Source organism: Nocardia aurea (assembly GCF_003123685.1).
In the GTDB taxonomy this organism is placed as follows: Bacteria; Actinomycetota; Actinomycetes; order Mycobacteriales; family Mycobacteriaceae; genus Nocardia; species Nocardia aurea.
The window spans coordinates 451,266-508,936 of sequence record NZ_QCYJ01000020.1; the positions used below are offsets into that span (position 1 = coordinate 451,266).

54 protein-coding genes, 1 tRNA gene and 1 pseudogene (1 of these 56 only partly in view) are annotated in these 57,671 nt (G+C 67.1%); 34 read left to right on the forward strand and 22 right to left on the reverse strand.

Annotated elements, in window-relative coordinates; all coding sequences use genetic code 11:
- On the reverse strand, nt 1-587 hold the 5' portion of the coding sequence (locus DAT37_RS07280; protein WP_109523887.1) for a helix-turn-helix domain-containing protein. Its footprint begins 85 nt before the window's first position; the window shows 587 of its 672 coding nt (coding positions 1-587); it begins with the start codon at nt 585-587; the stop codon falls past the left edge of the window.
- Between the two features lie 105 nt (nt 588-692).
- On the opposite strand from DAT37_RS07280, the gene DAT37_RS07285 reads away from it, so the two are divergent.
- The 11 genes from DAT37_RS07285 (at nt 693) to DAT37_RS45305 (ending at nt 9,828) form a co-directional block, all read left to right on the forward strand.
- On the forward strand, nt 693-884 hold the full coding sequence (locus tag DAT37_RS07285) for a helix-turn-helix transcriptional regulator (RefSeq protein WP_109523888.1): 192 nt from the start codon (nt 693-695) through the stop codon (nt 882-884).
- An 83-nt stretch (nt 885-967) separates the two neighbouring features.
- Complete coding sequence (locus DAT37_RS07290; protein ID WP_109523889.1) at nt 968-1,447, forward strand: hypothetical protein; 480 nt, start codon at nt 968-970, stop codon at nt 1,445-1,447.
- On the forward strand, nt 1,444-1,764 hold the full coding sequence (locus tag DAT37_RS07295; protein WP_109523890.1) for a hypothetical protein: 321 nt from the start codon (nt 1,444-1,446) through the stop codon (nt 1,762-1,764). The genes DAT37_RS07290 and DAT37_RS07295 overlap by 4 nt, the downstream gene beginning before the upstream one ends.
- Nucleotides 1,761-2,066 (forward strand): hypothetical protein, encoded by a 306-nt coding sequence (locus DAT37_RS07300; protein WP_157978346.1) that lies wholly within the window; start codon nt 1,761-1,763, stop codon nt 2,064-2,066. Before DAT37_RS07295 ends, DAT37_RS07300 begins: the two co-directional genes overlap by 4 nt.
- Before the next feature lie 15 nt (nt 2,067-2,081).
- Nucleotides 2,082-2,453: a hypothetical protein gene (locus DAT37_RS07305; RefSeq protein WP_157978347.1), complete on the forward strand. Its 372-nt coding sequence runs from the start codon at nt 2,082-2,084 to the stop codon at nt 2,451-2,453.
- 224 nt (nt 2,454-2,677) lie between these two features.
- Nucleotides 2,678-3,694: an AAA family ATPase gene (locus tag DAT37_RS07310; protein ID WP_109523893.1), complete on the forward strand. Its 1,017-nt coding sequence runs from the start codon at nt 2,678-2,680 to the stop codon at nt 3,692-3,694.
- Between the two features lie 343 nt (nt 3,695-4,037).
- Complete coding sequence (locus tag DAT37_RS43930; RefSeq protein WP_157978348.1) at nt 4,038-4,202, forward strand: hypothetical protein; 165 nt, start codon at nt 4,038-4,040, stop codon at nt 4,200-4,202.
- On the forward strand, nt 4,199-4,411 hold the full coding sequence (locus tag DAT37_RS07320) for a hypothetical protein (protein ID WP_157978349.1): 213 nt from the start codon (nt 4,199-4,201) through the stop codon (nt 4,409-4,411). Before DAT37_RS43930 ends, DAT37_RS07320 begins: the two co-directional genes overlap by 4 nt.
- Complete coding sequence (locus tag DAT37_RS43935) at nt 4,408-4,581, forward strand: hypothetical protein (protein ID WP_157978350.1); 174 nt, start codon at nt 4,408-4,410, stop codon at nt 4,579-4,581. Before DAT37_RS07320 ends, DAT37_RS43935 begins: the two co-directional genes overlap by 4 nt.
- On the forward strand, nt 4,578-5,399 hold the full coding sequence (locus DAT37_RS07325) for a hypothetical protein (protein ID WP_109523896.1): 822 nt from the start codon (nt 4,578-4,580) through the stop codon (nt 5,397-5,399). The genes DAT37_RS43935 and DAT37_RS07325 overlap by 4 nt, the downstream gene beginning before the upstream one ends.
- Before the next feature lie 286 nt (nt 5,400-5,685).
- Nucleotides 5,686-9,828: a lytic transglycosylase domain-containing protein gene (locus DAT37_RS45305; RefSeq protein WP_232839564.1), complete on the forward strand. Its 4,143-nt coding sequence runs from the start codon at nt 5,686-5,688 to the stop codon at nt 9,826-9,828.
- 99 nt (nt 9,829-9,927) lie between these two features.
- Here the strand turns inward: DAT37_RS45305 and DAT37_RS07335 are convergent, their stop codons facing one another.
- A complete protein-coding gene (locus DAT37_RS07335) occupies nt 9,928-10,488 on the reverse strand; it encodes an XRE family transcriptional regulator (protein ID WP_232839565.1) in 561 nt (186 codons plus the stop codon).
- Nucleotides 10,489-11,408: 920 nt separating this feature from the next.
- Nucleotides 11,409-11,801, reverse strand: a complete 393-nt coding sequence (locus tag DAT37_RS07345) for a PPOX class F420-dependent oxidoreductase (RefSeq protein ID WP_109523898.1) — start codon at nt 11,799-11,801, stop codon at nt 11,409-11,411.
- Nucleotides 11,802-12,299: 498 nt separating this feature from the next.
- On the opposite strand from DAT37_RS07345, the gene DAT37_RS07350 reads away from it, so the two are divergent.
- Genes DAT37_RS07350 through DAT37_RS07360 form a run of 3 tightly spaced genes read left to right on the forward strand, consistent with a single transcriptional unit; the run spans nt 12,300 to nt 14,535 of the window.
- Nucleotides 12,300-12,932 carry a sigma-70 family RNA polymerase sigma factor gene (locus DAT37_RS07350; RefSeq protein ID WP_109524009.1) on the forward strand — a complete coding sequence of 211 codons (633 nt, stop codon included), beginning with the start codon at nt 12,300-12,302 and terminating at the stop codon, nt 12,930-12,932.
- Nucleotides 12,933-12,955: 23 nt separating this feature from the next.
- Entirely contained in the window at nt 12,956-13,669 is a 714-nt protein-coding gene (locus DAT37_RS07355) for a FadR/GntR family transcriptional regulator (protein ID WP_109523899.1), read from the forward strand.
- 2 nt (nt 13,670-13,671) lie between these two features.
- Complete coding sequence (locus DAT37_RS07360) at nt 13,672-14,535, forward strand: sterol desaturase family protein (RefSeq protein WP_109523900.1); 864 nt, start codon at nt 13,672-13,674, stop codon at nt 14,533-14,535.
- An 11-nt stretch (nt 14,536-14,546) separates the two neighbouring features.
- On the opposite strand, the gene DAT37_RS07365 is transcribed toward DAT37_RS07360, so the two are convergent.
- Nucleotides 14,547-14,774: a hypothetical protein gene (locus DAT37_RS07365; protein ID WP_109523901.1), complete on the reverse strand. Its 228-nt coding sequence runs from the start codon at nt 14,772-14,774 to the stop codon at nt 14,547-14,549.
- A 230-nt stretch (nt 14,775-15,004) separates the two neighbouring features.
- On the opposite strand from DAT37_RS07365, the gene DAT37_RS07370 reads away from it, so the two are divergent.
- The 4 genes from DAT37_RS07370 to DAT37_RS07385 all read left to right on the forward strand — a co-directional run bounded on the left by DAT37_RS07370 (nt 15,005) and on the right by DAT37_RS07385 (nt 19,924).
- Nucleotides 15,005-17,074, forward strand: coding sequence for an acyltransferase family protein (locus DAT37_RS07370; RefSeq protein ID WP_109524010.1), 2,070 nt, complete (start codon nt 15,005-15,007; stop codon nt 17,072-17,074).
- 68 nt (nt 17,075-17,142) lie between these two features.
- Entirely contained in the window at nt 17,143-18,729 is a 1,587-nt protein-coding gene (locus tag DAT37_RS07375) for a bifunctional phosphatase PAP2/diacylglycerol kinase family protein (RefSeq protein ID WP_232839566.1), read from the forward strand.
- A 105-nt stretch (nt 18,730-18,834) separates the two neighbouring features.
- Nucleotides 18,835-19,509: a L,D-transpeptidase family protein gene (locus DAT37_RS07380; protein WP_109523903.1), complete on the forward strand. Its 675-nt coding sequence runs from the start codon at nt 18,835-18,837 to the stop codon at nt 19,507-19,509.
- Nucleotides 19,510-19,579: 70 nt separating this feature from the next.
- Nucleotides 19,580-19,924, forward strand: coding sequence for a hypothetical protein (locus DAT37_RS07385; RefSeq protein WP_109523904.1), 345 nt, complete (start codon nt 19,580-19,582; stop codon nt 19,922-19,924).
- Here DAT37_RS07385 and DAT37_RS07390 read toward each other — a convergent pair whose 3' ends face one another.
- The 4 genes from DAT37_RS07390 to DAT37_RS07405 form a co-directional block, all read right to left on the reverse strand.
- Complete coding sequence (locus tag DAT37_RS07390; RefSeq protein WP_232839567.1) at nt 19,925-21,118, reverse strand: AI-2E family transporter; 1,194 nt, start codon at nt 21,116-21,118, stop codon at nt 19,925-19,927.
- An 80-nt stretch (nt 21,119-21,198) separates the two neighbouring features.
- The gene (locus DAT37_RS07395; protein WP_109524012.1) at nt 21,199-23,034 is read right to left on the reverse strand and encodes an exonuclease domain-containing protein; all 1,836 of its coding nucleotides are present in this window, start codon (nt 23,032-23,034) and stop codon (nt 21,199-21,201) included.
- Nucleotides 23,035-23,106: 72 nt separating this feature from the next.
- The gene (locus tag DAT37_RS07400; RefSeq protein ID WP_109523905.1) at nt 23,107-24,282 is read right to left on the reverse strand and encodes an ABC transporter permease; all 1,176 of its coding nucleotides are present in this window, start codon (nt 24,280-24,282) and stop codon (nt 23,107-23,109) included.
- Nucleotides 24,279-25,157, reverse strand: coding sequence for an ABC transporter ATP-binding protein (locus DAT37_RS07405; protein WP_109523906.1), 879 nt, complete (start codon nt 25,155-25,157; stop codon nt 24,279-24,281). The genes DAT37_RS07400 and DAT37_RS07405 overlap by 4 nt, the downstream gene beginning before the upstream one ends.
- A 144-nt stretch (nt 25,158-25,301) precedes the next feature.
- Between DAT37_RS07405 and DAT37_RS07410 the strand changes: the two genes are divergently transcribed.
- The 4 genes from DAT37_RS07410 (at nt 25,302) to DAT37_RS07425 (ending at nt 28,642) form a co-directional block, all read left to right on the forward strand.
- Nucleotides 25,302-25,784, forward strand: a complete 483-nt coding sequence (locus DAT37_RS07410) for a cation:proton antiporter regulatory subunit (protein ID WP_109523907.1) — start codon at nt 25,302-25,304, stop codon at nt 25,782-25,784.
- Nucleotides 25,785-25,797: 13 nt separating this feature from the next.
- Nucleotides 25,798-26,994, forward strand: coding sequence for a cation:proton antiporter (locus DAT37_RS07415; RefSeq protein WP_109524013.1), 1,197 nt, complete (start codon nt 25,798-25,800; stop codon nt 26,992-26,994).
- A 101-nt stretch (nt 26,995-27,095) separates the two neighbouring features.
- Nucleotides 27,096-27,953, forward strand: a complete 858-nt coding sequence (locus DAT37_RS07420) for an alpha/beta fold hydrolase (protein WP_109523908.1) — start codon at nt 27,096-27,098, stop codon at nt 27,951-27,953.
- 23 nt (nt 27,954-27,976) lie between these two features.
- The gene (locus DAT37_RS07425) at nt 27,977-28,642 is read left to right on the forward strand and encodes a dihydrofolate reductase family protein (protein ID WP_109523909.1); all 666 of its coding nucleotides are present in this window, start codon (nt 27,977-27,979) and stop codon (nt 28,640-28,642) included.
- Here DAT37_RS07425 and DAT37_RS45310 read toward each other — a convergent pair.
- From DAT37_RS45310 to DAT37_RS07450, 5 genes and pseudogenes are all read right to left on the reverse strand, one after another.
- Nucleotides 28,630-28,752, reverse strand: a pseudogene (locus DAT37_RS45310) (antibiotic acetyltransferase); the annotation flags it as partial. The gene DAT37_RS07425 and the pseudogene DAT37_RS45310 overlap by 13 nt on opposite strands.
- 69 nt (nt 28,753-28,821) lie before the next feature.
- Complete coding sequence (locus tag DAT37_RS07435; RefSeq protein ID WP_109523910.1) at nt 28,822-29,826, reverse strand: hypothetical protein; 1,005 nt, start codon at nt 29,824-29,826, stop codon at nt 28,822-28,824.
- Nucleotides 29,813-31,165 (reverse strand): hypothetical protein, encoded by a 1,353-nt coding sequence (locus tag DAT37_RS07440; protein WP_232839568.1) that lies wholly within the window; start codon nt 31,163-31,165, stop codon nt 29,813-29,815. The genes DAT37_RS07435 and DAT37_RS07440 overlap by 14 nt, the downstream gene beginning before the upstream one ends.
- Nucleotides 31,162-31,485, reverse strand: coding sequence for a hypothetical protein (locus DAT37_RS07445; protein WP_109523911.1), 324 nt, complete (start codon nt 31,483-31,485; stop codon nt 31,162-31,164). Before DAT37_RS07445 ends, DAT37_RS07440 begins: the two co-directional genes overlap by 4 nt.
- Nucleotides 31,486-31,907: 422 nt before the next feature.
- A complete protein-coding gene (locus tag DAT37_RS07450) occupies nt 31,908-32,807 on the reverse strand; it encodes an NAD-dependent protein deacetylase (protein WP_109523912.1) in 900 nt (299 codons plus the stop codon).
- A 288-nt stretch (nt 32,808-33,095) separates the two neighbouring features.
- Here DAT37_RS07450 and DAT37_RS07455 point away from each other — a divergent pair, with 288 nt between their 5' ends.
- Nucleotides 33,096-36,563: an indolepyruvate ferredoxin oxidoreductase family protein gene (locus DAT37_RS07455; RefSeq protein WP_109523913.1), complete on the forward strand. Its 3,468-nt coding sequence runs from the start codon at nt 33,096-33,098 to the stop codon at nt 36,561-36,563.
- Between the two features lie 12 nt (nt 36,564-36,575).
- Here the strand turns inward: DAT37_RS07455 and ectB are convergent, their stop codons facing one another.
- Nucleotides 36,576-37,835 (reverse strand): diaminobutyrate--2-oxoglutarate transaminase, encoded by a 1,260-nt coding sequence (ectB, locus tag DAT37_RS07460; RefSeq protein WP_109523914.1) that lies wholly within the window; start codon nt 37,833-37,835, stop codon nt 36,576-36,578.
- A 191-nt stretch (nt 37,836-38,026) separates the two neighbouring features.
- On the opposite strand from ectB, the gene DAT37_RS07465 reads away from it, so the two are divergent.
- Genes DAT37_RS07465 through DAT37_RS07475 form a run of 3 tightly spaced genes read left to right on the forward strand, consistent with a single transcriptional unit; the run spans nt 38,027 to nt 40,681 of the window.
- Complete coding sequence (locus tag DAT37_RS07465) at nt 38,027-38,860, forward strand: ABC transporter permease (protein ID WP_232839569.1); 834 nt, start codon at nt 38,027-38,029, stop codon at nt 38,858-38,860.
- A 10-nt stretch (nt 38,861-38,870) separates the two neighbouring features.
- Nucleotides 38,871-39,686 carry an ABC transporter permease gene (locus DAT37_RS07470; protein ID WP_332873270.1) on the forward strand — a complete coding sequence of 272 codons (816 nt, stop codon included), beginning with the start codon at nt 38,871-38,873 and terminating at the stop codon, nt 39,684-39,686.
- Between the two features lie 2 nt (nt 39,687-39,688).
- On the forward strand, nt 39,689-40,681 hold the full coding sequence (locus DAT37_RS07475; RefSeq protein ID WP_232839570.1) for an ABC transporter ATP-binding protein: 993 nt from the start codon (nt 39,689-39,691) through the stop codon (nt 40,679-40,681).
- A 43-nt stretch (nt 40,682-40,724) separates the two neighbouring features.
- On the opposite strand, the gene DAT37_RS07480 is transcribed toward DAT37_RS07475, so the two are convergent.
- Both DAT37_RS07480 and DAT37_RS07485 read right to left on the reverse strand, forming a co-directional pair.
- Nucleotides 40,725-41,393 carry a DUF4389 domain-containing protein gene (locus tag DAT37_RS07480; RefSeq protein WP_109523917.1) on the reverse strand — a complete coding sequence of 223 codons (669 nt, stop codon included), beginning with the start codon at nt 41,391-41,393 and terminating at the stop codon, nt 40,725-40,727.
- A gap of 198 nt (nt 41,394-41,591) precedes the next feature.
- Nucleotides 41,592-41,912 (reverse strand): hypothetical protein, encoded by a 321-nt coding sequence (locus DAT37_RS07485; RefSeq protein WP_109523918.1) that lies wholly within the window; start codon nt 41,910-41,912, stop codon nt 41,592-41,594.
- A gap of 405 nt (nt 41,913-42,317) precedes the next feature.
- Between DAT37_RS07485 and DAT37_RS07490 the strand changes: the two genes are divergently transcribed.
- Complete coding sequence (locus tag DAT37_RS07490; RefSeq protein WP_109523919.1) at nt 42,318-42,854, forward strand: DUF4254 domain-containing protein; 537 nt, start codon at nt 42,318-42,320, stop codon at nt 42,852-42,854.
- 19 nt (nt 42,855-42,873) lie between these two features.
- Here DAT37_RS07490 and DAT37_RS07495 read toward each other — a convergent pair whose 3' ends face one another.
- The 3 genes from DAT37_RS07495 to DAT37_RS07505 are packed head-to-tail and all read right to left on the reverse strand — an operon-like array spanning nt 42,874 to nt 45,547.
- On the reverse strand, nt 42,874-43,224 hold the full coding sequence (locus DAT37_RS07495) for a hypothetical protein (protein ID WP_109523920.1): 351 nt from the start codon (nt 43,222-43,224) through the stop codon (nt 42,874-42,876).
- The gene (locus DAT37_RS07500; RefSeq protein WP_109523921.1) at nt 43,225-44,409 is read right to left on the reverse strand and encodes a fatty acid desaturase family protein; all 1,185 of its coding nucleotides are present in this window, start codon (nt 44,407-44,409) and stop codon (nt 43,225-43,227) included.
- A gap of 25 nt (nt 44,410-44,434) precedes the next feature.
- A complete protein-coding gene (locus tag DAT37_RS07505; RefSeq protein ID WP_109523922.1) occupies nt 44,435-45,547 on the reverse strand; it encodes a ferredoxin reductase in 1,113 nt (370 codons plus the stop codon).
- A 171-nt stretch (nt 45,548-45,718) separates the two neighbouring features.
- Between DAT37_RS07505 and DAT37_RS07510 the strand changes: the two genes are divergently transcribed.
- Entirely contained in the window at nt 45,719-46,339 is a 621-nt protein-coding gene (locus tag DAT37_RS07510; RefSeq protein WP_109524016.1) for a TetR family transcriptional regulator, read from the forward strand.
- Between the two features lie 18 nt (nt 46,340-46,357).
- Here DAT37_RS07510 and DAT37_RS07515 read toward each other — a convergent pair whose 3' ends face one another.
- On the reverse strand, nt 46,358-47,704 hold the full coding sequence (locus DAT37_RS07515) for an MFS transporter (RefSeq protein ID WP_109523923.1): 1,347 nt from the start codon (nt 47,702-47,704) through the stop codon (nt 46,358-46,360).
- Nucleotides 47,705-47,815: 111 nt separating this feature from the next.
- On the opposite strand from DAT37_RS07515, the gene DAT37_RS07520 reads away from it, so the two are divergent.
- The 4 genes from DAT37_RS07520 (at nt 47,816) to lysA (ending at nt 52,847) form a co-directional block, all read left to right on the forward strand.
- Nucleotides 47,816-48,373 (forward strand): PadR family transcriptional regulator, encoded by a 558-nt coding sequence (locus DAT37_RS07520; RefSeq protein ID WP_109523924.1) that lies wholly within the window; start codon nt 47,816-47,818, stop codon nt 48,371-48,373.
- A 15-nt stretch (nt 48,374-48,388) separates the two neighbouring features.
- Nucleotides 48,389-50,419 (forward strand): NADPH-dependent 2,4-dienoyl-CoA reductase, encoded by a 2,031-nt coding sequence (locus DAT37_RS07525; protein WP_109523925.1) that lies wholly within the window; start codon nt 48,389-48,391, stop codon nt 50,417-50,419.
- Nucleotides 50,420-50,558: 139 nt separating this feature from the next.
- Nucleotides 50,559-51,362, forward strand: a complete 804-nt coding sequence (gene cmrA, locus DAT37_RS07530; protein ID WP_109523926.1) for a mycolate reductase — start codon at nt 50,559-50,561, stop codon at nt 51,360-51,362.
- A gap of 141 nt (nt 51,363-51,503) precedes the next feature.
- Nucleotides 51,504-52,847 carry a diaminopimelate decarboxylase gene (gene lysA, locus DAT37_RS07535; protein ID WP_109523927.1) on the forward strand — a complete coding sequence of 448 codons (1,344 nt, stop codon included), beginning with the start codon at nt 51,504-51,506 and terminating at the stop codon, nt 52,845-52,847.
- Nucleotides 52,848-53,002: 155 nt separating this feature from the next.
- On the opposite strand, the gene DAT37_RS07545 is transcribed toward lysA, so the two are convergent.
- Both DAT37_RS07545 and DAT37_RS07550 read right to left on the reverse strand, forming a co-directional pair.
- Entirely contained in the window at nt 53,003-54,655 is a 1,653-nt protein-coding gene (locus DAT37_RS07545; protein ID WP_198654132.1) for a S8 family peptidase, read from the reverse strand.
- 91 nt (nt 54,656-54,746) lie between these two features.
- Nucleotides 54,747-56,570: a helicase HerA-like domain-containing protein gene (locus DAT37_RS07550; RefSeq protein WP_109524017.1), complete on the reverse strand. Its 1,824-nt coding sequence runs from the start codon at nt 56,568-56,570 to the stop codon at nt 54,747-54,749.
- Nucleotides 56,571-56,758: 188 nt separating this feature from the next.
- Here DAT37_RS07550 and orn point away from each other — a divergent pair, with 188 nt between their 5' ends.
- Together orn and DAT37_RS07560 are read left to right on the forward strand one after the other, a co-directional pair.
- Entirely contained in the window at nt 56,759-57,406 is a 648-nt protein-coding gene (orn, locus tag DAT37_RS07555) for an oligoribonuclease (protein WP_109523930.1), read from the forward strand.
- A 55-nt stretch (nt 57,407-57,461) separates the two neighbouring features.
- Nucleotides 57,462-57,534 (forward strand) — tRNA-His (locus DAT37_RS07560).
- The last annotated feature ends 137 nt before the right edge of the window (nt 57,535-57,671 follow it).

The window sequence follows — 57,671 nt, forward strand, 5'->3', positions numbered from 1 at the left end:
GAGATGAGTGCGTGGATATCGTCACCGTCGACCGGCAGACCCGCGTCCCGCATCATCTCGACCCACTGTTCGAGTTGGTGGCGGTAATCCTCGACTCGGGTCGATGCCCTGTCGAAGTCCTCGGGTGTGCTGTTGGGCGCATCGCTCAGGGAGAGCGCGAAATTCAGAGCCCCCCGCAACTGCATCGCCAGCCGGTACAGCGTGCGCGTCCAGTTCATCGCCCGCGTAGCCGTCTTGTCGAACACCGTGAGATCCGAACCGAGGACGCTCTCGCCAGCAAACCAGCGCATCGCCTCGGCCGAGTTGGTCGTCACCCCCGGCAGTGCATCAACCTCTCCGTGCGCTAGGTCCGGGTAGATCAGCTGGAGCGGTGAAACTCCGAGAGCCCTTGCCAGGATGGTGATTTCGGCCAGCGTGATGTCCTTCCGTTTGCCGTTCTCGATCTCGGAAATCGTTGTGCGCGAGACGGTATGCCCGTGGGATGCCGTCTCGTCGGCAAGCCACTGACCCGACCGTTTGCCGCGAAGTGTCTTGACCTCCGCGCCGACGCGCTTTGCTCGGTCCTCTGCCCAGTTAGGTTTCGACATATCGAAATATTAACGGGAACTTGCGGGAATCAAGAAGGCTGGGTAAGAATTGACGGGAACCCGAAAAACTGAAGGTTCGCTATCGAGATCTCGAAAGGCAATCAGATGGACCAGTCGGAAGACGTTTGGCTGACCCGCCAGGAGCTTGCGAACCGGCTGAAGCTGCCGGTCAAGACACTCGCCATATGGGCCAGCAAGGGAACGGGGCCGCGGTTCGCCAAGATCGGCCGCTTCGTTCGCTATCGCGCGGCCGATGTCGCGGCGTGGGAGAGCGAGCAATTCACCAGCGCCGCGTGATGAGGACCCGCCCCAGAAACCTAAGCGGTCCGGGAGCTGGGCAAACAGCTCACCGGACCAAGGACGCCCCAGGAGAGAAGTCCATGAACAACCATAGCAAGACCACTGCCCCCTTGTTCAACCCCGGAGACCGGGTGCGCGTCATCAAGACCGATGAGCGCGGCACCGTCGGAGACATCAGCGGCGGGTGGATCGTCGTCCTCATCGACGGCATCGAGCCCGGTCACGGATTCCGCGCGGCCGATCTGGAGCGGCTCGATCGGTGCGCGTCGTTCTGCGATCGCAAGGAGATCCACGCCGCCGAACCGAACTACGACGACGGGAGTTGCTGGTCGGCCGATCAGTCGACGGCGCTCAACGTCGAACCGTTCGTGATGGGGATGCCGATCATTTTCGACATCGGCGCGTTCCGCGAAGCGGACAACACCGAGTCGGTGGTTTCGCTCACCACGCGGTCGACCGGGCACTACCAGGGCGTCGACTTCAAGATCACCGCTGACGAGGCGCGGCGTATCGCGGCGTCCCTGGTCCGCGCGGCCGATCTCGTCGAGGGGGACCGGTGAAAACGCATCCGCTCGAGGCGGTCCACATCGAGGCACCGCGCGGATATGCCCGCGTGGTCCAGGGACACGTGTTCGTCGGCCGCCTGGTCGAACTCGACGGCGAAGTCTGGATTCTCCCCGTTCGACACTGCGATGCCTACCAGGCCGCGCAGTTGATCTCGGCCGCCGATCGCGTCTGGCTGCTCGGCCGCGAAGCGTTCTCGGCGCGGCACTGGAGGGCCGAGGACAACGGGAGTCACACCATCTCGATCTACGTGCGACCGCCGAGGACATGGGCCGAGCGCGAGCAGGCGACGGCGGTGGCGTCATGGGCATGAATTCGCCGCAGATCGAGGCCGCGCTCGCCGAGTGGTCGAAGGGCTACACCCCGACCGAATGGGCTCAACGGCACTTCCGGTCGAACTTCCGGATCGAGCTGGAAACCGCTCTAGCCCGGTTGATCCTGCTCGCCGAGGGCGAAGGGGACGAACTCGCGATCTCGGCCAGCGTCCAGTCCTTCGCCGCGCACGTCGCTCGCATGGACGAGAGGCTGCGCCGCGACTTGGCGGGTGACCGATACGTCGACACCGGGAAGCACCAGCGACCGGCCACCAACGCACGCGGCACCAACGCCGCATGACCAGTCGGGCCAACCGTGGTGCTCATCACCACGGTTGGCCCGGAAAGGACCGACATGCCAGACAATCCCAACCCGCTATTCATCACGGGCCGCGGTGACGCACTCATCGGGATGATGGACCGCGCGCAGCTGCACGCCGACGCCGAGAAGATGATGCACCAGTTCATCGCGGCCGAGGGCGATCCGGCCAAACTGTCGCGCCTCACCACGATTTGGCTCGGCCGACTGGATTCCGAGCACCTGGCGCCGACCGCGCTCACCGCCGCGACATTGCTTGCGGCGTGCCTCGAGAAGCTGCGCCGTGCGGTGCTCGAGATCAATCCGAAGTTCGATCTCCATGCGCAGATCCTCGCGGGGTTCGACAAGGCGCGTGGCGGTGGGGAGTGACCCGAACCAAGCTGCCGCCACCGACAGCGCATTGCATCACGCACCCGCGCTACGACTCGGTGTGCTTCAGCTGTCAAGCCGCGTACCGCGAGCAGCTCGCCGAGATGGGTCCGGGCCCGGTCCGGGACCATACGAACGGGACGCGTCCCGCTATAGGGGGGCGGACGCGTCCCGATTCGGAAAGCAGCTGGTCAGAGGATATTCCGCCTGATCCGGAAGAGGAGGTGCGTCCCGAGGATTCCAACGATGACCGGACGCGTCCCGGACGCGTCCCGGACGCACCCGTTCAACCGAAGTATTTCGATGTCGGCGCCCTGTTCGATGGCACGTTGCCCGAGACGCCGATACCGGAGATGTGCCCGCGCGACGACGGGATCGGGCTGTTCTACCGCGGTCAGTACAACGCCGTGTTCGGCGATCCGGAGGGTGGTAAGACGCTGCTCACCGATCACGCCACGGAGGCCGAACTCGCTGCCGGGGGTCGGGTGCTGCGCATCGACCTCGACCACAACGGCCCACAGTCCACGGTCGGGCGATTGGTCGCGATGGGTGCCAGACCGGATGTACTGCGGGATCCCGCAAAGTTCCTGTACATCGAGCCGGACGACCGCCTCGAGCTGCTCCACATCTGCGCACACATGAAGTCCTGGCGCCCGACGCTGGTCATCCTCGACAGCATCGGCGAGCTGCTGCCGCTGTTCGGCAGTAACAGCAACTCGGCCGACGAATTCACCATGTGTCACCGTGCCGTCATCAAACCGTTGGTGAGGACCGGAGCGTGTGTGGTCGGTATCGACCATCTCTCCAAGGGCACCGAATCGCGATCGTTCGGACCGGGCGGAACCATCGCCAAGATCCGGGCTATAGGCGGTACCTCGATCCGAGTGAAGGTCGACGCACCGTTCACCCCCGGCAAGGGCGGTAGCGCGTACCTCTCGATCAACAAGGACCGTCACGGCGGACTGCGCGCGAATTCTCCTGTCGGAGACAAGGAACCGCTTGCGGGGAAATTCATCCTCTGGCCGCGCCCCGATGGCGGATTGTCCGCATCGGTCAAGGCTGCGACCGAGGGCGAGCACAGCCCGGACGAGACCGCCCCGGACGCCGATATCGCTGCCGTTGCCGCGCTCGACCCCCCGGCCGAATCCGCCAACGATGCACGCGCACGACTCAAGTGGAGGGCGATACGGGCACGGGCCGCGTACAAGGCGTGGCGGGAGCAGAACGGCACGTCGGCGTGACCCTCGGCGAGAGCGAGCTACGCGCCACCCGGTACGCGGTGGCCGAGCTGAAACGCACCATCAGTCGGAGCGGTCAGCCCGTGCCGAATTGGTTGCTGCGCCTCGATTCCCGCCTCGATTGCGAGCTACAGGCAGCCATGTCCGATACCGGACATGAGTCCCGGAACGCCGGACCAGACTCAGAACTGGTCGGCGCGGCGGAAGCTGCCAGGCTCCTCGGAGTGACACCACGTCATGTACGCCGCCTCACCGCTGACCTGGCCGGACAGCGGGTAGGGCGCGAACTGGTTTTCCGCCGCGCTGCCGTCGTCGAGTACGCCGAAGCACGCAAGGAGAAACCAGGATGTCCAACCGAACCGACGCCGATACCGCCTCGGCCTACGTCGCATCGCTCACCGATGCCGAGTTCGCGAGCTTCGTAGCTGCGACCCGCGAGCCCACCGAACCGGACGAACCGAGCTATCCGGCCGCGTGGAAGCCGAGGCCGCGACAGAGGCGGACCCGGTGAGCGAACCCGTCCCCGCGGACTACCCGATTCCCTCGCCCGTCCTCGGTGGCGACCCCCTGCCCCCGCCAACCGCCGACGAGATCGCGGATTGGCGACGAACGCAGTTGGCGCTCCAGCTCACCAACGCGGCGAACGAGGCCCGTGGTCCGCAGTGGTGGATGTCCGGCAATCCCTACCCGGACAACTGGAAGCCGCAGGCCCGCCGATGAGCCATTCGAACCGCAGCCATGCCCGCGCCTCGGTGCTGTCGGCCCGCCGCAACAAGAACAGTCGGCGCGTACAGCGGCGCGCGCAACGCCGCGACCGCGCGGTCACCGAAGTAGAGGCCGCATTCGCCGCGCTCGAAAACGATCCCACCCAGGAGGGGAACCCGACATGAACGGTCTCATTCACTATCGGCACTGCAAGGCATTCGCCGGGAAGTTCGCCGCGACCGGCGCGGCCATACCCGCATCGCTGCAACTGATCCTCGACAACATCGAGGCCGTCAGGAACTGGAAGGTGCAGGAACCGCGGACCATCGAGAAAGCGATGGCCGAGGGCAAACTCGACCCCTCGACCATCGGCGCGCTGCTGCACGATGTGGTGGCCGAGCCCGCGAAAGATCCTCGGTTGGTGCAACAGCAGGCATTGGCGGTGCTCGCCCGCCAGTTCAACAAGGCGTTGCACGGCACCAGTGGTGACGAGGCGATGGCCGCGCTACGGCCAGCATTCGAGCAGTCGATCACTGCGCTCGAGGCAGCCCGCGAACTCGGCATCGGTGCGGAGACCTCAGCCGAACAGGTGATCGAGCTGGGCAACAAGGCGGTCGACGCATACCGCACGATCCCTAGCCACCGCGCAACACTCGACACCATCAACGATGTCATCTACTCGCTGTCCTACGGCGGAGACTTCCAGATCTTCCCGCACTATCCATGGATGGCAATCGGCGCGGGCAGCGAGTGCGTGATGGCTGCCTTCTACCTCGACGGCGCAGAGCGCGACATGTTCGGCGCTGCGCGAGTGCTCATCAACGACGGGAAGATTCGCCGCGGTGGTCGATGGATGCGGTTGCTCAGCGTGAGCCCGGTCAAGCTCAACTCGGTCACTCGTGCCCGCGAGATCATCGACTACTGGAACAGCGAGCATGTCGCGGCTGAGCAGCGCGAGTTCGTGCAGACGCATCCGCCGTACGACGCCGCTGTGCACCGCTGAGCCCCACGTGACCCGCCAGGCCCTCACCGAGTCACCCTCCCACCTGGGGGGTGGCTCGGGTCGGGGGCCACGGCTGGCGGTACGCATAGCACCTCCCTACATACGTACGCCAAACCCCTGGGTTTTTCCTGGACCGGAAATATAGCCTGACCTGTGGATATGCCCTCGAATCGGCCCGAATCTGGGTGCATTCCGCATCGCTCGACGGGTGATCGTCGAGCCGTCTCGGAGCATATCCGCAGGTCAGACCCCCCTACTCGTAACACTTCGCAGATCAGAGGCAGTCATGGCGACATTCACGGCCGGGACGGCGAGCGTCGAGATCGGCCCGGACTTCTCGAACTTCGTCCGTGACCTGCGCGCCGACCTGGATCGGGTCGATGCCGAACTCGGGGTCGATATCGTCCCCGACACCACCGGGTTCATCGAGCGGCTGCGCACCGAGCTGGAGCGCAACGGCGTCAAGGTAGAGATCGAGGTGGGCGTCGACGAGAACAGCCTGCGCGAACTCGAGACGCTGATAAAGGCCAAGCTCGACGCGATGGACCTCACCGCGACAGTGAAGGTCGATGCCGATACCGCCGCCGCCGCGAACGAACTGGCCGCGCTGAAGGCCGCCTATCGCGACATGACGATGAACGTGGACGCCGATACGACCGCGGCCGCCGCGCAGATCGGCGCGCTCAATGCGATCCCCGTGCGGGTCAACGTGTCCGGCGATCGAGCCTCCCTGATGTCGTCGCTCGGCGGCCCGCTCACCATCAACGCCGGGGTGCTCGGCATCTCACAGATTCCTGCCCTCGGCGCGGCCGTGAGTTCGGTCGGGATCAGCGTCCAGCAGCTCACACAGAACGCGCTCTTGCTCCCGGGCATCTTCGCCGCGGCGGGCGCGGGAATCGCAACCCTGACAATCGGCCTCGACGGCATGAAGGACGCGTTCGGCGAAGGACCGAAAGCACTGGCCGCGTACCAGGGTCTCTCCGACGAGGGCCGCCGCCTGGTCGACACCGCGAAGTCCTACGGCGATCAGTGGGACGGCATCAAGAACCGCATCGGCGCGATCACCCTCGACGGTCTCTCGCAGCCCCTCGACCGCGTGCTCACCAACCAACTGCCCGCGCTCGAGCGCGGTATGGGATCACTTGCCGGACAGTTCAATACGGGGTTCAAGACGATTCTCGGCGAGCTGGGCAACGACTCGACGACGGGCGCGCTCGACAAGGTGTTCGGGAATACGTCACAGGCTGCTGGCATCCTGAACGGTTCCATCACGCCGATCATCTCGAGCCTGCGCACCCTCGGCGGGACCGGCTCCACCTTCCTGCCGCAACTAGCCCAGGGATTCACCAACATCACGACGCGCCTGGATGCGTTCCTCATCCGGTCGGAGCAGTCCGGCGATCTGGCGAAGTGGATGCAAGAGGGCATCGACGCCGGTCGCGATCTCTTCTCCGTCCTCGGCAACCTCGGTTCGATCCTGGCGTCGGTGCTGCGCGCGGGAAAGACCGATGGCGAGGGGTTCCTCGGCACGGTCGACAACCTGACCGACCGGTGGGCAACGTTCCTGAAGTCCAGCGACGGCCAAGCCGAGATGAAGGCATTCTTCGCCGATGGCCGCGACCAACTCGACCGCTGGGCACCGGTACTCCAGTCGGTCGGGGGCGGGCTGAAATCCGCCTACGAGGGTGCGCAAGCATGGTCGGGCGTGTTGATGCCGTTCCTTCGCGCTGCCGGTGATCTGCTGCAAGGACACGACGGCATCGTGAAAACCGTGTTCGCCTCCTATCTGGCGTACCGGACCATCGGCCCGATCTTCACGGCAATTCAGGGCGGCATCGCAAACACGTCTGCGCGCTTGACCGCGATGAACTCGGCGATGGCAGCGAGCACCGGTGCGACCGCATTCTCACGTGGCCTCGGTGCGATCAGCACGATACTGGCCCCGGCCGCGCTTCCGGCCGTGATCATCGGCGCATCCGCGTTGGTCGGCATCCTCGCCACCAAGCACCAGGAGGCCGCCGACGCCGCACGGAATCAGCGCAACGAGCTGAACGCGCTGCGCGACACCATGAGTTCGTCCGGCGACATCACGCAGGAAACGATCAACAAGACCGCGAAGGATCTCACCGAGGGTGGATTCATCACCCGCGCAGAGGGTTTCGGTATCAGCGGGCAAGGTCTGGTCAATGCTGGCCTCGGGCTGGACCCGAAAGCCAAGCAGCAGATCAACGACCGGTTGACGCAAATCATCCTCGAGCAGAAGGACAGCGCCGAGGGTTTCTCGGCGAACAGCCAGTTCCTCGGCCTCTCCGATACCACCGTCGCCCAAGCACTTCAGGGCATCCCGGAAGCCGTCGAGAAGTACAACGCCGCCGCCTCGGCCATGACCGAGAAGCTGGGTGCCGGGTCGGTTACCGATCTCGCCGAGCTGAAGGACGCGCTCAACGACGTTGGCGAGTCCGCTGCCACCCTCGGTGGCGAGATGAACAGCACGACGAGCAAGACCGGCCAAGCCGCGGCCGAGATGCGCCAGCAGACCGAGGCAGCGCACGGCACATTCGCGATCGTCGGTGACCTCGCGAAGCAGTTCGAGACCCTCGGCGTCTCGGTGTCCTCGGTGCCGGAGTCCAAGAAGATCGTCGTCAACGCGCCGAGCGTGGCCGCGCTGCCGCCCGAACTGAGTGCCCTTGCCCAGCAGGTGAACGAGCTGCCCAACGGCAAGGTCGAGATCATCCTCAAGGACGAGGTAGCCAAGGCCGGTATCGCGCAGATTGTCGCGCCCGCGGTCAAGAACGTCACGGTGAACATGACCTACGAGGAGGCCACCGCTTCGGGTGAGTGGCGCGCGCCGATGGTCATCCCGCAGCCGAAAGCCCTCGGCGGTCCGATCACGGGCGGCATCGCGGGCCGCGACTCCGTGCCGATCCTCGCGATGCCCGGCGAGCACATGCTCGACACGGGAGATGTCGACCGCCTCGGCGGCCAGGCAGGTGTGTATCGATTCCGTGCTGCGCTGGCCGCTGGACTCGTCCGTCCGATGAAGGACGGCGGTGCGGTGGGTTGGTCGGATCAGAACGAGATCGACCTACAGCAGGCGATCAACGCCGTCGACAAGGCCAAGCGCGAGCGCGAGGAGCTGGAGTCGAAGAAGGGCACCGACGACGCCGACCGCACGGGCGCCGATCTGAAGATTCAGGAACTCGAGCTGAAGGTGCGCGACCTCGAGGCCAAGAAGGCAGGCGGGTCCGGCACGTCGACGGAGATCCTGCCCCAGGCCGAGCTGCCCGGGAAGCGCGCGAACTCCGATCTCGACAAGGAGGACGCCGACGCCGCGGTCGACCAGGCGAACACCAAGCGGAACAAGGTCTACAGCGACCCGGCGAGCACCGACGAGGAGAAGCGCGCCGCCGACCGCGACTACCAGCGGGCCCAGAACTCGCGCACCGAGGCCTACAAGGCCAAGACCGAGGGCGACGACGCGAACATTTCCCTGCCCGGTATCGCGGCGAAGGGCGCCGGGATTCTCGCCGAGGGGTTCCTGTCCGCGCTGGGCCTGGAGAACTCGGTCCTGTCCGGGAACAACGTCTACACCAAGAGCCTCGGCAAGGTCATCGACTTCTACGGCGACAAAGCCAAGGAGCAGGAAGGCGACGGCTACGGCTACACGCCGAAGAACCTGCCGCAGGACAAGGAGACCTCGTCGTCGGACAGCAGTTCCTCGAGCGACACCGGCGACAGCGGGAAGTCGAGCAGCAACTACGACGCCGGGGCTGGTGTCGAACAGTGGCGCGGAACCTTCGGGTCCGTCCTCCGCGCCTTGTCCCTGCCCGCGTCGTGGCTGGATCTCGGCCTTGCGCAGATGCGTACGGAATCGGGCGGCAATCCGCGCGCCATCAACAACTGGGATTCCAACGCAGCGAAGGGCACGCCGAGCAAGGGCCTCATGCAGGTGATCGACCCGACGTTCCTCGCGAACCGTTCCGAGATGTACCCCAACGACATCTGGAATCCGGGCGCGAATATCGCGGCGTCCCTGCGCTACACCGTCGGCCGCTACGGCTCCCCGGTCGGCGTCTGGGGGCAGGGCCACGGCTACCGCGAGGGTGGTTGGGTGTTCGGTCCGGGCGGCCCGCGTGACGATGGGTTCCTCGCGCCGCTGTCCAACGGCGAGTTCGTGGTGAACGCCGCCGCGGCCGGGTTGAACGCGCCTGCGCTGGAGGCGATGAACGCGGGTGTGCCGACGCAGCTGCCGCCACTGCCTGAGCTGAAGGGGCGGCGGGGCCCCGAAGTGCAGAAGGTCCACCGTGATTTCTCGGTCAACTTCCACGCGCCACTTCAGGTGATGGACCCGCGCGAACTCATCCGCGAAGTCGAACGGCACCAGGCGCTCCAAGCGCAGGGCGCGATGGCGGGACTCTCCCACTACTGACCGAAGGGGTACGCGGATCTCGCGTACCCCTTCGCTACATACGTACGTGCGCCGATGGATTTCCGCCGATCATCTTGTCGGCGTCGACAAAATCGCTGGTCACGTCGACGGCGGTCGGTCGAATGCCTCGATCGCTGCCTTGCTGGTCGAACGGTCCTGGAGGATCAGCTCCCACGGGCCGCTGTTGATGTCGAACGACTTGCCGAATCCGATCCACTTCCCGGCCATGCGCGTACCGGTCAGCTCGACGAGCAGCTGGATAGCGCCGTGGTACTTCGCGCCCCGGTAGTAGCCATCGGGCGCCGTGCGCTCGGTCCACGTACCCGTCGCGACGTTGCCATCGATGCTGAGGTCCATCTCCATGCTCGAGGCAGCCGAGCCCGGGAGGCTGCGCACCGTGAGCGCGTCGTCATGCTGGAGCACCACGACGTGATGCACCGCGGTGAATGTGGCATCCCGGCCCGAGCTGTAGTACTCATACCGCGAGAGCCAGATACCGGAATAGCTACCGGGGTTCGGCCGGCCAGCCGACGCCGGCACCGACTCGTGCGAAAGCCGGCCGATCGGTGAATCGACGACGTGCCCGTTCTCGTCGTCGCTGGATAGGGATCGGCCCGGCTCGACGGCGCCGAATCCCAAAGTCTCGATTGGCAATCCCATCACCTTCTCTAGGGCACGTACGTGTGAGGCCCTTGGACTGAGGGTGGTTCCTGCTTCCCACCGCTGAACGAGTCGCTTCGTCGCGCTCGGACAGCCGACATCCCGCAGTGCACGAGCCAAATCGTCCTGACTCATCCGACGCGCGTTGCGGGCCGCGCGAAGTGCGTTGTTCGGTGTGGACCCCATGGAGTCACGCTAGGCCAATGACGCCGCAATGTCGCCCCGAATATGTACCGATTGACGCCGGTAGCGTCGTCGCTCGGTCACGGCCACCAGAGCGACGCTGGACACGGCCCCGCCGCCGGGTCGACCCCGAACCGTTCGGCCCAGCATTGAGCCGCCCGGCCGGACGGATGTCCTCGGCGGCGGGTGCCTACCAACTACGCAGGGGAACAGGGGCCTCGATGAGCTGGCAGCACTTCGGACTCGCCGCCGTCATCGCAATCCCGGTCGGCGTCATCGTCGCTGCGATCCTCTGGCCGTTCGACGACTGAGGCCCGCTCGCTACATACGTGCGCACTGCCGGGGGTTTCGCCCTCAGCATTCCTTAGACCCACCCTCTGCGATCGCAGGGTGTCGGTTCGACCGACGCCCTTTTCAGCCGATCGCCTGACCAGGGCGTCAATCCGATTGCCCCCCCTGCGCAGCCATCGTTTATTCAGCGGATATGCGTGAGAACCGATGGGCATCGTCGGGAACCGACAGGTATCCGATACCCCTCGAACAGGGTGCGGAACTGCGCAAATGGGCATCGTCGGGAACCGATGAAACCTAGGGTCTGCTAATCCCTAGGTCGCAGGTTCGATTCCTGCCGGGGGCGCAACACCGGGTTGACCTGGACATATTCCAGGTCAACCCGGGAGTACCCACACAGCCCAAGTCTCAAACTGCCGGAAAACCCGACATCGAATTCCGGAGCGTCAGGCTCCGAAGCCGGTGATCCGCTCCGGAACGACACGCACGATCCACCGCCGCACATCGGCGGGCTCCGGCGGCGGTAACTCCCCCAGATATTTCATGGACAACCGGGCCGGAAGTCGCTTGTCCGGATCGGGCAGCAGTTCGGCGGTTCCCGCGATATCGATGGTGCGGTAGGGATCCTCGGAGTCGAGCACGGTCACGCTGACCCTGGGATCGCGTGCGAGATTGCGACCTTTCCGACGTCGCGTGGTCGTCGTGAACACCAGGGCGTCGTCATCCCTGTCCACCCAGACCACCGACGTATGCGGTGAGCCGTCCTCGTTCACGGTGGCGATGACCGCAAAGTTATTGCCATCCAACAGATTACGTACGCGCTCGGAAAGTTCGGCCATCACACGAAATTACCCGTATGGGGTATCCGAGAAAATGGCCGAAAGACTCATCCACATATCCCGTTCACTCATCGAGACCCCTTCGCGGTCGGAGTGATGTTCGCCACCGGAAGACCGTTCACCGCGCTCAAGCAGCCGATCACGCGGAACGTGGCCGAAGCGTGATATTTCCGCAGGTCGGCTCCATTTTCGTACCGAAAGTCGGTATACGCAGACTTCGCAGGTTGCGAATCCCCCAATCTGGCGCAAATCGGGTGCGGGTGTGGGCGATACGTCATACAGTGCGCAGTATCTCGATCGCAGCAACATTCGAGCGGCGCTCATCGGCGAGCGGATCGCTCGGTCGATCGACTGACTGCGGTACGCGAAAGAGCGTGCCGCATTCGGGGCCGAAATGCAGGGGGAACAGGGATTTCATAGCGTACGGCCGTGTCCCGGCCCCTGTCGATCTCGGCACCGAACAGCGATCTCTCAGCCTTACCGGATGTGGAGCAAGCGATGACAGTCATCACACAGCAACGGGACGAAGCAGCGTCTTCTCTCGAGCTGGAATTTCCTCGCCATCACCTCGGCGACCTGCTGACCGCCACCGCCGCGGGGGACGAAGACGCCTTCGCCGAGTTCTATCGGGCGACCAACCGGCGGGTGTTCGGACTCGCGGTGCGGATCGTGCGGAGCCCGACCATGGCCGAGGAGATCATGCAGGAGGTCTACCTCCAGGCGTGGAACAGCGCGGATCGATACGACCGCTCCCGCTCGGCCCCGCTGACCTGGTTGATGATGCTCACGCACCGGCGCGCGGTGGATCTGGTGCGGGCCGAGCAGGCCAGTACCGACCGCGACAACGCTTACGGCAGTGCCGATTTCCGGCCGGGGCACGACACCGTCACCGAACAGGTCGATCTGCGTTTCGACCACCAGTCGGTGCGCGACCATCTCGGGCGACTGACCGCGCTGGAACGCGAGTCGATCGCACTCGCCTTCTACGGCGACCGCACCTATCGGGAGGTCGCGGAGTTGCTCGGTATCCCGTTGCCGACGGTCAAGAGCCGCATCCGGTGCGGCCTGAAGCAGTTGGAAGTGCGCCTGAACAGCGAATGGAATGACTGGTCCAACCAGTTGATCAATTGACCTGAGGGTTGCACACTGGTCACGTGGAATTCATCGTTGTCACGCGCACCGCCGTCTCCGACGAGGTCTTCGGCCAACTCGTCGACGCGATCCTGGCCGGACGTATCGCCCCGGAGGACGCGCTGCCGGGAGAACGGGAACTGGCCGAGAGCTTCCAGGTGAATCGGCACGCGGTGCGCGAGGCGGTGAAGCGGCTCCAGCAGAGCGGGCTGGTCCGAGTCACGCAGGGCGGTAAGACGCGAGTACTGGACTGGCGCACGAGCGCCGGGCTCGACATCCTGTCGTCGCTCGCGCGCTCGGGCGCGGTCCCCGCGCAGCGGATTCTGCGCGATATCGCGGTGATGCGGCGCTCGATCGCGGCCGACGCGGCCCGGCTGTGCGCGCAACGCGCCGATGACGTCCAGCTCGAAGCGGTACGGGCGGCCGCCGACGCCTATCCCGATCCGACCGAGGAGTTCGACACCGTCGTCGCCGCCGATATCGCCTTCTGGGTGGCGATTCTGGACGGCTCGGGCAACCTGGCCTACCGGCTCGGACTGAATACCCTGGTCGCCGGCTATTTCGGGATCGGTATGGAACGGATCGCCGAACTGGGACTCGGCAAGGAGTACGTCGATCGTGACGCCCACCGGCGGTTGGCCGAACACATCACCGCCCGCGCGGCGGACGCGGCCTACGACCTGGCGTACACGCTGCTGAGCGGTTTGGTTGACGCCCAGGAAGAACCGAGCGAGTAATCATGTTCGACCTGATCGCCCACGCCATACCGGTTTTCGTGCTCTGCCTCGCGCTGGAGGCGATCTCGTTCGCGGCGCGGCCCGACGAGGAGAAACTCGGCTACCGGTTCGAGGACGCGCGTACCAGCGTGCTGATGGGCCTCGGCAACGTGGTGATCAATCTCGGGTGGAAACTCGTCGTGGTCGCGGTCTACGCCGCCGTATATCTGGCCTCGCCCCTGCATCTGCCTACGAACAACCCGCTGACCTGGATCGCCCTGTTCTTCGCCGACGAGATCGCCTTCTACTGGTATCACCGCACACACCACACGATCCGGGTGCTGTGGGCCAGTCACGTCGTGCATCACAGCAGCCGGTTCTACAACCTCTCCACCGCGTTGCGACAGCCGTGGACGCCGTTCACCGCGCTGCCCTACTGGCTGCCGCTGGCCCTGCTCGGATTCCCGCCGTGGATGATCCTGCTCCAGCAGTCGATCAGCCTGCTCTACCAGTTCTTCATCCATACCGAACGGGTCTCGACGCTGTGGCGGCCCATCGAATTCGTGTTCAACACACCGTCGCACCATCGCGTCCATCACGGGTCCAACGAGCAGTACCTCGACACCAACTACGGCGGGATACTCATCGTCTGGGACCGGATCTTCGGCACCTTCCGACCGGAACGCGAGAAGGTCCGCTACGGGCTCACGAAGAATATCGACACCTTCAACCCGATACGGGTCGCCACCCACGAATTCGCGGCGATCCTGCGTGATCTACGCGGCGCGCGCGGCTGGCGCGAACGGGCCGGATACCTGTTGCGCGGGCCCGGCTGGAAACCCGCCGAAACGCCCGCGCCCGGACCGGGCCTCGCGGAACCGGCCTGATGTCGGCTTCGTCACGTCGAAGAGCGTCTGCGCGTCAATAATCCGGCGGCCCAGCCGAGCAGGAACATCACCAGCAGGATGAGCCACATCGGCGACGTGATGCTGACGAGCAGGATCTCGATGGACACCTTCGCGCGGTTCTCCACCACGAAAATCACAGCGAGCACGGTGAGACCGAGCGCCAACCACTGGGTCGGCGAGATCCGGGAGAACAACGAGCGCTTCTTCGTCTCGGCCATATCCGCTCCCTTCGTCGCCGCGGGTCCGACCTCCAGGTTCGTCGCGGGCGAAGAGGGGTACCTCACCCGCGAGGGGTGATCCGTGCCGCGTCGGCAACCTCGCGTACGCTCCCGATACATCTGCGGTTTGCCTGAAGTGTGCCCGGTACGGCATCGTTTTCTTGGTTCGTCGGAAATTCGGCAAACCCGGCTCCGGAATCGGGCCGGGTGCTTACGGCGGGGAGTCCTGGGTGTTCACACAGACATCGACGGTGACGCGGCGGTCCGACGCGACCCACCGACACGATCTGGACGGGCTGCGCGGCGTCGCGATCGCGCTGGTCGTGGGTTTCCACATCTGGATGGGCCGGGTCTCCGGCGGCGTCGACATCTTCCTCGTCCTGTCGGGCTTCTTCTTCACCGGCATGCTGTTGCGCCGGGTCGACGCGTCCGATCGGGTCGCGGTGTGGCAGACGCTGCGCCGCACCGCACGCAGGCTGTTGCCCACGCTGATGGTGGTACTCGCGGCCGTCATCGCGGGCACGGTGTTCGCCCGGCCCTACACCCAGTGGGGTGACATCTCCGCGCAGACCCTGGCTTCGGTCTTCTACTACCAGAATTGGTATCTCGCGCACGCCGAGTTGAGCTACGCCGCCGCGGACCCGTCGGTGAGTCCGCTGCAACATCTGTGGTCGATGGCGATCCAGGGCCAGTTCTACCTCGCCATGGTGCTGCTGGCCGCGGCGTGGGCGTGGCTGAGCCGGGGACGCGGCCCTGGACCGCGCCGGGTGAGCCTGCTACTGGTGATCACGGCGCTCGGCGCGGTGTCGTTCTGGTACGCGGCACAGGGGTCGGGACGGCATCAGGCCTGGAACTATTACGATTCCGGCGCGCGCGCCTGGGAATTGCTCGTCGGCGCGGCGTTGGCGGTGGCCCTGCCGTGGATCCGGCTCTCGATGCCGATCCGTGTGCTGGCGGCGGCGCTCGGCGCGGCCGCGGTGGTGTCGTGCGGATTGCTGATCGACGGCGCCGACGTGTTCCCCGGTCCCGCCGCGCTCTTCCCGGTGGGGGCGGCGGTCGCGCTGATCCTGGCGGGCGCCGGACTGGGGCCGGGCGAGCAGCCCTGGCCCAACCGACTGCTGGCGAGCCGGGCCTGTGTCGAACTCGGCAACCTCGCCTACGCGCTGTATCTGTGGCACTGGCCGCTGCTCATCTTCTATCTCGTCGAAAACGGCAAGGCGACACCGGGTCCCGGCGGCGGACTGTTGATCCTCGCCTGCTCGGTGATCCTGGCGGTGCTCACCCAGCGACTGGTGGAATCACCACTGCGGGCGCGCGCGAACAGCGACGTGAAGACCGAAGGATCGCCCAGGTACCGCCGCGCGGTCGGCGTCACCGTCGTCGTGACCGGCGTGGCCGTTCTCGCGGGCGCCGTCGGCTGGCAGATGATGTTGCGCGCCAACCCGGCCCATCCGCCGCAGGCACTCGACGCCCTGAGTTATCCCGGCGCCGCGACCCTGCTCGGCGACAGCGTCGAGCAGAAGGCCGCGGCCATGCGCCCCACCGTTTTCGAAGCGGAGGCGGACGCGCCCGCGCCCACCTACGACGGCTGCATCACCCCGAATCGTGAAGTCCGCGTGTGCACCTACGGCGACCCCGACGCCGCGCGCGCCATCGCCGTGGTCGGCGGTTCGCATTCCGAACACTGGCTGCCCGCCTTCGAAATGCTCGGTAGCGAACACGGTTTCCGCGTGGTGACCTATCTGAAGGAGGGTTGTCCGCTGACGCTGTCGGATCAACCGTCCTACGCCGAATTCCCCTTCCCCGAATGCCGGGAATGGACCGAGGAAGTCCTCGATCGGCTCGCCGAGACCCGTCCGGAATGGGTTTTCGCCCCGGGCACCCGCTATCGCATGCACGCCGACGGCGACGAGGTTCCCCCGGAATTCCTCGACATCTGGACGGCGCTGTCGGACCGGGGACTGCGGGTACTCGCCATCAGGGACACCCCTCGGCTGCGCCGCGACGGCATCATGTACCGGGCCATCGACTGTCTCGCGCACCGCGGGACACCGTTCAGTTGCGGTGTCGAACGCACGACGGCCCTGGATCCGCAGAATCCCGCGGAACAGCCCGCCTCGGCCTATCCCAATGTCTTCCCCTTCGACCTGTCCGACTCGATATGCAGGCCCGACCGCTGCCGGGTGGTCGAGGGCAACATCCTCATCTACCGCGACGAGCACCACCTGACCGCCAGTTACTCGCGGTCGCTGGCACCCGAACTCGGCAGGCAACTCGGCGCGCTGACCCAATGGTGGTGACCGCGCGCGGCATCGTGACTTCGGTCGCCGGGCGAATACCCGGCGCCACGCTGGGTAATGTCGATCCCGTGAATGTGTGGTTGGGCCGGAAGTTCCACCGGGTGGGCCGATTCGACAGGGCGGTGAGCCGGGCGGTGGCCGGAATCCCGGTTTCCGCCGTCGACGGCGGCCTGCTGCGCCTGACCCGATCGGCGAACTACAGCCTGCTGTGGACCGGTGTCGCGACCGCGCTCGCGGTCCGGCCGGGCGCAACGCGCAGGGCCGCGTTGCGCGGCATGGTGTCGGTGGGCGGCGCGAGTTTCGTCGTCAACGTGGTGCTCAAGTCACTGGTCGCGCGACGCAGGCCCGCCGCCGAACTGCTGCCGTTGCCACGCAGGCTGATCAACGCCCCGACCTCGTCGTCGTTCCCGTCCGGGCACAGCGCGGCGGCCGCCGCCTTCGCGACCGCGGTCGCGCTGGAGAGTCCGCGCACCGCGCTGGCGGTGGCGCCGCTGGCCGCCACCGTCGCGTACTCACGGGTCCACACGGGGGTGCACTGGAGTTCCGATGTGGTCGTCGGCGCGGCGGTCGGCACCGCGGTCGCCCTCGCCACCAGGCGCTGGTGGCCGGTACGCGAATCCGATGAGGCGCAGGCCCACATCGTCGCCGAGGTGCCGCTCCTCACCGACGGCAAAGGTCTTGTCCTGCTTGTCAATCCGGTCTCCGGTGCGCCGGGCTACGATCCCACCGAGGATGTGAAAGCCGCTCTGCCCGCGGCGACGGTGCTGCGCACCGAGATCGGCCGCGACTGCGTCGACCAGTTGGAGGAGGCGCTCGGCGCGCAGCCGGACAAGGCGCTGGCCGTGGGCGCGGCGGGCGGTGACGGCACCATCGCCGCCGCGGCCACCGTCGCGCTGCGCAACGCCCTGCCGCTGGTGGTGATCCCTACCGGGACGCTGAACCATTTCGCCCGCGATCTGGGCGTCTACGACCTGCTCGAGGTCGTCGACGCGACGGGCGCGGGCGAGGCCGTCGGCGTCGATATCGCCGGGGTCGAACTGGAGACCGAGGAGGGGACTCGTACCTTCCACTGGATCAACACCGCCAGCCTCGGCGCGTATCCGGATCTGGTGCGGCGGCGCGAACACTGGCAGGACCGGTGGGGCAAGTGGCCCGCGTTCACCGCGGCGCTCATCGTCACCTTGCGCAGGTCCGAACCGATCCGCGTACGCCTGAACGGGCAGTGGCACGACCTGTGGTTCGTCTTCGTCGGCAACAGCGCCTACCACCCGCACGGCGCGGTCCCCGCCTTCCGCTCACGCCTCGACGACGGATTGCTCGATGTGCGGTGGCTGCGCGCAGATCTGAAATTCTCCCGCACCCGCGCGGTACTCGCGCTCATGCTCGCCGCGATCGGCCGCAGCAAGGTCTACAGCGAGAAACAGGTGAACGAGCTGATCGTGCACCTGAATGCCCCCGAATCCGTCGCCGCCGACGGCGAGGTGCTCGGCGAGGCGAGCCGACTGCGGTTCACCGTAGCGGGCCAGGTCCCGACCTATCGACGTGACGAGGACAACCCACGCTGGGCGACGCGCGCGCGTCCGCATCACCGCAGGCCGCTGGCGCGACTCTGGGATTTCCGGCGCGGACGGCCGCAGAACCGGGACCTCGACTAGGCGGCGGATCGCCGCCCCGACCTCTCCGCCCTTGCGCGGGCGCTCACATCATGATCAGCTATCTTTCAGCTATCGGCAGATTCACCCGACGCGGGGAGTTGCCAGATGTCCAAACGACAGATCCTGATCATCGCGGCGCTGGCCGCCACCACGCTGGGCGCGAGGGAGAACGTGGCGGCCGATCTGCCACTGCCCTATTTCGGCACCGCGGGCCAGGTCATCACCGTGGTCGCCGACTCGCCCAGTGCCACGACCGCGACGCTGACCGCTTGGCAGCGACGCCCGGACGGCTGGCATACCCAGATCGGCCCGGTCCGGGCCTTCGTCGGTAGCGCCGGGGTCGGACTGACCGCCGACAACATCCCGCGCACACCCGTCGGGGTGTGGCCGCTGACCGAGGCCTTCGGCATCGAACCCGATCCCGGCACCGCCTTGCCCTACCGGCATGTCGACACCTCGGACTGGTGGGTTTCCGACGCACGCGCGCCGCAGTACAACAAGCACGCGCGCTGCTCGGCGGGTGGTTGCCCCTTCGACGAGGCCATCGGCGAGAACCTGGGCGAGATGGGACCGGTCTACGACTACGCCGTGGTGATGGACTACAACCGCAACCCCGTCGTCCCGGGTCTCGGCTCGGCGTTCTTCCTGCACGTCACCGACGGAACCCCGACCCTCGGGTGCGTGGCGATCGGCGTGGACGAACTACGCGACATCATGCGATGGCTGGATCCGGCCCAGCGTCCGGTGATCGACATCGGGATCGCGCGACGTCTGTGGTGAGCGGTCCGCGGGCGCATCGGTCCCGCGCAGCGCGTTTCCCGGCGCCCCGCCCCGCTCTACACTGAGCGGCGTGCGTTGTCGAAGACTGATCACCCTCTCCCTGTTCGCCCTGCTCGCCGTCTCGGGAGGGTCCGCGTGCACCGTCGAGGGGCCGGGAAGCAGCGCCGACTGTCATGTCAGCGGGTGCACCGTCACCTTCACCCGCGGTGTGGACGCCAAGGCCAGCGTGCTCGGCATCGACGCGGAACTCGTTGCGGTGAACGGTAATACGGTCACCTTGAAGATCGCGGGCCAGCAGGTGCTCGTCCCGGTCGGCGAGACACAGCCCGCGCAGGGGCTCGATGTCACCGTGCAGGAGGTCACCGACGAGAAGGTCGTGATCAAGTTGTCGACGGGTATCACGACCACCGGCTGATCAACGCGCGGGTGTGTCGTCTCCGCCCGCGTCGGCGCTCTTGTCGGACAGCGCTTCCCGCGCGGTGTGGTCGATGCGCGGATCGTCGGGCACGTCGTAACGACGGATGTAGAGACTGAGGAACGCCTGCACGGTGGCCGTCGCCGGAATCGCGAGCAACGCGCCGACCGCGCCCAACAGCGCGCCGCCGCCGAGTACCGCGAGCAGCGCGACCGCCGGGTTGACGTCCACCGTGCGGGCGGTCAGGCGCGGTTGCAGGATGTAGTCCTGGAACAGCTGGTAGACCACGACGAAGATCAAGATCCACACCGCGTCGATCGGGGATACGGTGAGCGCGACCAGCACCGGCAGGATTCCGGCGATATAGGTGCCGACGGTGGGGACGAACGAGGCGATCACCCCGAACCAGATGCCGAGCGCGACGGCGTCGGGAATACCGAGTATCGCCAGGAAGACCCCGTGCGCGATCGCCGAGATCGCGGCGAGCAGCGCGCGGCTGTACAGGTAGCCACCGGTCTTCTCGATGGCCAGATCCCATGCGCGCAGCACCGCGTCGTGACGACGTGGCGGCAGCAGCGAACAGATCGAGCGACGCATCCGGGGACCGTAGGCGGTCAGGTAGATGCTGAACAGCGCGATCATCAGGAACCGGACGAGTCCCCCGAGAATCGTATTGGACAGTCCCCAGGCGTTGTTCGCCGCGCGTTCGGCATAGGCGCTGATGACATCGGAATCCTTCAGCAGCCGCTCCCGCAATTGGGTCACGGTGAAATCCTGATCGAAGGTCCTGTTGATCCAATCGACCGATTCGTTGAGCAACCGCGGCGTCTCCCCGACCACATTGTCGACGGTCTCCACGAGCAGGATGCCCAACGCGGCGCTGAATCCCACCAGGCAGGCGAACAGCACCACGAAAACCAGTCCGGTCGCGAGACCGCGCGGCATGCCACGCGCCGCCAGAGCGTCCACGGCGGGTTCCATCGCCAGCGAGACGAAGAAGGCGACGAGCAGGACGACGAACAACCCCAGCAGCCGGTGCACGGCCCACGTACCGAGTTCGTAGACCCCGAGCAGTACGAAGGCCAGCACCATCGCCTTCGGCAACCAGGGCGGCATCCGACGCGCTCGATCCGCCGTCCGGGACGCGGACGGGCTCACGACGACGGATTCCTCGTCGGCAGGCGGATCGACCACGCAGCCCAGTGTCGTCCAGTGACCTGCGAATTCCCGGTTACGACTCGCACCGGAGCGCTATCGCGGGCCTACGCCCGCGGTCACCCCGCCACGTCGACGCCGTACCCGCGGGCCAGCGCCGCCAAGCCGTCGGTGTAGCCCTGTCCGAATGCGCGCAGTCGCCAGTTGTCACCTCGCACGTAGATCTCCGCGAGCAGCAGCGTGCGTTCCTCGGTGGCCGCGTCGAGGGTCGCCCGTGCCACCGTGCCGACGTCGGGACCGGGGGCGAACTCGATCTCGACCGCACCGATATCGCCGAAGGTGACCCCGGCACCGTCGAGCGCGGCGGCGAAAACAACCCGCACACAATGGTCGGGCAGGCGATCCAGCGACACGTCGACGGATTGTTCGCTCGGCCCATCAGCGTTGAGCCGGATGCCCACGGTCTCGGGTTGGTTGTAGAAGACGAAATCATCGTCGCCCGAAACCTTTTCGTCGCCGTCGAGCAGAAAAGCGACGACATCCACCTCCCAGTTCCGGCCCTGGACCCACGACGCGCGCACCGTCCAGGTGTCACCGTGCACGGCTGTCGGAAGATCCATCACATGTCCGGGGCCGAGTACCGTCGGCGGAGTCGGATCGGACACGGCGAACGGTCGCGGCGGTTCGACCGGCGTTGCGACACAGGGCTCTCCATCCTGTCCGCGCGATGGCGAGGATTCCGGCAGGGGTGGAGCCGAAGCGAGCGCGAGCAGTTCGGGGCCGTGCACAGGCAGACCGAGTTCGACAGCCTTCGCCAGCCGGTGGTCGGATTCCGCACCGGGCAAGGTCAGCACATCGGTGACCCGTGCGGACATATTCACCGCGGCCGAGCCGCCCAGCTCGCCGATGCGCGCGCGAATCGCCGCCGCCTGCGCATGAGATCCGCCCAGGACCAGGAAACGGCGTCCCGATAACGGCGGGTCCGCTCGATTCTCCCGGCCGCGCTGTGCGGCCGCGGCCGGATCGTCCGTGCGGCGACCGGGCCGGACCTTCTCCAGCAGCGTGCGGAACTGTCGTTCGGTCAGCACCGGCGTCGCGTACTCGACGGCTCGGCGCGCCTTGCCGGTCCCGGAACGTGGCGTGTTCGTGACGAGCGCGCTCGTCAGTTTGCTGACCGCACCGGTGACGTCGAGTCCCGCGGCTTCCGCCTCGGCGACGAGGATCTCGCGGTCGACGCTCGTCTCACCGGTGAACGCGATCTTCATGCCCTGCACCAGAGGTTCACCGGCACCCAGCCGACCCGGATAGGTGTAGAGGCAGGGCTGTTTCGGCCCGGTGCGCGATGACCCGCGGTTCCAGGTTTCCCGGTAGTTCTCCTTGGGCGGGCAGGCCAACATGGGTGGCGCGACACCCAATCGCGCGGCATCGGCCACCAGTGCGCGCAGCACACCCGCCAGCACGCGGGTGTCGTCGAGGGCGTCGTGCGCCCGGGTCTGCGCGATGCCGTAATAGGACGCGAGTGTCGCGAGTTTGCAGTCCGGGACGGGCAGACAGACTCGCCGTGCCAGCGCCAGAGTGCACAGCCGGCGACTCACCGGCAGTACATCACCCGTGAGGTCGAATTCCCTGGCGAGGAATCCGTAGTCGAACCGGGCATTGTGCGCGACCATCACCCGGCCGGTGAGCAGTTCCGAGAGTTCTTCACGCACTTCGGCGAACGCGGGCGCGCCGCGCAACACCTCGCGGGTGAGCCCGTGTATGTGCACCGGCCCCGGATCGCATCCGGGATCGAGCAGGGTGTGGAATTCGCGGGTCACCCGTCCCGCGGTGTCGAGGGTCAGCGCCGCGACCGAGAGGACGCGGTGCTGCGCGGCCCGCAATCCGCTGGTCTCCACATCGACCACGGTGAAAGACCCGAATCCCGCGTCGAGGGACACCTCACCAACATTCGCCATCGGCTGCATGAGCATCGCATCGCGCGGGCACCGGAAAATGTTGCACCGCACGGTGTGTCACTCGGCCGAAGGTCAATCCTGGATCGCGAGTGCCTGTCTGATCGTCAGCCTGCCCTGGGTCTGCATGAGTGAACGGCGGTAGATCTTCTCCGCGACGACGACGATGCCGTAGGCCGTGACGGCCATCAGGGTCAAGGCCACCAGCGGTTCCCACCACGCGGCGGTGCCGTCGGCGAGTCTGCTCGGCATGGCGACGATCGACACGACCGGGACGTAGGAGGCGATCACTCGGCCGGTGCCGGTGAGGAATATGCCCGCGAACAGCACGATCATGATCAGGATCGACAGCGGTGTCGCGGTGGAGTTGAGGTCCTCGCCGCGCGTCGCGAGTGATCCGGCGACGGCCCACATTCCGGCCAGCGCCAGGAATCCGACGACGAAGAAGACGATGAACCAGCCCGCGGCGCCGCCGATCCGGCCGACCTGGTCGGCGCGTCCGGTGGCGGCGAGGCCGACGAGTCCCGCGCCGACGAACAGCGTCAGTTGCGCGAACGCCATCGCGGTATTGCCCGCGACCTTGCCGATGAGCAACTGCCGCAGCGGAATCGCGCTGGCGAGGATCTCGACGATGCGATTCTGCTTCTCCTCGATGACGCTCTGCGCGATCGACATGCCGAACAGCACCGACGCCATGTAGAACAGCAGGGCGAAGACGAACGCCACGATGCGCGCCAGCGCCGGGTCGACCACGCTCTCGTCCAGCAGTTCGTAGGTCACTCCGCCGCCGCGGCCGAGTTGTTCGAGAGAGGTGCCGGAGGCCTCGGCATTGCGCTGCAACGCGATCTGCTGCGCGGCCGCGCCGAGATAGGTGGCGGCGTTGTCGTCCTCGGCGGATTTCCCGATGAGCCGCCAGCCCGAATCCGACGGCACCAGCCCGACGTCGACCTCCTCGTCGCGTACCTGTTGTTCTGCCTCGGCGATATCGGCGACCGGGCGGGCGGCGAAGTCGACGTTCTTGTCGGCGCGGTCGGCGAGCGTGTCGGCGGTGCGCAGCACCTGCTCGATGTCGGCGCCGACCACCGCGACCTCGATCGTGTCGGTACGTCCGGTCACCAGGGTGCTGATCACCAGCGAGGCGACGATCGCGGCGATCGTGACGAGCGTGGAGATCAGGAAATTCCGATCGCGCAGTTTCACCGCGATCTCACGCGCGGCGACGATCCGCCACACTCCGCGCGGGGCGCTCACGCTGTCACCTCGCGGTAGATATCGGAAACCGATTGGCGCACCTCCGCCAGTTCGCGCACCGAACCGCGGGCGAGCGCCGCGGTGAGCAGATCGTCGGTACTCGCGCCGGTCAGTTCGAGCAGCGCGGTCGCACCGTCGACCTCGAGTACCCGCACCCCGGCGAAATCCGCCAGCCAGCCCGCGTCACCGCCGAGCGCGAGCCGATACCGCGTCGTGCCACGCGCGCGCAGATCCGCTACCGAACCCCGCCCGACCACCCGACCGGAGGCGAGAATCACCAGCTGATCGCACAGCCGCTCGACCAGATCGAGCTGATGCGACGAGAACAGCACCGGAACTCCCAGCCGCGCATAATCTCTCAGCAGTTCGGCCATGGCGTCGACGGCGCCGGGATCGAGACCGGAGAAGGGTTCGTCCAGGATCAGCAGGCTCGGCTCGGCCATGACGGCGGCGGCGATCTGCACGCGTTGCTGATTGCCCAGCGACAGGGATTCGAGTTTGTCCCCGCCCCGGTCGCCGAGGTCGAAACGTCGCAGCAGCTCGTCGGCCCGTCGTCCGGCATCGTCGGCGCGGACGCCGCGCAACCGGGCCAGATACACCAGTTGGTCGCGGACGGGCTGTTTCGGATACAGACCGCGTTCCTCCGGCATGTAGCCGAACGAGCGACGATCGTCGACGGTCACCGGCCGTCCCTGCCAGCGCACCTCACCCCCGTGGGTGGCGAGTACGCCCATGATCATCCGCATGGTGGTCGTCTTGCCCGCTCCGTTGCCTCCGACGAATCCGGTGAGCGCTCCCCCCGGCACCTCGAACGACACGTCATCGACGGCCACCTGCTCGCCGAACCGGCGAACCAGGTTCGCGACTTCCAGCATCGAGTCCCCTATCCGCGTCGATACACTCCACCCTACCGAGCGTCGGCGTCGTCGCGGCCCCGCTGCCACGGGTCCCGCACCGGCGACGCGTCAAGAAAGTAAGGTAAAGTAAAGGTAATGTGGAGTTAAGCGTTAGGGCGTGGGGTGAACGTTGAAGTGACACCGCTGCCGGGAATCGGTGTGCGTAAAGACTTTTCATTGAAGGGCGTTCGTCGCCGGGTCGGGGTGGTCGACCACAAGGACGGCACCATGGATCTGATCTTCACCACCGAAGCGGATCCGGATACGACGGTGCAGATCCCGCTGTCGGGCAACGAGGCCAGGGTGCTCGCCAATCTGCTCGGCGCACCCCAGCTGGTCGCCCAGCTCCGCGAGGAACACCGGGATATCGAAGGCGTGAACACCAGGACCCTTCCGGTCCTACAGGGCTCGCCCTACGACGGCCGCACGCTCGGCGAGACCGAGATGCGGACCAGGACCAGCGTCTCCATCGTCGCGGTGATGCGCGCCGGTCAGGTACACCCCTCCCCCGGACCCGATTTCGTGTTCACCGCCGGTGATCTGCTGATCGCCGTCGGCACCGCGTCGGGTCTGGACGCCGCCGCCGAACTCCTCGCGGACGGCTGAGCCGCCGATGGTACTGGAAGGAACCACGCTGGCACTGATCCAGTTGGGCGCGGTCTTCTTCGGGTTGGGCGTTCTGGGCCGCGTCGCGGCGAAAATCGGGTTGTCGCCGATCCCGTTGTATCTGGTCGGCGGACTCGTCTTCGGCACCGGCGGGCTGATCGAACTGCACGAAGTCGACGAATTCATCCATATCGCCAGCGAAATCGGCGTCGTCCTACTTCTGTTACTCCTCGGCCTGGAATACACCGCGGCCGAATTGGTCACGGGGATGCGAAGATCGTGGCCGGCCGGCCTGCTCGATATCGCGTTGAACGCCACGCCGGGCGTCATCGTGGCCCTGATGCTCGGACTCGGATTCACCGGCGCGATCGCCCTCGCCGGAGTCACCTACATCTCCTCCTCCGGCATCGTCGCGAAGGTACTCAACGATCTCGGCAGGCTGGGCAACCGGGAAACCCCGGTCATCCTGTCCATCCTGGTCTTCGAGGACCTCGCGATGGCCGCGTATCTGCCCGCGCTCACGGCCGTGCTCGCCGGTGTCGGCTTCGTCGCGGGACTCACCACGCTCGGAATCGCGCTGGTCGCGGTGACCGTGGTGCTCGTGGTCGCGCTGCGGTACGGCAAATACGTCTCGGCCGTCGTCGCCAGCGACGACCGCGAGATCTTCCTGCTCAAACTGCTCGGCGCGGCGTTGCTCGTCGCGGGTCTGGCGTCGGCGGTGCAGGTGTCGGCGGCGGTCGGCGCGTTCCTCCTCGGTATCGCGATCTCCGATTCCACCGCGCACAACGCGACGAAGATCCTCGAACCGCTGCGCGACCTGTTCGCCGCGATGTTCTTCGTCCTGTTCGGGCTCAGTACCGATCCGGCCAGTATTCCGCCGGTGCTCGGCTGGGCGATCCTGCTCGCGGTCGTCACGACGGCGACCAAGATCGGCACCGGGTGGTGGGCCGCCAAACGCACGGGCGCGAGTCCACTGGGCCGTGCTCGCGCGGGCACGGCGCTGGTCGCGCGTGGCGAATTCTCCATCGTCATCGCTGGTCTCGCCGTCACCGCGGGCGCGCTGCCCGCCGAATTCGCCGCGCTGGCGACCACGTATGTGCTGCTCATGGCGATTCTCGGACCGATCGCGGCGAGGGTGGTCGAACCCATCACGCGGTGGCTGCTCGACCTGGCCGCCGCGCGACGCCGGACCGATCCCGTTCCGGACTGACCGAACATCGTGCCGCCCGGCCCGATGAATATCGTGGCCGGGCACCGTCTTCACCTGCGAACCCACCGGATACCGGTGGCACGCAGTGAGAGGCGGCAAGCATGGAGACGATCACCACCCCGGCCGGAATCGAGATCGCGTTCGATCGCTACCCCGGCGGCGACGCGGGAACGGTCATCATGATCGGTGGCGCGTTCAGCTTCCGGAAGTTCCCGAAGATGGAAGAGATCTCGCGCGCGCTCGCCGACGAACACGGGCTGACTGTCCTCAACTACGACCGTCGCGGCCGCGGTGACAGTACCGACTCGCCGGGTGTCCACGACGTCGACAACGAGATCGACGATATCGCCGCACTCGTCGACGCGGCCGGTGGCTCGGCATCGCTGTTCGGATGGTCGTCGGGGGCGGGCCTGGCGTTGCGCGCGGTGGCGTCGGGGCGGGTGCCCGGTATCACGCACGTGGTCGCCTTCGAGCCGCCGTTCGTGGTCGACCACGATAATTTCGTGCCGGGGGCCGAGGTCGGCGCGCGCTTGCGCGAACTGATCGCCGAGGGCCGTCGCGCCGAGGTCGTGCGCTACTTCATGACCCGGGCCATGGGGATGCCGCGCTGGGTCGTGGCGCTGATGCGGGTCACGCCGATGTGGAAGGATCTGCTCGCCACCTCGAGCGCGACCGCGCACGACTGGGCGATCATGGAGCCGTTCATGCGGGGTGAAGCGCTCGACGCCGCCGACTGGGCGGCAGTCACCGTGCCGACACTGGTCGTCTCGGGCGCGAAGAGCGACGCCCTGCTGCGCACCGCCGCCCGCGCGATCACCGCGGTGCTCCCGAATGCCACCCACCTGGAAATCGCCGGGCTGAGTCACAACCCGAAGGTGAAGCTCATCGCGCCGCACGCGGGTGCTTTCCTGACGGGGACGACCGCACACGGGGATTCGGTCGCCCCAGAACACGCCTGACCAACCACCACGAGGAGATATCGATGCGAAAGATCACCGCGGGCCTGTTCATTTCCCTCGACGGGATCATCGACAATCCGCAGGACTGGCACTTCCCGTACTTCAACGACGAGATGGGCGCGGCCGTCACCGCCCAACTCGCCACCGCCGACACCCTGCTGCTGGGTCGCGAGACCTACGAGAGTTTCGCCGGCGCGTGGCCGGAACGCGAAGCCGCCGGTGGCGCGGACGCCGGAATGGCGCGCGCCCTCGGTGACGCCCGCAAGATCGTGGTGTCGCACCGGGAATTGACCAGCGACTGGCGCAACTCCGAACTGCTGCGCGGAGACTTGGTCGAGGCCGTCACCGCGCTCAAAGCCGAACCCGGCGCGACGGATATCGCGATGAGCGGATCACCGTCGATCGTCCGGCAACTGCTGGCGGCGCGACTGCTCGACGAATTGCACCTGCTGGTGCATCCGCTTCTGGTTCGCAAGGGCGCGAAACTCTTCGACGACGGTGATCCGATCCCGTTGCGGCTGCTCTCCTCCCGGGCCTTCACCACGGGCGTACTGCATCTGGTCTACGGTCCCGGCGAATTGCTGAGCGCCGATTACGACGACGCCAAGGTCCACCTCGAGCAACAGGACCAGGACCGTTCCGGCGCCGCGGCGGCCAGCTCGTCGACCGTCCCCAACGGGTCGTCGTAGTAGGTGAACTCCCCCACCTCGATCAACGGCGAGGTGATCAGTGGCCGCAACAGGATGACGCGCGGCTGGTCCGGGATCGGATGCAGGACGGTCGGATCGGCGGATGACACCGGGCGGCTCCTCACTTCGCGTGCGACGACGGTCGGGTCATCATCGCCGATCGCGGCGGCACACCCGTCTCAGCCCGGCGCGATGGCCGTGATCAGCGTGCGGTTGGCGGAGGTGCGGGTGGTGATCAGCTGCGTGAAGGTGTTCGGCTCTTCGCCGGGAACCTGCTGGGTGAGGCGGACCCGCCACCGGGTCTGACCTTCGGTCCCCTCCGCGGGGGTGATCTCCACGCAGTACAGCGTGCCCATCGGCACCTGGTTGATACCGCGCTGGATCTGTTCGGCGAGGGGGACGAGGGAATTCTCCGCCACCACCGCGCGCGCGGCGAAACCGGAACGCTGGACGTAGTAGGCGCGTTCGAAGGCGAGGATCGCCGAGGGGCCGTCGGTGGTGCCGCCGGGATCGGTGCCGGAGACGATGCCGGGGGCGCGGCGCTGTTCGCATCCGGGGGTCGCGATGACAGCGGGTTCGCCCGGCGCCGGGCTGGTTCTGGCGGCGGCCGTCGAGGTCGGCTGCGCGCGAGGGGTTTCGGCCGCGGCGGGACGCTTCTTGTCCGAACCGTGCAGCGCGATCAGGACAACGGCGCCCAGCGCGACGACGATGCCGACACCGATCAACGCACCGAGCCATCGGCTGCCGCCGCTCTGCTCCTGCGCGGTGCGGCGTGGACGGCGCAGGGCGACACCGGGATTGCCCCCGGTTCGATCGACGATCGACGGAACGCGAATCTCCGGATCGTCCTCGGGCGGCGGTTCGACGTCCTCGCGGCGGGCGCGCGGCGGCGGCTCGACGACCGGTTCCGGCACGGGCCGGGTCCGCGCGACGGGTTCGAGCCATTGCTCCCAATCCCCCGAGCGCCCCGGGTGATCGGAGGGCGGACCGGGATCGGGCAGCGGCGGTTCCACCGGATAGTCGGGCGTCTCCGCGAGCGGTTCCGTGGCCGCCGGACCGGTGCGAACCGGCGGCCGACGCCGCTTCTTCGGCTGTTTCTTCACCGGCTGGCGCAGCATGGGCAAGCCGGTGTCGAACGGGTTGTCCGGACCGGAGCCCGGACTGCCGGAATCAGACGAAGTCATCGCCGAAATCGCCGATGACGGCGGCCGGGACCGTCACGGGTTCGAGATCGAGCCCGCCCGCCGGAACCGTCACACCGAGCTGGCCGTCCTTCGGTTTGTGTTCCTGGTCGTTGCCGCCGGATTGCGGCGGCATGGCGACACCACCGGTCGGCCCGTGCTGTGGCGTGGGTTCCGGAACGGACAGGCGGGGCGTCGCGCCTCCGTTGCTCTGCGGACTGTTCGCGCCGAAGGGCGCCTGCGACAACGGGGCAGGCCGCGGATCGTCGGCGCCGGAGGGATCGTCGCGGCCGGGCTGGACCAGGGTGCTGCGATTGTTCGGGGTGCCCGCCGGACCCGTTCCGCCGAAATCGAATTGGCCACCACCGGGTTTCGACCCGGTTCCGGTCCCGGTCCCCGTGCCGTTGCCGTCACCGGTGGTGCTGCCCGGATGGATCAGCTCGGGAATCGCCTTGTCGATGACCTTGTCCACCGAAGCCGCGACGGTATCCATCGCGTGGGTGCCGACCTCGACGATCTTGTCGATGAGATGGGTGCCGATATCCACGCCCGCGCTGATGCCCGCGGTCCCCAACTGCACGCCCGCCGAGATCAGCTGCTGCTGCAATTGCAGCTGCGCCGCGAGCACCGGATCCATCTGCTGCACGGGGACGTTCTGCGTGGTGCCGCCGGTGGCGCCGCCGGGGACGTATTGCAGCGTGCCCTGGGTCTGGGACCGGTTGTCGTAGGTGGTCTGGTTGCCGTCGAAACCCGCGGGCGCCGACACCGTGACCGGCCCGGTACTGCCGAGTTGCCCGGTGAGGCTGTCCATCTGCGAACGGGTGGACTGCACGGTCTCGATGGCATCGCGCAACGCCTGCGCACCGCGCTCGACCACCGCGTCGGTATCCGGCGATGCCGTGGCGACGCTGAGGATGCGGCGGGCGTCCCTGCGGAAATCGGCGATGATCTCGTCGACCTTCGCCGCCCCGCGCGAGGTGGTGGTCTGCGCGTCGGAGAGCACAGCGAGATAGGCCGGTCCGCGATCGGAGATCTCACCGAGTTCGGTCTGGGTCGTCCGCAGATTCGGGATCGCGGCGTCCGCGGCGTTGGAGGTCCACGTGGATTCCAGCGCGTGCAGACCTTCGCGATGCGGCGTCTCGGTATCGGCGGTCGTGTTCGACGCCGCGGACAGCGCGCTGGTGATGGCCTGGTTCGGGGTGCCGACACCGGTGCCGAGCGAGGCCCGCAGTTTCAGGATGGGCTCGACGAGCACGGCGACCAGCGGCGGATCGACGGTGGGATCGAGGGTTCTCAGCGAACTCGCGTCGCTGTCGGAACCGCGTTTGCGTAGCCGCTTCATGCCCATTCCTCTCCGGTCCTGGCCAACCCGCCCGCGATGTCGGCGTCCACGTCCTGCATATCGGCGCTGTAGGCGCGCAGCACCTGACCGTAGGTCGCGACCAGCTGGCCCGCCGTCGACAACGCCCGCGAATGTTCCGCGACGGCTTCGGTGAACCGCGCGGCGAATTCGGCGCCGACCAATCCGAGATCGGCGGCGAGTTGTTCCGGGCGCACGGCCTCGGCCGCCACGGCCGCCGCCGAGGCGAGCTGCTGCGACACCCTGTCCGCGGTAGTGGTGTAGGCGGCCACCGCCGCCGGGTCGAGATTCAGCGCGTCCACTGTTCCCCCTTCACCGAAACCGGCAATTCCGAAACCCCATATCCGAGTATCGACGACTCGGCGTCATCAACAGCGCAGTGTCGTCAATAGCTCGGCGTCGCGGCACGATTCGACACAGCGAGCGTACCCGTGAACGCCCCTCCCGTGCGCCCGATCCCCGCAGTCCGGGCAAGTTCCGGCCCGCTCGCGCGCCTTCGGGCCGCTCGGTTTCGCCCGACCCGCAGGGCGTGACGCCGATTGCCCGGCGCATGCCGGACAGGTACGCCGGTACCGAACCAGCCCTCGGAGTCCGGGGCGGGCCGACGGGTCCGGGTGGTGGCGACGGATTTGCCGAGGGTCGGGAACTCCTGCGCCGCAGCGTCGTCGGCGCCGACTTCCGGGCCGGAGTTCCGGCATTGTGGTGTGCGCCACGACCGTGACGATCAGATCGCGGATCTCGCTTCGAGATTCGCACGCCCCACCGCCGGAGGCACGGCATCGACACGGTGGGTGTCGAAATGATCTGCCACGGTGGTGAGTACGGCCGAACAACTCGCGTCGAGGACGAGGGTGGCGAGATCGTCGGCGCGGGTGTGCCCGCGATTCAGGATGACCACCGGTTTGGCCTGCTTGGCGGCGTGGCGGGCGAAGCGCAGGCCCGACATCACGGTGAGCGAGGAACCCGCGACGAGCAGCAGGTCGGCGGCGTCGACGAGGGCGAACGCGGCGGCGACCCGCTCGCGCGGGACGTTCTCGCCGAAATAGACGATGTCGGGTTTGAGCATGCCGCCGCAGCGTTCGCAGTCGACCATCCGGAAATCGGCGGTGTCGGCGACGATCGCGTCCGCGTCCGGAGCGACCTCGACACCGGTGACCGCCATCCGCTCCCCGAATCCGGGGTTCGCGGCATCGAGCCGGTCGGCCAGCGACATACGGGAGATGAGCGCCCGGCAGCCGAGGCAGCACACGCGGGCGTAGCTGCCGTGCAGGTCGAGCACCGTGCGGTGCCCGGCCTTGGTGTGCAGCAGGTCGACGTTCTGGGTGATCAGACCGGTGACCACACCTCGGCGTTCCAGCCGGGCCAGTGCTCGATGCCCCTGATTAGGTCGCGCGGCATCCATATGCCGCCAGCCGATGTGGTTGCGTGCCCAGTAGCGCTGCCGGAACACCGGGTCACCGACGAACTGCTGATACGTCATCGGTGTGCGCGGCGGCGAGTCCGGCCCGCGATAGTCGGGAATTCCGCTGTCGGTCGACACGCCCGCACCGGTCAGCACCGCGACCCGGCGGCCGTCGACCAGCGCGAGCAGCCGCGCGATCTCCGGTTCGGCGAATTCCGACATGGAATTCAGGGTACGACGACCCGACGAATCCGCCGCTCGCGCTCGGCGACGGACCTGCAGACCCGGGCAGCTGGATATCTCGGCGACGACCTCGTCCGATGCGGTCGGGGTCACCCACACCTCCCATCCTGCCTATGCAATGCACATACTGGGTCTCCACAATCGTGCAGATTGCTCAGTCATTCCGGTATAGGTTGTTCACCTGGCGCATTGTGGGCAAGATGGCCGTCACGAGTGATCAACCACGTGATGCGCCCGACCGGCGCCCGAGCGAATGGGTGGATCCACATGACCGACCTCACCGATCGCGCACCGATTCCCACCACCGACGACCTGGCCGACCGCTACCGCGTCGGCGCGAGCACGACCGTCCTCACCGGTGTCCAGGCGATCGCCAGGCAGTTGGTCGAACAGCACGTGCGCGATCTGCGTGCCGGGCGTCGCACCGGGACCTTCGTGTCCGGCTATCAGGGCAGCCCGCTCGGCGGTGTGGACACACTGCTGGCGGGCATGCCCGAGGTGCTCGCCGAACACGACATCGCCTTCACCCCCGGACTCAACGAGGAACTGGCCGCGACGTCGGTTTTCGGCAGCCAGGCCGTGCTGCCCGGCGATGTCGCGACACACGACGGCGTGATCGGCGTCTGGTACGGGAAGGGACCGGGGCTCGACCGCGCCACCGACGCGCTGCGCCACGCGAACATCTACGGCGCGAACCCGCACGGCGGCATGCTGCTGCTGGTCGGTGACGATCCCGCGGCGAAATCCTCGACGGTGCCGGTGGCCAGCGAACGCTCATTGGCCGCGATGCATATCCCGGTGCTGTTCCCGCGCAATGCCCGCGAGGTGATCACCATGGGATTGCACGGGGTCGCGCTGTCGCGGGCGAGCGGCTGTGCCGTCGCGCTGAAGATCGTGGCCGATGTCGCCGACGGCGCGTGGACCGTGGACGGGTCGGTGGGCGATATCGACATCGTCGTCCCCGACATCACTCGCGACGGACACCCGTTCACCTACCTCCAGCGTCCGATGGCGGCCCCCGCGGCCAGTGTCGCCGCGGAGGCCGATCTGCTCGGCCCGCGCTGGGAACTGGTGCGGGCCTACGGCGCGCGCAACGATCTGGACGTCATCGAGGTCGATCCGATCGACGCCACGGTCGGCATCGTCGCGGCGGGAACCACCTTCGACGCGGTCCGCCAGGCCCTGCTCGATCTCGGCGCCGACGACGCGGCACTGCGCCGCGCGGGCATCCGGTTGCTCCGTATCGGTATGCCCTATCCCCTCGGCCCGGAACGGGTCGGGGAATTCGCGGCCGGATTGAACTGTCTGATCGTGGTCGAGGAGAAGTCCGCCTTCCTCGAGTCCCAGATCCGCGACATCCTCTACGGCACCGCGGCACCGCCGCGCGTCATCGGAAAATACGACGGCGACCTGCCGCTGTTCCCCCTCGACGGCGAACTCACCGCGGCCCGGATCATCGCGCCGCTGCGCCGGGCGCTGGCCGGTCGGCTGGAGATGAAACGTCCACTGCCGCCGCCGCTCACCCTGTCGGTCCTGCCCGCCCAGCGCACCGCCTACTTCTGTAGCGGCTGCCCGCACAACCGGTCCACCGTGGTCCCGGACGGCTCGCTGGCCGGTGGCGGGATCGGCTGTCACACCCTGGTGACGATGTCGGGCCGCGCCGACAACCAGGTGCTCGGACTGACGCAGATGGGCGGCGAGGGCGCGCAGTGGATCGGACAGGCCCCGTTCACCGGTATCTCGCACCTGTTCCAGAACCTCGGCGACGGAACGTATTTCCACTCCGGACAACTCGCCGTGCAGGCGTGTGTCGCCGCCGGGGTGAACATCACCTTCAAATTGCTGCACAACGAGGTCGTCGCGATGACCGGCGCGCAGCACGCGCAGGGCGCGCTCACCGTCCCCGCGCTGACGCACCGGCTCGCCGTCGACGGCGTCCGCCGGATCGTCGTCTGCACCGACGACCCGTCCAGGTATCGCGCGCGCGATCTGGCGCCGGGAACGCTGCTGCGACATCGCGACCAGCTCGACGAGGTCCAGCGGACACTGCGCGAGATCCCGGGTGTCACGGTGCTGATCTACGACCAGCACTGTGCCGCCGACGCGCGCCGCGGCCGCAAGCGCGGCACCATGCCCGCCCGGCGGACCAGGGTCGTCATCAACGAGGCGGTGTGCGAGGGCTGCGGTGATTGCGGCGTCAAGAGCAACTGCCTGTCGGTCCAGCCGGTCGACACCGAATTCGGTCGCAAGACGCGCATCGACCAGACCTCGTGCAATACCGACTACAGCTGTATGGACGGTGATTGCCCGTCGTTCGTCACGGTGGAACTGCCCGAACCCGGGCGCGCGAAACAGCGGCGTCGCGACCGGCAGGATCCGCCGCCGCTGCCGGAGGTGGTGCGTGACGTACCCACCACCACCCAGAACGTCTTCCTCGCCGGGATCGGCGGCACCGGCATCGTCACCGTGAACCAGGTGCTCGCGACCGCGGCCCTGCGCGCCGGATACGAGGTGGCGACCCTCGACCAGACCGGGCTGAGTCAGAAGGCGGGACCGGTCGTCGCCCATCTGCGATTCGCGGCGGGACCGCTGGAACCGGCGAATCGGCTCACCCCCGGTTCGGCCGATTGCGTGCTCGCTTTCGACCTGCTTTCCGCCGCGGACCCCAGGAATCCGGTCTACGGGTCGGCGGCGACCACCGTGTCGGTCGCCTCCACCGGTCGCACGCCGACCGGGCCCATGATCTACGACACCGGCGTCGCCTACCCCGACACCGGTGAACTGCTCGCCCGGCTCGGCGCGGTCTCGCTGACGCTGCGTTCCTTCGACGCGCTCGCCGCCGCCGAGACGCTGTTCGGCGATACCGCCGCCGCCAATTTCCTGCTCGTCGGCGCGGCGTACCAGCTCGGTGGACTTCGGTTGCCCGCCACCGCGATCGAGGAGGCCATCGGCATCAACGGCGTCGCGGTGAGCACGAATATCGCCGCGTTCCGCTGGGGCCGCGTGGCGGTGGAACGGCCGGTGGAATTCGCGGCGGCGACGGCGGCTCGACCGTCGCGCCGCACCCAGATCGCCGTCCCCGCGCCGCTGCTCGACGGGTTCACCGCCACCGGGGAGACCCGCCGTCGGGCCGAGTTGCGCGCCGGAGAGCTGATCGGATTCCAGAATGTCCACCTCGCGCGGCGCTACCTGGGTGTCGTCGACCATGTCTGGCGGGCGCAGCGATCGGTCACCGAGCGCACCGAATTCAGCGAGGCGGTGGCGGCGGGTCTGTACCGGTTCAGCGCGTACAAGGACGAATACGAGGTGGCCCGCCGCCTCATCGATCCGGAATTCCGGGCCGAGGTCGGCGAACGTGTTCCCGACGGCGCGAAACTCACCTATCGCCTGCATCCGCCGATCCTGCGCGCGATGGGCAGGCGCACCAAGATCGGCATCGGACCGCGCGGCCACTTCGCCCTGCGGGCACTGGCCGTGGGGAAGCGGTTGCGCGGCACCCCCTTCGATCCGTTCGGCTACGCGCGCGTGCGCCGGGTGGAACGGGAACTGCTCGCGCACTACACCGCGATGGTGACCGCACTCGCCGACGAACTCACCCCGGCGAACTACGACCGCGCGGTACGGGCCGCGGCACTGGCCGAGACCGTCCGCGGCTACGAGGACGTCAAACTCGCCGCGGTCGCCCGGTACCGCGACGGTCTGCGCGACCTCGGGATCGCCCCGCCGCGGGTCTGAGCCGAAGCGCGGTCATCCCGCGCAGATGGATCCGACCGCCTCGGTGAGCACGGTAAGCCCGTGGTCGATCTCGTCGTCGGAGACGGTCAGCGGCGGCATCAGTTTGATGACCTCGTCCTCCGACCCCGAGGTCTCGACCAGCAGTCCGCGCTCGAAGGCGATCCTGCACACCTTCGCGGCCCGCGACGCCTCCTCGAAGACGAGACCGTGCACCAGTCCGCGCCCCCTGGTGGAAAGACCGCTGTGCGCGCCCGCCACATCGGCCAGCGCGGCACGCACCCGTTCCCCCTTGGCGAGGGTCGAGGATTCCAGCGCACCGTCGGACCAGTAGTGCTCCAGCGCGACCCGCGCGGTGACGAAGGCCGCGTTGTTACCGCGGAAGGTTCCGTTGTGCTCGCCGGGCGTCCACTGGTCCAGTTCGGGCCGGAACAGCACCAGCGCCATCGGCAACCCGTAGCCGCCGATCGACTTGGACAGTGTGACGATATCCGGGGTGATTCCGGCGACTTCGAACGAGAAGAACGGCCCGGTACGTCCGCACCCCATCTGCACGTCGTCGACGATCAGCAGAATTCCGCGCGCCGAGCACAGTTCGGCGAGGCTGCGCAGCCAGTCGGCGCGAGCGACGTTCACCCCGCCCTCGCCCTGCACCGTCTCCACGATGACCGCAGCGGGTTTGTCCAGGCCGGAGGAGGAGTCGTCCAGGGCACGGCGCATCCATCGCAATTCGGATTCGTCGCCGAGGTAGCCGTCGTAGGGCATCGACGCCACGTGGACCAGCGGCACCCCCGCGCCCGCGCGTTTGGCCGCGTTGCCCGTCACCGCGAGCGCGCCGAGGGACATGCCGTGGAAGGCGTTGGTGAAATTGAGGACCGACTGCCGCCCGGTGATCTTGCGCGCCAGTTTGAGCGCGGCCTCGACGGCGTTGGCGCCGGTCGGGCCGGGGAATTGGACCTTGTAGTCCAGGCCGCGCGGCGCGAGGACCAGGTCGCGCAGCGATTCGAGCAGGGCGCGTTTGGCGACGGTCGACATGTCGAGCGCGTGCGTGATGCCGTCGGCCATGATGTAGTCGATCAGCGCCCGCTTCATGACCGGGTTGTTGTGCCCGTAGTTCAGCGAGCCCGCTCCCGCGAAGAAATCCAGGTAGTCGCGACCCTGTTCGTCACGCAACCAACTGCCGCTGGCGGTGTCGAAAACGGTGGGCCAGGATCTGCAGTAACCGCGAACATTCGATTCGAGTGTTTCGAAAACGGCCATCTCGGCGACAGTCATCGGCGACCCTTCCTGTCGTGACGAGCGGTTTGTGCCTTGTCAGAGCGGCGGGGGCGCCAATCTGAAGTGACTGTGTTTCTAACACTGACGCGTCAGGTGTGCAGCAGTTTTCGAAAAGACGCGCGGAATCCTTCCGCGTGTCCGCGTCGCCGCACTAGAGTTGACTCCTTGTGCGCGGCGGTGCTGAGGGGGTGGAATGGCTTGCCGTGGCCATGCGCGCCCGGCGAACGGCGCGGGTGTACCAACAACTCGCCGTCGCCGGATTCCGCCGCCAGTCCCAATACAAGTTGGCGATGTTCGCCGGCCTGTTCACCAATTGCGTGTTCGGGCTGGTCCGTGCTGCGGTGATGGTGGCGGCCGTACGGGCCGCGGGCGATTTCGGCGGTTACGACGAAGGCTCGATCGGCGCCTACGTCTGGCTGTCACAAGCCCTGCTCGGCGCGATGCAATTCATGGGTCCGCCACTGGAATTGGTGGACCGGGTCAAGAACGGCGATATCGCGGTCGACTTCCTGCGCCCGGTCGACGTTCAACTGTCCTATCTCGCCACCGATCTCGGACGGGCCGCATGCACATTGATCCCCCGGGGCATACCGAGCGTCGTCTTCGGCTATCTCACTTTCGGACTCGCGATGCCGCATTCGCCATGGCCGTATCTGCTCGGCGCGATCTCGGTGTTACTCGCGGTGGCCCTGTCGTTCCTGTCGTTATTCGCTGTTGGCCTGATCGGTTTCTGGGTGGTGGAGACCCGTGGCATACGGGTGCTATACCAGATTTGCGGCACGTTTCTGGCCGGGCTGTTCGTGCCGGTCCACATGTTCCCGGAATGGCTGCGCACCCTCGCGCACGCCACCCCGTTCCCCTCGATCCTGCAGGCGCCGATCGATATCCTCTCCGGTCGCGTCCTCGACTCGGAGGCGATCGGGGTCGTTGCCACGCAGGTGGTTTGGGTGGTGCTGATCGGCATCGCGGGTCGGATACTACTGGCGGCGGGCCGCCGCAGGCTGGAGGTGCAGGGTGGCTGAACTTCCGCTGGTGAGTACACCGGCAGGCACCCTCCTCACCCCGTACATCGCGGTGCTGCGCTCACGCATGCGCGCCCAGCAGTCCTACAGATTGTCCTTCGCCAGTGAGGTTTTCAGCGCTTTCCTGATCGGGCTGATCGAATTCGCCGAAGTCTGGGTCATCTTCCACACCGTGAAAGTGCTCGGCGGCCTCGATCTCGATGCTGCGCTGCTGCTTTTCGGCCTGAGCAACACCACCTTCGCGCTGGCACAGGTCATGGTCGGCCACCTCGATTCCCTGCCGACGCTGATCCGGCTCGGCACCCTCGACGCCTTCCACCTGCGCCCGCAACCGCTGCTGCTGCAACTCATCACCAGCGATATCTCCTTGCGCCGCCTCGCGCGCGCCGCCGTCGCGATCGCGGTGCTGACACTCGGGCTGATGCGCAACGATATCGACTGGGGGCCTGCCGCTGTCGTCCTTCTCGCGATCACCCTGATCGGCGGGATCCTGATCTTCGGCGGGATCTTCGTCTGCGCGGCCGGACTGCAATTCTTCCTGATCGACGGCGCCGAACTGACGAACAGCTTCACCTACGGTGGCTCGTTCGCGGCGATGCAACCCGCCTCGGTCTTCCCCCCGCCGCTGAAAATCCTTTTCGGGTTCGCCATCCCGGTGTCGTTCACGGCGTATCTGCCGACCATCTGCCTGCTCGGACTACCCGGTCCACCACTGCTGCCGTCCTGGCTGGCCTGGTGGACCCCGGTCGCGACGATATGGGTTTGGCTGCTCGCACTCTGCTTGTGGCGAATCGGTACTCGGCACTACCAGGGAGGCGGCGGGTAAGCGTGGCGGCCAGCGACTTATCGGACACGATCATCGATATCGAGAATCTGACAAGGGAATTCACCCTCTATCGCCGGAACGGCAAGAAATGGCGCCGTACCCGCGACACCCTCACCGCCGTCGACGGCATGACCTTCCGGATCGAACGCGGCGCCGCCGTCGGCTATATCGGAGCCAACGGCGCGGGCAAATCCACCACCATCAAGATGCTGACCGGAATCCTGGTGCCGACGTCGGGCAGTGTGCGCACCTGCGGATTGGAACCGGTGCGTCAGCGGCGCAGACTCGCCTCGCGTATCGGCGTCGTGTTCGGGCAGCGGTCCCAATTGTGGTGGGATCTGCCACTGCGCGAATCCTTTTCGATCTTGGCCGCCATCCACCGGCTCGACCCGGACATCACGCGCAAACGCACCTACGAGCTGGTCGAACAGCTGGAAATGGCCGAAACGCTCGATACGCCGGTGCGGCAACTGTCGCTCGGGCAGCGGATGCGGGCCGAGGTCGCCGCGGCCCTGCTGCACTCACCGGAATTGGTGATCCTGGACGAACCGACCATCGGTCTGGATGTGCTGTCCAAGCAGCGACTACGTGAATTCCTGCGCGCGGAGCGGGTGGACCGGGGCACCACGCTGCTGCTCACCACCCACGATATGGGCGATATCGAGCGGCTGTGCGATCGCGTCCTCGTGGTCGACCACGGCAGCCTGGTCTACGACGGTTCGCTACCCGGTCTCGGCGCGACGGTCGGCGCGCGCCGCGTACTCGTCGTCGACCTCGCCGAGCCGACCCCCGACCTGCTCGACCTGCCATGCGATGCGGAATTGCTCACCAGCGAAGGCGACGGGATGCGACAACGATTGGCCTTCGACGCGGAGAAGACGACAGCCGCGCGATTACTCGCCGCGGTCTCGGACCGGGCCCAGGTACGGGATCTGTCCATCGAAGAACCCGAAATCGAGGATATCGTCCGGCGGATATACGAATCCGCCCGCTGACGGCGTCAGCGGGCGGATCGGCACTGTCACTCCGGGGCGGGAATCAGGGTTCGCGCGGCCCCTGGTCGAGCCGGAACGGCGGATATTCGTCGCGCAGCAAACCGGCGTAGACCGATACGCGCAGCAGCCATCGGTTGACACCCGTCGAGAAATCGAAAAGCCCCTTCGGATAGACGCCGGTGAACAGCAGACCGATCACCGCGAGCACCGCGAGCACTCCGAGCAGTGACGGCCAAGACACCGTGTAGTCGTCGGAGACGGTCGTGTATCCGCCGACGAAGACCATGGTCACCAGGTAGTGCGGAATGGCCAGCAACCACGACTTGACCAGGACCAATCCACGATGCAGCCGCTCGGGATAATCGACCTCGAGATCCGCGGGATAGTTCGGGTCGGAGGCGAGGGTGAACGGCGGATATCTATCCGTGCCGAGCGGCGACCAGGCATAGAAGCCGACGCGCCAGCCCCAGCGCAGCACACCGATCGAGTAATCGAAGAGCCCGCGCGGGTACTTCCCGGTGAACAGGATCGCGAAGAACGCGATCACGGTCACGACGAACCATCCGATATGCAGGAAGAACAGCACAATATAGTGCGGAATGGCCAGTATCCATTTGACCAGCCACATCCATCGCGACAACGCGGGATCCAGATCCCCCCTGACGCGAACCGGATTCGCGGAACTGACCGGCTTCTCGAGTTCCATTTCCATGATCGACGCTCCTTCCGGGCTTCGATGCGGCGGCAAACCGTAGAACGATAGTCGGATTGTCCCGTATCGGAGAAATGTCCCGACCACGATCCGATACCGACATGCCAACGATCGAAACGTCGTCATCGATATTTCCGAGGACTCCGGTCACTCGCGATGGATCACCGCCGAGTGCACGGATGTACGCCGCACAACCGGTCAGTCGGGGGCCTGATCGGTCGTCGAATACAGGCTCACCTCACCGCTTTCGCTCAGGAAGGCGTTGACCAGCATCACCCGATTGGCCGCGAGCTGTTCGCGGTCCGGCGCCGCGGTGGTGATATCGATCTGCGGAATCGTCGCCCAGTTCACCACGTACCGCTCGGGCGGACCGTCGTCGTCGGACAGCCGCGCCAGCCGGAAGACCGACACCGTCTTGCGTTCGATGAGGATGCGCACCACCTCGGCGATTCGCTCCGGGTCTTCCAGTGCGAACAGGAAGCCGAAAGTCAGCTCGGGTGAGGACACATAGGCGGGCACGAATACCGAGGCTAGCCGATCGCGGACCGGTCCGCAGCCGCCCCGCCGCCGGGATTGCCGCGCATGCGCTGGCATTCGCTCCCCCGGAAACTCGCTACCGAAGCTCAGGAAATCCCGTCGACGTATCCGAATCGTAACGGACCATAACGATTTCCGCCGCACGCGAGATTCTTACGGCATATGGTTGCGCGGCCGACGGCCGTCGCGCTTTCCTGAAAGAGTCCCGATATTCGGGCCGCCTTTCTCATCGCATCGTCGCGGATTTCCCGGTTGCTTCACCGTGCGGTGAACCGTGCGAGAGACGGCCCGCGCGGGACTACGCCGGAGCCGAGGGATCGCCCCTCCCCGAAATCTCCCTCGGCCCTGGCGTATCCATGCTCGGATCATCACCTCAGGGGCTGCGCCATGGCAACCGAATTCACCGAGAACCGCATCGTCGCAGGCGAATTGCCGACCCGATCGGCGCTGTTGCGCACCTTCCGCATGCCGGGCGATCCCCGACTGCGCGGACACCGGGTACTGGAGGCGGCCGGCGAACTGGTGGAATGCCACGAGAGCAGGCAGCGCGCGCTGCGAACCGCGCGCCGCCCCGGCGCGTCGAGCGGACGGGTCGCCGCGTGCGCCCAGCAGGTGGACGATATCGACCATCGCAGGGCCGAACTCGTCGGGCGGATCGATCGGTGGGTCGCGACGAATGTCGCCCACCGCGGTGGCGCGTCGCTGCATACCGAGACACTGGGCTCGGTGATCGACCGCCTCGCGGCGAAATGGATTGTGGCACAACAGGCTGTCGGCCCGAGGGCGTCGATCGACGCACCGCGTCCGCTGCGGACGGACGGTATCGCCCACCTGGAATGGACCAGATTGGCCGAATTGGCAGACGGCTACCAGGATCTGATCACCGACGTGACCGAACACCGTCGAAGGCTGCCGGTCTGGTGACCGGCAGCCTTCGGCTGGACTATCGGCGATCGTCGGTGTCGGGCCGCACGGGTTCCGGATCGACGAGTTCGGTTTCCACGATCTCGGCATCCACGAACGGGGTCGTGCTCGGCGCCTCGTCGACGGTGTCGTCGATGATCGAGGCGTCACCGGTCGCGTCGAGCCCGCTCTCGCGGTCGGCCTCCGCGTCCTTGCGCGCGGCCGCGGCGGCCTCGTTCATCTCGATCGCGTCGGTGATCCACTCGCCGATCTCCCGGGTCACCTCGGCGACGGTGCCCGTGATGATGCCGGCGATATTTCCGACATGACGGGCTCCGGAAGACGTCAATTCCTGAATCAAATCCTTGTTGCTCTCGAATTTCCCGATCATTTACACGCCCACTTCGGTCGCCTTCCGCTGACGCATCACGATAACACCGGGTGAGGGGTCCATCCTGAGCGCAGCGGGCAGGAATTCGGCGATTCCGGATTCGAACAGCGCGGGCGGCAGTGCGAGCTTGAAGATCTTCGACCACACCGAACCGATCTGCTTGCCGAACGAACCGGTGTTGTACGGCAACCCGTACTTCTCGCACAGCTCGCGCACCTCACCCGCGATCTCCGGGTAGCGGTTGGCGGGCAGATCGGGGAACAGGTGATGTTCGATCTGGTGCGACAGATTGCCGGACATGATGTGGAACAGCCTGCTGCCGGTGATATTGGCCGATCCGAGCATCTGCCGGACGTACCACTCGCCCCGAGTCTCCTCGGCGGTCTCGTCCTCGGTGAACGTCTGTACGCCCGAGGGGAAATGCCCGCAGAAGATGATCGAGTAGGCCCAGACGTTGCGCACCAGGTTCGCGGTGACATTGCCCGCCAGCGTGCTCAGGAACAGCGGACCCGACAGCGCGGGGAAGACGACGTAGTCCTTGAGGACCTGTCGTCCGGCCTTGCGCCACTGGCCCTTCAGCAGTGATTTGACCTGGTCCCACGACCGCTTGCCGCGCACGATGTTCTCGACCTCGAGGTCGTGGGCCATCACACCCCACTCGAACAGCATCATCAGCGCGAACGCGTAGACGGGATTGCCCAGCCGCGCGATGTTCCACTCCTGGGCCTGGTCCATCCGCAGGATGCCGTAGCCGATGTCGCGGTCCATGCCGTGGATATTGGTGAAGGTGTGGTGCAGGTAGTTGTGCGAATGCTTCCACTGATCGGCCGGGCAGACCGTATCCCACTCGAACTCGCGGGAATTCAGGTCCGGCTCACGCATCCAGTCGTACTGACCGTGCATGACGTTGTGGCCGATCTCCATATTGTCCAGGATCTTCGACACACTGAGCGCGGCCACCGCGGCCAGCCAGACCGGCGGCAGGAAGCCCAGGTACATCAGGCCGCGGCCCGCGATCTCGAAACCGCGCTGCGCCTTGATGATCGAGTAGATGTATTCGCGGTCGCGTTCGCCGAGGTCGGCGACGACGCGCTCACGCAGTTCGTCGAGCGCCTTGCCCAGTTCTTCGACCTGGTCGGGGCTCAGGACCAGCGGTCCGTCTTTGGTTTCGGTCAGAATGGTCATATTCGAATCCCCTGTCGATTGATTCTCAGATGTCGATCTCGACGTCGCCCACGGGGGCGTTGATGCACAGCTGGATGGGCTGATCCGGATCACTGTCGGTTTCACCGGTCCGCAGGTTGCGGGTGCAACCGGTGCGGCGAACCGCCGTGCAGGAGAAGCAGATACCCATCCGGCAGCCGAACTCCGGGCTGAGTCCGGCGCCCTCGGCCTGTTCGAGCAGACTGGCACCGGTGTTGTCGGCGCTGACCCCGCTGCCGGAGAAGTTCACCGTGCCGTGCGCCGCCTCGCTGTCGACGGGAGCGAGCGCGAGGGTGAACTCCTCGGTGTGCAGCCGGTCGGACACCTGCTCGGCCGCGAAGATCTCGCCCGCCGCGTCCATCAGCCGCTTCGGCCCGCAGACGAAGGTCTGCGCGTCGGCGAACCAGGGCGCTACCCGCACCAGCTCGTCGTAGCCGAAATACCCGCCGCCGCTGACTTCTACACATGCGCCGGTGGCCGCCGAACCGATCGGGTCGGTGGCGCGCCTGCCCGGATAGCGCAGTTCGATGCGGAAGTTGCGGTGCGAGCGCGCGATCGCGTCGAGTTCGGCGCGATGCGGGACGAGAACCGGCGACTTCGCGTAGTGCAGGAAGACCAGTTCGCCCCGATATCCCTTGGCCGCCAGCGTTTGCATCATCGACAGCACCGGCGTGATGCCGCTGCCGCCGCTGATCAGCAGGATCCGGTCGGGACGTGATTCGGGCAGCGCGAACGTACCGTCGGCCGGTGCCAGGTCGACCACCATGCCGACAGCGGCGTTGTGATGCAGGTACTGCGACACCAGCCCGCCCCGGTGGGCCTTGACGGTCAACTGGATGTAGCGCCCGCGCCCGCCCTCGGGATTCACCGGCGAATAGCACCTGGTGTGACGCACACCGTCGATCACCACGCCGATCCGGACGAACTGGCCCGCGGTGTGGCCGCGCCAATGCCGGGTCGGGCGCAGGGTGAGCGTCACCGATCCGGGCGTCGAGCGGCGCACGTGGGTGATCTCGGCCCGCATCTGACGCGCGGTCAGGGTCGGACGGACCAATTCGAGGTAGCGGTCGAGCGGGTGCGGCGTGGTCAGGGTCTGCACCAGATCGATGAGATCCACCATCAGATTCTCCGTGCCTCTCGGGGGCTGCGGCGTGCTCCCACAATTTCAGTGCACGCCTGTACACTCAACTAGTGTGACTGATGAACGGGGTCAGGTGTCAACCGGCAAGTTGTGTGACCCGAACAACATCCTTGGAACGGACGTATGGTGAACGGATGTATGCTCACCGTGATGACTGAGCAGGCAGCGACCAGAAATGAGCGCAAGGAGCGCACCCGGCAGGCCCTGCTGGAGGGCACCCTCGCCCTCGCCTCCGACCGCGGATTCGCCGCGCTCAGCCTGCGCGAGATCGCCCGGTCGGCCGGTATCGTGCCGACGGCTTTCTACCGTCATTTCGATTCACTGGAAGATCTCGGCGCGACCCTGGTCGACGACGGGGTGACCGCGTTGCGGCTGGCGCTGCGTGAGGTACGCCGCAATCCCGACGCGGGCCTGACCGAGACGGTGCGGTTCGTCTTCGATCAGGTCGGCCCCAAACGCGACCTGTTCGGCTTCCTGACCAGGGAACGCCACGGCGGGTCGGCGGTACTGCGCCGCGCCATCGCGACGGAATTGCAGTTGATCGTGCGCGAACTCGTCGCCGATCTCTCGCGCGTGCGCGCGCTGGACGAGTGGAGTCCGCGCGATCTGGAGATCGCCGCCGACCTGCTGGTCTCCACGGTGACCGACGGCATCGCCGCCTATATCTCCGCGTCCTCGCGCGAGGCCCAGCACATCATCGACCGGACCGTCCAGCAGGTCCGTCTGATCTCCCTCGGCATGGGAGCCTGGTCACCGCCGAAACCGCGATAGCGGCGTCGGGCCTCGCGGTCAGGCGGGCGGGTACACCGTCTCGACGGCACGATCCGGTCCACGCACGGGCAGCAGAGCGATCAGCCCGACCGCGAGGACGAGCAGCAGCCCGATGATGCCCGCCCGTTCGGCGTCGAAGAGCCAGACGAAAAGGCCGAACAGAGCGGGGGCGAGGAAAGACGCGGCGCGCCCGGTCGTGGTGTAGAGGCCGAACAACTGACCCTCGCGCCCGGGCGGCGCGATCCTGACCAGGAAGGACCGCGCCGAAGCCTGCGCGGGGCCCACCGACACGGTGAGCAGCAGGCCGAAGACCCAGAACAGCACCGGGCCGGAGACGACGAGCAGAACGGTCCCCCAGACCAGCATCGACGCCAGCGAGACCACGATCACCACCTTGGGCCCGACCCGATCATCGAAACGGCCCGCGATCAGCGCGCCGATCGCGGCGACCACATTGGCGGCGACACCGAACAGCAGCACATCGGCGTCCGCGATGCCGTACACCCGCACGGCCAGTACCGCGCCGAAGGTGAAGACACCAGCCAGGCCGTCCCGGAATACCGCGCTGGCCAGCAGGAAGCCGACCGTGCGCCGGTCCACGGACCACAGTTCGCGCAGATCCCGCCACAACACCCGGTAGGAGCCGAACAATCCGGCCTTGTCCGCACCGGGATCGGCTGTCGTATGCGGTATCTCGGGGACCGAGAGCAGCACGGGCAGGGCGAACACGGCGAACCAGACCGCCGCGAGAATCGCGACGAGGCGGATGTTCAATCCGTCGTCGGTGGGCATCCCGAGCAGTCCCCGGTTGTCGCCGTCGCCGGAGATGAATCCGAAGTAACAGATCAGCAGCAGGAAGATGCCGCCGAAATAGCCCATGGCCCAGCCGAATCCGGAGACCCGCCCGACGGTGGCCGGGGTGGAGACCTGGCGCAGCATGGCGTTGTAGGGCACACCGGCCAGTTCGAACATCGTGGAGCCGAAGGCGAGCAGGACCAGGCCGAGCCACAGGTCGTTGTAGTCGTCGTGCACGAAGAACAGCCCGGTCATCGACAGGATCGTCAGCGCGGTCAGCACGGCGAGCGCGCGTTTGCGGCGGGCGGCGGCGTCGAAGTACTGGCCGCTGATCGGCGCGGTGAGCGCGACGATCACGCCCGCGATGGCGATGGCCCAGCCGAGCCACGAGCTGGCGCTGATCCCGCCGGGCAGATCGTCGCCCACCGTGTCGGTGAGATAGACCGAGAAGACGAAGGTCAGGATGACCGCCTGGAACGCGGACGATCCCCAATCCCACAGCCCCCACGCCACGATCTGCCCGCGCCCGGCGGCCTGCCCAATGGTCGCCTCGGCGTTCACCTCGGTCATGTCGCGCAGCCTAACGGGGATCGGGGCCACGTACGGGGGCAACAACCGAGGACCATGGCGCGCTATGCACCTAATTGCATAGTACCGAGTGTTACGGCTATCCTGTCCGGCATGGCCCTCGAGCACGCGTTGCTGGTATCCCTGACCGAGCGCGCCGGCTCGGGCTACGAGTTGGCGCGGCGCTTCGACAAATCGATCGGCTTCTTCTGGAACGCCACCCACCAGCAGATCTATCGCGTCCTCAAGCGCATGGAGGAATCCGGCTGGCTCGACGGTGTGACGGTGGCCCAGGAGGGCAAGCCCGACAAGAAGGTGTATTCGGTGAACGAGGAGGGCCGCGCCGAATTGTCGCGCTGGATCGCCGAACCCACCGATACCGATCTGCCGCGCAGCGAACTCGGCGTGAAGATCCGCGCCGCCGCCCACGGCGATATCGCCGCGTTGTGCACCGAGGTCAACCGGCACCGCGACCAGCACGCCCAGCGACTCGAGGTGTATCTGCGCATCGAGAAGAACGACTTTCCCGCGCCGGAACAGCTCACCGGCACCACCCTGCACCAATACCTGGTCCTGCGCGGTGGGATTCGCGTGGAATCCGGATTCGTCGAATGGTGCGACGAAGTCCTGCAAGCCCTACGACCGGTTGCGTCAGCCCCGCACCCGGAGTGACGGAGAAAGAGTGAGATGACCTCCTTCCCCCACCTGTTCGAACCGCTCGACCTCGGTTTCACCACGCTGCGCAATCGCGTGGTGATGGGGTCGATGCATACCGGCCTGGAGGACCGCGCCTGGGATACCGCCAAATTGGCGGCCTATTTCGCCGAACGCGCGAAAGGCGGTGTCGGACTCATCATCACCGGTGGCTACGCGCCCAATCGCACCGGCTGGTTGCTGCCCTTCGCCGCGAAGCTGACCAGCAGGAACGAGGCCTACCGGCATCGCAGGATCACCCGGGCGGTGCACGACGCGGGCGGCAAGATCGCCATCCAGATCCTGCACGCGGGCCGCTACTCGTATATGCCAGGAAGCGTGTCGGCGTCCTCGATCAAAGCGCCGATCAATCCGCTGCGGCCACGCGCGCTCTCGGGCAGAGGCGTCGAACGGACCATCGACGATTACGCGCGCTGCGCCGCGCTGGCGAAATTCGCCGGCTACGACGGCTGCGAGATCATGGGCGGTGAAGGCTATTTCATCAACCAGTTCCTCGCCCCGCGCACCAACAAACGCAACGACAAATGGGGCGGGTCGCCGGAGAATCGGCGTCGGCTCGCCGTGGAGATCGTGCGCAGGACCCGGGCGGCGGTCGGCCCGGAATTCATCATCGTGTTCCGGCTGTCCATGGCGGAATTGGTGGAGGACGGCCAGACCTTCGACGAGATCGTCGCCCTCGCCCAGGAACTCGAAGCCGCGGGCGCGAATATCCTCAACACCGATATCGGCTGGCACGAGGCCAGGGTGCCGACCATCGTGACCTCGGTGCCGCGCGCGGCCTTCGTGGAATTCACGGCCAAGATCGCCCAGCGGGTGAACATCCCGGTCTGCGCCTCCAACCGCATCAATATGCCCGAAGTCGCCGAGGAGATCCTGACCAGGGGTGACGCCCAACTCGTCTCCCTGGCCCGGCCGTTGCTCACCGACCCGGAATGGGCGAACAAGGCGGCGGGCGACCGCGTCGACGAGATCAACACCTGTATCGCCTGCAACCAGGCCTGCCTGGATCACGCGTTCAGCCGCAAGACCGTCTCCTGCCTGCTCAATCCGCGCGCCGGACACGAAACCGAACTCGTCCTGCTGCCGACCCGGCGCACCAAACGCGTCGCCGTCGTCGGCGCGGGACCGGCCGGACTCTCGGCGGCGGTCAACCTCGCCGAACGGGGTCACCGGGTCGATCTCTTCGAAGCCGACGACAAGATCGGCGGCCAATTCGATATCGCCCGCCGCATCCCCGGCAAGGAAGAATTCTCCGAGTCGATCCGGTACTACCAGCGGATGCTGGAGATCACCGGCGTGCACGTCCACCTCGGGAAACGGGTGAGCGCCGAGGAACTCCTCGCGGGCGGCTACGACGACATCGTGCTCGCCACCGGTGTGCGACCGCGTATCCCGGATATCCCCGGCATCGATCACCCGATGGTGCTGTCCTACGCCGAACTGGTGCGCGACGGCCGTCCGGTCGGCAAACGGGTCGCGGTCATCGGCGCGGGCGGCATCGGGTACGACGTGAGCGAATTCCTCACCGTCGAAGGACATCCGACACTCAAACTCGACGAGTGGAAAGAGGAATGGGGCGTCACCTCCGACGACGAACAGGTCCGCGGCCAGCTCACCACCCCCAAACCCGCTCCCGCCGCGCGCGAAGTGGTGCTGCTGCAACGCAAGTCGACACCGTTCGGCAAGGATCTCGGTAAGACGTCGGGCTGGGTGCACCGGGCCGCGCTGAAGGCCAAGGGCGTCGAGCACGTCGGCGACGTCAACTACGAACGTATCGACGACAGCGGCCTGCACATCAGTTTCGGCGAGAAACGCGCACGCCCGCAACTGATCCCGGTCGACAATGTGATCGTCTGCGCGGGCCAGGAATCGGTACGCGACCTCGAGGAGCCGCTGCGCGCGGCCGGTGTCGCCATCCATCTGATCGGCGGCGCGGAACTGGCGGCCGAACTCGACGCCAAGCGAGCAATCGACCAGGGCACCAGGTTGGCGGCACGCATTTGACGTCCACCCCAGCCTGGACCAGGGGATTCCGGTCCACGCTGATCAGGCCGCGCTCCCGGTGGGTTCCTGCGTGGCGGGATCACGCGGGCGTCCCGTTACCTGCGAACGTGCCCGCGCCCCCATCGCCTAGGCTCGCAGCGTGAGCCTGCCTTCCCCCTCTTCCGAGAACCGCGCGGTCGTCACCGGCGCGTCGTCCGGTATCGGCACCGCCCTCGCCACCGAACTCGCGGCGCGCGGATATTCGCTGATCCTCGTCGCACGGCGAGGTGAACTGCTCGACAAACTGGCGCAGCGGCTCACCTCGGCACACGGAATCACCGCCGAGGTGCGCGCGGTCGACCTCTCGGACCGGGCCCAGCGCGGGCCGCTCGCCGAGGAGCTCGCGGCGCGCGATATCGCCGTGCTGTGCAACAACGCGGGTGTGGCGACCTTCGGCGCGGTCGCCGACCTCGATCCGGCGTTCGAGCGTTCGGTGATGGAACTCAACGCGGTCGCGGTGCACGATCTCACCCTCGCCGTCCTGCCCGGCATGATCGAACGCGGTGGCGGTGGCATCCTCATCACCGGCTCGGCGGCCGGGAACATGCCGATCCCGAACAACACGACCTACGCGGCGAGCAAGGCCTTCGCCAACAGTTTCTCCGAATCGCTGCGCGGTGAGCTGCGCGGCAGCGGCGTCAACGTCACCTTGCTCGCCCCGGGCCCGGTGCGCACCGACAATCCCGAGCAGACCGAGGCGTTCGTCTCCGACAACAAGGTGCCCGAATTCATCTGGGTCTCGGCCGAATACACCGCGAAACTGTCGCTGGACGCCCTGGCGCGCAACAAGATGCGCGTCGTCCCGGGACTGCTCGGCAAGGGCATGAGCGTCGCGGGACAGTTCGCGCCGCGCGCGCTGTCCGCGCCGATCGCGGGTGCGCTCTACAAACGACTGGGCAACTGACCGCGCCCCGGTCAAGAACCCGTCAAGAACGGTTCGCCGCCGGTCAGGGATGTGCAAACGTCCGACCGCGGACTGCGCGTCCGGCGTATGCCTGACATCGACCCCGCGTAAAGAACAGCGGGGACGCCCTCAGGAGACACCGTGACGCTGCTCGAAATCTTCCCGTCGCTGCGGTCGGGAATGCCCTCGCGCCTCGACCCGGCGGTGTGGCCGCGTGAGACGCACTACGACGACGCGGGCCGCGTCACCGTGGGCGGGGTCGCGCTGGCCGATATCGCCGACCAGTACGCGACACCGACCTATGTCATCGACGAAGACGAGGTCAGACAACGCTGCCGCGCCTACCGCGGGGCGTTTCCCGACGCCGAGATCAGCTACGCGGGCAAGGCCATGATGATCCGCGCCGTCGCGAAATGGGTCGGGCAGGAGGGACTTTCGGTCGACGTGTGCTCGGCGGGCGAATTGGCCGTCGCGCTCGCCGCCGGCATCGAGCCGGGACGGATCGTCTTGCACGGCAACGGGAAGTCCTTCGACGAACTCGAGGCCGCGGTACGGGCGGGCGTCGGGCGGATCGTCATCGACTCGCTCACCGAGATCACCATGCTCTCGGCACTGCTCGGCCGCACACAGCAGGTCCTGATCCGCCTGTCGCCCGGAATCGACGTGCACGGGCACCCGGCGGTGAGAACCGGTGTCACGGATCAGAAGTTCGGGTTCCCGATCGGCAGCGACGCCGCCGCCGAGGCGGTCGAGCGGGTGCTGCGCAGGCCCGAACTGGATCTCGTCGGCTTCCACTGCCACCTCGGCTCGCAGATCCACGATCCCGACCACTACGGCGAGGCGGTGCGGCGGATGATCGCCGAGATGGCGATGGTGCGGCGCGAGCACGACGTCATCCTGACCGAACTCGATCTGGGCGGGGGACACGCGGTCGCCTACCGCGGCGGCGACGCCGAGATGAATCTCGCCGAACTCGCCGACGTCATCGAGGACGCTCTCGACGCCGCGTGCGCCCGTCATCGGTTTCCGCGCCCGAGGATCGCGCTGGAACCGGGCCGCGCGATCATCGCCCGCGCCGGTGTGACCCTGTACCGCGTGCTCTCGGTCAAACATGTCGAGGGCGGCCGCACCTACGTCACCGTCGACGGCGGTATGGGCGACAACGCGCGCGTGGCCCTGTACGGCGCGCGATACAGCGTCGTCGTGGCGAATCGGCATCCGGAGTGCGCCCAGATGACCGCGACCGTCGCGGGCAGATTCTGCGAGGCGGGTGACATCATCGCCGCCGACGTACGCCTGCCCGTCGACCTGCGCCCGGGTGAAGTGCTCGCCGTCCCGTGCACCGGCGCCTACCACCACAGCCTCGCGTCCACCTACAACAGCGTCGGCAGGCCGCCGATCATCGCGGTCGGCGGCGGACGATGCCGTGAGCTGCTGCGCCGCGAAACCATCGACGACCTGTCGCGCCGCGACATCGGCGATTGACCGGTGCGCGATCCGTCGCGCTCGAGCATCCGCGAGACCGGACTGTCGCCGAGCCGCGCCTCGGTCGACGCCGGCGATCCGCTCGGTCGACGGCCGGTCCGGCGTATCGGCTCGGTACGGATCGCCGACGGTCGGACATCCACCTCACCCTCGGATCAGACGACCGGGGCCACCTGGACCGCGTTCTGAGCCACCCGCACCGCCGCGAGCGCGTCGAGCCTGCCGAACCCGTATTTGTCACTGCGCCCGTCCGCCCCGTAGGCCCCGCCCTGCGGATCGATCTTGTCGCAGGATTCGCGCAGGAGATCCTTCACCCGGTCCGAGGTGAGATTCGGCCGCACCGACAGCATCAGCGCCACCACGCCCGCCGCGCCGGGGCAGGCGCTGGACGTTCCACCGAAACTGTTCGTGAAATCACCCGTCGCGTCTCCGTCGGCGACGCGACCGGAGTTGTACCCGTCGCGGCCGTGCCGATCGACGGTCCAGATGCCCGTGGTCAGCGGTTCGGGGTGGCCGAACGGGCGGTGACCGAAATCACTGCTGGGGAACGCGCACCACACGGCTTTGCCGAAATCGCTGTATACGCTGCGCTTTCCGGTGTCGTTGCAGGCCGCGACGGCGATCACCTTCGGGAAACTCGCGTAGCCGTCGTTGTCGACGGATTCGTTGCCGTTGCCCGCCGCGAACAGGATGACGCAACCGCGCCCGTCCCGGCCCGTGGTGAGAGCGTGTTCCATCGCCAACCGCGTGCTGGCGGGCAGGGCGACGACCCGGCCGTGCACCGGGTCGTTCGGCTGGAACCACGCGCCGTCGGCGGGACCCCAACTGCACGAGATGACATCGGCCCCGTTGTCGGCCGCCCACTGGAACGCCTTCGCCTCCGCCTGTGACCCCAGCCCCGAGGCGAGGCGGATCGGCATGAGTTTCGCCTCCGGCGCGACACCCGAGGCCCCGACCGTGCCGTTCGCGCAAGCGACCCCGGCACAGGCGGTGCCGTGGTTGTCCCCCGCGTCCGGACCGGTGCCGAAGCTGTCCTTCGGGCGCGGATCGTCGGTGCCGGTGGTGACATCGCGTGGCGCGACCACCTTGCCCGCACCGGTGAATTCGGGATGATCGATGTCGACCCCGTCGTCCACGACGGCGATCGTCACCCCCGCACCGCGCGTGACCGCGTGGGCCGCCGCCACATTCGCGTGCGCGTCGACCGATTTCCCGCCGATCACGGCAGTCTGGAGATGCCACTGCTGGGGAAAGATCGCCTTGCGCGAACTGTGCCGGATGAGTTCGGGATGGCAGTACAGCACGTCCGCGCGGGCGAGCAGGGCGTTCGCGATATCGAATACGCGCTGCCCCGTCCCCTCGGGCGCGGCCGCGAAGAACGCGTTCGCCGCGTAGCCCACCTGCTCTCGGATCCGCAGCCCCGCCTCGTCCAGTACGGCGCGGCATTCCCTCGGATCCGCGTCGTCGACGAACTTGACGAAGATGTTCTCGGTGTACAGCACCGGTTCCCCGGTGCCGGGATCGACGAGGACATGTCCGGCGAAGCGCACCTCCGGGGCCGCGTCGAGCACCCGTTTGCGTTCCGCGACCGACGGAGAGTCCGCGGGCAGCCGATACACCTCGACACCGGCCTCCGGATAGCGCGCGACCAGGCGCGCGTCGTCGAGTTCCGCACTCAGCGGTGTACGCACCGAACCCGACCGGTGCGGTATGCCCGGTCCGCTGTGCGTCCTGACCACGATCAGGTCCGCACTCTGTTCCAACTCGAAACCGGGTTCGTCCTTCGTCCCGAAATTCGCGGTAGGCACCATGACTCCCTTCGTCGCATGGTCCGAACACCGTGAAATCTATCCCCGGTTCGCGCGCGCGGCTCGGGTGCCCGGTTCCACCGCGGCGGTGTCAGCGCTTGCGGGTGCCGAACAGGCTGCGACTGATCTCGCGGCCCGCCGCATTCGCGGCCGAACGCAGGAAACTCTTCACCGCGGGATTTCTCATGATGCGCTCGGCGGCCGAATCCTGATCCGCACCCGCCGCCGGACGGCCGGGCGGTGGCGGAGCCTGCGGATCGTTCGCGGCGGCGGCTTCTATTTTCGCCGTGAGGATTTCGTAGGCCGACTCTCGGTCCACCGTCGCCCCGTATTTCGCCGACAGCGCGCTGGACAATGCCCTCGACCTGATCGCGTCCTCGCCGATGGTGTCCATCAGCGATCGCGGTGGCCGGATCCTGGTCCACGCCACCGGGGTCGGCGCGCCGCGTTCGGACAGCACCGTCACGATCGCCTCACCGGTGCCGAGCGAGGTCAGCGCCTTCTCCAGATCGTAGGCGCCGGTTCTCGGGTAGGTGCGCACGGTTTTCGACAGGGCCTTCTGATCATCCGGGGTGAAGGCGCGCAGGGCGTGCTGGACGCGCGCGCCCAATTGGGAGAGAACGGGATTCGGGATATCGGTGGGCAACTGGGTGCAGAAGAAGACGCCGACGCCCTTGGACCTGATGAGTTTGACCGTCTGTTCGACCTGGTCCAGAAACGCCTTGGAGGCGTCGGCGAACAGCAGATGCGCTTCGTCGAAGATGAAGACCAGTTTCGGCGCGTCGACATCGCCGACCTCGGGCAGCGTCTGGAACAGATCGGCGAGCACCCACATCAGGAAGGTGGAGAACATCACCGGCCGCGCCGCCTGGGCTCCGAGTTCGAACAGGGTGATGACGCCCTGGCCGTTCTCGGTGCGCAGCAGGTCGGCCGGATCGAGTTCCGGCTCGCCGAAGAAGGTCTCACCGCCCTCGGCCTCCAGATTCACCAGCGCGCGCAGGATCACCCCCGCCGTCGCCGCCGACACCCCGCCGATGCCCTTCAGATCGGCCTTGCCCTCGGGGCTGGTGAGATGTGTGATGACGGCACGCAGATCCTTCAGGTCAAGCAGGGCGAGTCCCTGTTTGTCCGCCCAGTGGAAGATCAGTCCGAGCGTGGATTCCTGGGTGTCGTTGAGCCCGAGCACTTTACCGAGCAGCACCGGCCCGAACGCGGTCACCGTGGCGCGGATCGGGACCCCGATGCCGCCGGTGCCGAGCGAGACGAACTCGACCGGGAATCCGCTCGGTGTCCAATCCCGCGGGCCGGTCTCGGCGGCGCGCGCGGTGACCTGCTCGCCCGCTTCACCCGGCTGCGCCAGCCCGGACAGATCACCTTTGATATCGGCGAGCACGACGGGAACACCCGCGCGCGAGAGCTGTTCGGCGATGCCCTGGAGTGTCTTGGTCTTGCCGGTGCCGGTCGCGCCCGCGACGAGTCCGTGCCTGTTCAGCGTGCGCAGCGGGACGCGCACCGCCGCAGCGGGATCCACCTGCCCGTCGACCACGACGGTGCCGAGTTCGAGCGCGGCGCCGTCGAACGCGTAACCCGCGGCGATCTCCCCGGCCACCGACAGATCGGCAGCTTCGGCGGCGGCCTCGGCCGACACCTGTCGCCGATCCGCCGCCGTCGCGGCTTCGGCGGCACTCTCGGCCCGCGCAGCGGCCCCCGACGCCCCGAATCCGGCATCGGCCCCCGAGGCGACCGCGGCTTCCTGTTCGATCAGTTCACGTTCGGCGGCCTCGGCGGCGGCCTGCGCCTGCGCCGCCACCCGCGCGGCTTCCTCGGCCGCCTTGCGCGCCGCCGCGGCCTTCTCCCGCGGGCTCGGTACGCTCGCGGCGGCCTCGCCGGGTGGGTCGTTCCGCGATACGTCCATCGCACGTTCTCCGTCCGGATCCGACCCGCCGCGGCGGGTTTGCTGTCGCACCGAAACATCTGTCGAACTCTGCTGGCGAACTCGAGGGAAAGCCTATCGCCGCAGCTCGGGTTCGCCGGGATAACCGCCCGGTGACGGCGGGACCGACCTGCACCGCCGCACGAATCGGGCACAGTAAGGTTGCCCGGGTGTCCGACAAACTAGTGGTGTGGATGGATTGCGAGATGACGGGGCTTCGCCTCGACAGCGACAAGCTGATCGAGGTGGCCGCGCTCGTGACCGACAGTGACCTCAATATTCTCGGTGACGGCGTGGATATCGTGATCCACGCCGACGACGAGGCGCTGGCCGCCATGCCCGCGGTGGTCGCCGATATGCACGCGCGATCCGGGCTCACCGAGGAGGTGCGGCGTTCCACCGTCACCCTCGCCGAGGCCGAACAGCAGGTGCTCGACTACATCAAGCAGTTCGCGCCGACCTCGGGAACCGTTCCGCTGGCCGGTAATTCGATCTCCACCGATCGCGGCTTCATCGCCAGGGATATGCCCGCCCTCGACGGTCATCTGCACTACCGGATGATCGATGTGAGTTCCATCAAGGAACTGTGCAGGCGCTGGTATCCGCGCATCTACTTCGGCCAGCCGGAGAAAGGGCTGACCCACCGCGCGCTGGCCGACATCCAGGAATCCATCCGCGAACTCCAGTACTACCGCCGCACCGCGTTCGTGACGCCTCCCGGCCCCTCCAGCACCGAGATCGCCGCCGTCGCGACCGAGCTGAGCGGTGGGCCCGCCGCTGGATCGCCGCAGCACAACGGCTCGCCGGACGCCGATTAGGGACTAGCGGGGGTGACACGCTAGTATCGAGCGCGCCGATGATTCATCGGCGATGGTGAGTGTAGTTCAGTTGGTAGAGCACCAGGTTGTGATCCTGGCTGTCGCGGGTTCGAGTCCCGTCACTCACCCCGAGAGGGCCCGGTCGAGATGCGAATCCCGACCGGGCCCTCCCTCGTTTCCCGACCGGGCCGTCACCGGCCGACCGACCGCGCACACATGCCGCTCGAGTCGAACCATTTGTCCGCGAACACCGTAGTGCCCCTGC

Excerpts from the sequence above, each read along its gene's own strand:
- DAT37_RS07440 (WP_232839568.1), bottom strand. The coding sequence starts at position 31,165 with ATGAAGCGGCTACGCAAACGCGGTTCCGACAGCGACGCGAGTTCGCTG.
- DAT37_RS07515 (WP_109523923.1), bottom strand. The coding sequence starts at position 47,704 with ATGACCGAGGTGAACGCCGAGGCGACCATTGGGCAGGCCGCCGGGCGC.
- DAT37_RS07550 (WP_109524017.1), bottom strand. The coding sequence starts at position 56,570 with ATGGACGTATCGCGGAACGACCCACCCGGCGAGGCCGCCGCGAGCGTA.
- DAT37_RS07290 (WP_109523889.1), top strand. The coding sequence starts at position 968 with ATGAACAACCATAGCAAGACCACTGCCCCCTTGTTCAACCCCGGAGAC.
- DAT37_RS07450 (WP_109523912.1), bottom strand. The coding sequence starts at position 32,807 with ATGTCGGAATTCGCCGAACCGGAGATCGCGCGGCTGCTCGCGCTGGTC.
- DAT37_RS07425 (WP_109523909.1), top strand. The coding sequence starts at position 27,977 with ATGCGAAAGATCACCGCGGGCCTGTTCATTTCCCTCGACGGGATCATC.
- DAT37_RS07325 (WP_109523896.1), top strand. The coding sequence starts at position 4,578 with ATGAACGGTCTCATTCACTATCGGCACTGCAAGGCATTCGCCGGGAAG.
- DAT37_RS43935 (WP_157978350.1), top strand. The coding sequence starts at position 4,408 with ATGAGCCATTCGAACCGCAGCCATGCCCGCGCCTCGGTGCTGTCGGCC.
- DAT37_RS07500 (WP_109523921.1), bottom strand. The coding sequence starts at position 44,409 with ATGACCATTCTGACCGAAACCAAAGACGGACCGCTGGTCCTGAGCCCC.
- DAT37_RS07365 (WP_109523901.1), bottom strand. The coding sequence starts at position 14,774 with ATGGCCGAGACGAAGAAGCGCTCGTTGTTCTCCCGGATCTCGCCGACC.
- DAT37_RS07405 (WP_109523906.1), bottom strand. The coding sequence starts at position 25,157 with ATGCTGGAAGTCGCGAACCTGGTTCGCCGGTTCGGCGAGCAGGTGGCC.
- DAT37_RS07435 (WP_109523910.1), bottom strand. The coding sequence starts at position 29,826 with ATGACTTCGTCTGATTCCGGCAGTCCGGGCTCCGGTCCGGACAACCCG.
- DAT37_RS07455 (WP_109523913.1), top strand. The coding sequence starts at position 33,096 with ATGACCGACCTCACCGATCGCGCACCGATTCCCACCACCGACGACCTG.
- DAT37_RS07335 (WP_232839565.1), bottom strand. The coding sequence starts at position 10,488 with ATGGGATTGCCAATCGAGACTTTGGGATTCGGCGCCGTCGAGCCGGGC.
- DAT37_RS07525 (WP_109523925.1), top strand. The coding sequence starts at position 48,389 with ATGACCTCCTTCCCCCACCTGTTCGAACCGCTCGACCTCGGTTTCACC.
- DAT37_RS43930 (WP_157978348.1), top strand. The coding sequence starts at position 4,038 with ATGTCCAACCGAACCGACGCCGATACCGCCTCGGCCTACGTCGCATCG.
- DAT37_RS07495 (WP_109523920.1), bottom strand. The coding sequence starts at position 43,224 with ATGATCGGGAAATTCGAGAGCAACAAGGATTTGATTCAGGAATTGACG.
- DAT37_RS07285 (WP_109523888.1), top strand. The coding sequence starts at position 693 with ATGGACCAGTCGGAAGACGTTTGGCTGACCCGCCAGGAGCTTGCGAAC.
- DAT37_RS07345 (WP_109523898.1), bottom strand. The coding sequence starts at position 11,801 with ATGGCCGAACTTTCCGAGCGCGTACGTAATCTGTTGGATGGCAATAAC.
- DAT37_RS07300 (WP_157978346.1), top strand. The coding sequence starts at position 1,761 with ATGAATTCGCCGCAGATCGAGGCCGCGCTCGCCGAGTGGTCGAAGGGC.
- ectB (WP_109523914.1), bottom strand. The coding sequence starts at position 37,835 with ATGACTGTCGCCGAGATGGCCGTTTTCGAAACACTCGAATCGAATGTT.
- DAT37_RS45305 (WP_232839564.1), top strand. The coding sequence starts at position 5,686 with ATGGCGACATTCACGGCCGGGACGGCGAGCGTCGAGATCGGCCCGGAC.
- DAT37_RS07490 (WP_109523919.1), top strand. The coding sequence starts at position 42,318 with ATGGCAACCGAATTCACCGAGAACCGCATCGTCGCAGGCGAATTGCCG.
- DAT37_RS07510 (WP_109524016.1), top strand. The coding sequence starts at position 45,719 with ATGACTGAGCAGGCAGCGACCAGAAATGAGCGCAAGGAGCGCACCCGG.
- DAT37_RS07420 (WP_109523908.1), top strand. The coding sequence starts at position 27,096 with ATGGAGACGATCACCACCCCGGCCGGAATCGAGATCGCGTTCGATCGC.
- DAT37_RS07380 (WP_109523903.1), top strand. The coding sequence starts at position 18,835 with ATGTCCAAACGACAGATCCTGATCATCGCGGCGCTGGCCGCCACCACG.
- DAT37_RS07350 (WP_109524009.1), top strand. The coding sequence starts at position 12,300 with ATGACAGTCATCACACAGCAACGGGACGAAGCAGCGTCTTCTCTCGAG.
- DAT37_RS07395 (WP_109524012.1), bottom strand. The coding sequence starts at position 23,034 with ATGGCGAATGTTGGTGAGGTGTCCCTCGACGCGGGATTCGGGTCTTTC.
- DAT37_RS07505 (WP_109523922.1), bottom strand. The coding sequence starts at position 45,547 with ATGGTGGATCTCATCGATCTGGTGCAGACCCTGACCACGCCGCACCCG.
- DAT37_RS07520 (WP_109523924.1), top strand. The coding sequence starts at position 47,816 with ATGGCCCTCGAGCACGCGTTGCTGGTATCCCTGACCGAGCGCGCCGGC.
- DAT37_RS07480 (WP_109523917.1), bottom strand. The coding sequence starts at position 41,393 with ATGGAAATGGAACTCGAGAAGCCGGTCAGTTCCGCGAATCCGGTTCGC.
- DAT37_RS07360 (WP_109523900.1), top strand. The coding sequence starts at position 13,672 with ATGTTCGACCTGATCGCCCACGCCATACCGGTTTTCGTGCTCTGCCTC.